This is a genomic window from Pseudomonas sp. GCM10022186, assembly GCF_042656385.1.
GTDB lineage: Bacteria > Pseudomonadota > Gammaproteobacteria > Pseudomonadales > Pseudomonadaceae > Metapseudomonas.
Genome location: NZ_JBHSOU010000017.1, coordinates 1 through 54270, shown reverse-complemented (window position 1 = coordinate 54270; position 54270 = coordinate 1). Strand labels below are relative to the sequence as shown.

At 66.5% G+C, this 54270-nt stretch carries 55 protein-coding genes (1 of these 55 only partly in view); 23 read left to right on the top strand and 32 right to left on the bottom strand.

Going from position 1 to position 54270, the window contains the following annotated elements:
* A protein-coding gene (locus ACFPU0_RS09940) for a branched-chain amino acid ABC transporter permease (protein ID WP_377692779.1) crosses the window boundary here: on the top strand, positions 1-90 show its final stretch. Its footprint begins 930 nt before the window's first position; only the last 90 of its 1020 coding nucleotides appear in the window; its start codon lies beyond the left edge, outside the window; it ends in the stop codon at positions 88-90.
* A gap of 123 nt (positions 91-213) precedes the next feature.
* Positions 214-1143, top strand: a complete 930-nt coding sequence (locus tag ACFPU0_RS09935) for a LysR family transcriptional regulator (RefSeq protein ID WP_377692778.1) — start codon at positions 214-216, stop codon at positions 1141-1143.
* Between the two features lie 121 nt (positions 1144-1264).
* On the opposite strand, the gene ACFPU0_RS09930 is transcribed toward ACFPU0_RS09935, so the two are convergent.
* The 13 genes from ACFPU0_RS09930 to ACFPU0_RS09870 form a co-directional block, all read right to left on the bottom strand.
* Entirely contained in the window at positions 1265-2449 is a 1185-nt protein-coding gene (locus ACFPU0_RS09930; RefSeq protein ID WP_377692777.1) for an MFS transporter, read from the bottom strand.
* Positions 2450-2785: 336 nt separating this feature from the next.
* On the bottom strand, positions 2786-3469 hold the full coding sequence (locus ACFPU0_RS09925; protein ID WP_377692776.1) for a response regulator transcription factor: 684 nt from the start codon (positions 3467-3469) through the stop codon (positions 2786-2788).
* Positions 3470-3579: 110 nt separating this feature from the next.
* On the bottom strand, positions 3580-4539 hold the full coding sequence (locus tag ACFPU0_RS09920; protein WP_377692775.1) for an SdiA-regulated domain-containing protein: 960 nt from the start codon (positions 4537-4539) through the stop codon (positions 3580-3582).
* A 76-nt stretch (positions 4540-4615) separates the two neighbouring features.
* Positions 4616-6145 (bottom strand): ArnT family glycosyltransferase, encoded by a 1530-nt coding sequence (locus ACFPU0_RS09915; RefSeq protein ID WP_377692774.1) that lies wholly within the window; start codon positions 6143-6145, stop codon positions 4616-4618.
* Between the two features lie 44 nt (positions 6146-6189).
* On the bottom strand, positions 6190-6930 hold the full coding sequence (locus ACFPU0_RS09910; RefSeq protein WP_377692773.1) for a glycosyltransferase family 2 protein: 741 nt from the start codon (positions 6928-6930) through the stop codon (positions 6190-6192).
* 114 nt (positions 6931-7044) lie between these two features.
* Positions 7045-7737, bottom strand: coding sequence for a TVP38/TMEM64 family protein (locus ACFPU0_RS09905; RefSeq protein ID WP_377692772.1), 693 nt, complete (start codon positions 7735-7737; stop codon positions 7045-7047).
* Positions 7734-8732: an NAD-dependent epimerase gene (locus tag ACFPU0_RS09900; RefSeq protein WP_377692771.1), complete on the bottom strand. Its 999-nt coding sequence runs from the start codon at positions 8730-8732 to the stop codon at positions 7734-7736. Before ACFPU0_RS09900 ends, ACFPU0_RS09905 begins: the two co-directional genes overlap by 4 nt.
* Positions 8729-10075 carry a UDP-glucose dehydrogenase family protein gene (locus ACFPU0_RS09895; RefSeq protein ID WP_377692770.1) on the bottom strand — a complete coding sequence of 449 codons (1347 nt, stop codon included), beginning with the start codon at positions 10073-10075 and terminating at the stop codon, positions 8729-8731. Before ACFPU0_RS09895 ends, ACFPU0_RS09900 begins: the two co-directional genes overlap by 4 nt.
* Positions 10076-10237: 162 nt before the next feature.
* Entirely contained in the window at positions 10238-11992 is a 1755-nt protein-coding gene (locus ACFPU0_RS09890; RefSeq protein WP_377692769.1) for a phosphoethanolamine transferase, read from the bottom strand.
* Between the two features lie 271 nt (positions 11993-12263).
* Positions 12264-13841 carry a malate:quinone oxidoreductase gene (locus tag ACFPU0_RS09885; RefSeq protein ID WP_377692768.1) on the bottom strand — a complete coding sequence of 526 codons (1578 nt, stop codon included), beginning with the start codon at positions 13839-13841 and terminating at the stop codon, positions 12264-12266.
* A gap of 173 nt (positions 13842-14014) precedes the next feature.
* A complete protein-coding gene (locus ACFPU0_RS09880) occupies positions 14015-14629 on the bottom strand; it encodes a helix-turn-helix transcriptional regulator (RefSeq protein WP_377692767.1) in 615 nt (204 codons plus the stop codon).
* A 23-nt stretch (positions 14630-14652) separates the two neighbouring features.
* The gene (locus ACFPU0_RS09875) at positions 14653-15285 is read right to left on the bottom strand and encodes a hypothetical protein (protein WP_377692766.1); all 633 of its coding nucleotides are present in this window, start codon (positions 15283-15285) and stop codon (positions 14653-14655) included.
* Between the two features lie 97 nt (positions 15286-15382).
* Complete coding sequence (locus ACFPU0_RS09870) at positions 15383-16810, bottom strand: mechanosensitive ion channel domain-containing protein (RefSeq protein WP_377692764.1); 1428 nt, start codon at positions 16808-16810, stop codon at positions 15383-15385.
* A gap of 145 nt (positions 16811-16955) precedes the next feature.
* Between ACFPU0_RS09870 and ACFPU0_RS09865 the strand changes: the two genes are divergently transcribed.
* The gene (locus ACFPU0_RS09865) at positions 16956-17537 is read left to right on the top strand and encodes a DUF4157 domain-containing protein (RefSeq protein WP_377692762.1); all 582 of its coding nucleotides are present in this window, start codon (positions 16956-16958) and stop codon (positions 17535-17537) included.
* A gap of 145 nt (positions 17538-17682) precedes the next feature.
* Here the strand turns inward: ACFPU0_RS09865 and ACFPU0_RS09860 are convergent, their stop codons facing one another.
* Positions 17683-18387 carry a glutathione S-transferase N-terminal domain-containing protein gene (locus tag ACFPU0_RS09860; RefSeq protein ID WP_377692760.1) on the bottom strand — a complete coding sequence of 235 codons (705 nt, stop codon included), beginning with the start codon at positions 18385-18387 and terminating at the stop codon, positions 17683-17685.
* 316 nt (positions 18388-18703) lie between these two features.
* Positions 18704-19045: an FKBP-type peptidyl-prolyl cis-trans isomerase gene (locus ACFPU0_RS09855; RefSeq protein ID WP_377692758.1), complete on the bottom strand. Its 342-nt coding sequence runs from the start codon at positions 19043-19045 to the stop codon at positions 18704-18706.
* Between the two features lie 295 nt (positions 19046-19340).
* Between ACFPU0_RS09855 and ACFPU0_RS09850 the strand changes: the two genes are divergently transcribed.
* Complete coding sequence (locus tag ACFPU0_RS09850) at positions 19341-19703, top strand: DUF3509 domain-containing protein (protein ID WP_377692757.1); 363 nt, start codon at positions 19341-19343, stop codon at positions 19701-19703.
* Positions 19704-19710: 7 nt separating this feature from the next.
* On the opposite strand, the gene ACFPU0_RS09845 is transcribed toward ACFPU0_RS09850, so the two are convergent.
* From ACFPU0_RS09845 to ACFPU0_RS09820, 6 genes are all read right to left on the bottom strand, one after another.
* Positions 19711-20193 carry a hypothetical protein gene (locus ACFPU0_RS09845; protein WP_377692756.1) on the bottom strand — a complete coding sequence of 161 codons (483 nt, stop codon included), beginning with the start codon at positions 20191-20193 and terminating at the stop codon, positions 19711-19713.
* 133 nt (positions 20194-20326) lie between these two features.
* A complete protein-coding gene (locus tag ACFPU0_RS09840) occupies positions 20327-20521 on the bottom strand; it encodes a hypothetical protein (RefSeq protein WP_377692755.1) in 195 nt (64 codons plus the stop codon).
* 211 nt (positions 20522-20732) lie between these two features.
* Positions 20733-22127, bottom strand: a complete 1395-nt coding sequence (locus tag ACFPU0_RS09835) for an efflux transporter outer membrane subunit (RefSeq protein ID WP_377692753.1) — start codon at positions 22125-22127, stop codon at positions 20733-20735.
* Positions 22124-25312, bottom strand: a complete 3189-nt coding sequence (locus tag ACFPU0_RS09830; protein WP_377692751.1) for an efflux RND transporter permease subunit — start codon at positions 25310-25312, stop codon at positions 22124-22126. Before ACFPU0_RS09830 ends, ACFPU0_RS09835 begins: the two co-directional genes overlap by 4 nt.
* A gap of 11 nt (positions 25313-25323) precedes the next feature.
* Positions 25324-26565, bottom strand: a complete 1242-nt coding sequence (gene mexE / locus ACFPU0_RS09825) for a multidrug efflux RND transporter periplasmic adaptor subunit MexE (RefSeq protein ID WP_377692750.1) — start codon at positions 26563-26565, stop codon at positions 25324-25326.
* A gap of 596 nt (positions 26566-27161) precedes the next feature.
* Positions 27162-28079: a LysR substrate-binding domain-containing protein gene (locus ACFPU0_RS09820; RefSeq protein ID WP_377692749.1), complete on the bottom strand. Its 918-nt coding sequence runs from the start codon at positions 28077-28079 to the stop codon at positions 27162-27164.
* A 161-nt stretch (positions 28080-28240) separates the two neighbouring features.
* Between ACFPU0_RS09820 and ACFPU0_RS09815 the strand changes: the two genes are divergently transcribed.
* The 4 genes from ACFPU0_RS09815 to ACFPU0_RS09800 all read left to right on the top strand — a co-directional run bounded on the left by ACFPU0_RS09815 (position 28241) and on the right by ACFPU0_RS09800 (position 33212).
* Positions 28241-29263, top strand: a complete 1023-nt coding sequence (locus tag ACFPU0_RS09815) for a zinc-dependent alcohol dehydrogenase family protein (RefSeq protein ID WP_377692748.1) — start codon at positions 28241-28243, stop codon at positions 29261-29263.
* 197 nt (positions 29264-29460) lie between these two features.
* Positions 29461-30390 (top strand): AraC family transcriptional regulator, encoded by a 930-nt coding sequence (locus tag ACFPU0_RS09810; protein ID WP_377692747.1) that lies wholly within the window; start codon positions 29461-29463, stop codon positions 30388-30390.
* Between the two features lie 108 nt (positions 30391-30498).
* Entirely contained in the window at positions 30499-30957 is a 459-nt protein-coding gene (locus ACFPU0_RS09805; RefSeq protein ID WP_377692746.1) for a (2Fe-2S)-binding protein, read from the top strand.
* An 11-nt stretch (positions 30958-30968) separates the two neighbouring features.
* Positions 30969-33212, top strand: coding sequence for a xanthine dehydrogenase family protein molybdopterin-binding subunit (locus ACFPU0_RS09800; RefSeq protein WP_377692745.1), 2244 nt, complete (start codon positions 30969-30971; stop codon positions 33210-33212).
* 37 nt (positions 33213-33249) lie between these two features.
* Here the strand turns inward: ACFPU0_RS09800 and ptrC are convergent, their stop codons facing one another.
* From ptrC to ACFPU0_RS09785, 3 genes are all read right to left on the bottom strand, one after another.
* Positions 33250-33444, bottom strand: a complete 195-nt coding sequence (ptrC, locus tag ACFPU0_RS09795) for a type III secretion system co-regulatory protein PtrC (RefSeq protein WP_377692744.1) — start codon at positions 33442-33444, stop codon at positions 33250-33252.
* A gap of 152 nt (positions 33445-33596) precedes the next feature.
* Positions 33597-34508, bottom strand: coding sequence for a LysR family transcriptional regulator (locus ACFPU0_RS09790; RefSeq protein WP_377692742.1), 912 nt, complete (start codon positions 34506-34508; stop codon positions 33597-33599).
* Positions 34509-34538: 30 nt separating this feature from the next.
* Entirely contained in the window at positions 34539-34769 is a 231-nt protein-coding gene (locus ACFPU0_RS09785) for a DUF2789 domain-containing protein (RefSeq protein WP_377692741.1), read from the bottom strand.
* A gap of 187 nt (positions 34770-34956) precedes the next feature.
* Here ACFPU0_RS09785 and ACFPU0_RS09780 point away from each other — a divergent pair, with 187 nt between their 5' ends.
* Both ACFPU0_RS09780 and ACFPU0_RS09775 read left to right on the top strand, forming a co-directional pair.
* Positions 34957-35280, top strand: coding sequence for a hypothetical protein (locus tag ACFPU0_RS09780; RefSeq protein ID WP_377692740.1), 324 nt, complete (start codon positions 34957-34959; stop codon positions 35278-35280).
* A gap of 85 nt (positions 35281-35365) precedes the next feature.
* Positions 35366-35656: a hypothetical protein gene (locus ACFPU0_RS09775; protein WP_377692739.1), complete on the top strand. Its 291-nt coding sequence runs from the start codon at positions 35366-35368 to the stop codon at positions 35654-35656.
* Positions 35657-35847: 191 nt separating this feature from the next.
* On the opposite strand, the gene ACFPU0_RS09770 is transcribed toward ACFPU0_RS09775, so the two are convergent.
* Positions 35848-36282, bottom strand: a complete 435-nt coding sequence (locus ACFPU0_RS09770) for a hypothetical protein (RefSeq protein WP_377692738.1) — start codon at positions 36280-36282, stop codon at positions 35848-35850.
* Between the two features lie 431 nt (positions 36283-36713).
* On the opposite strand from ACFPU0_RS09770, the gene ACFPU0_RS09765 reads away from it, so the two are divergent.
* The 10 genes from ACFPU0_RS09765 (at position 36714) to ACFPU0_RS09720 (ending at position 45525) form a co-directional block, all read left to right on the top strand.
* A complete protein-coding gene (locus ACFPU0_RS09765) occupies positions 36714-37208 on the top strand; it encodes a hydroxyquinol 1,2-dioxygenase (RefSeq protein WP_377692737.1) in 495 nt (164 codons plus the stop codon).
* Positions 37209-37246: 38 nt separating this feature from the next.
* Positions 37247-38266 (top strand): hydroxyquinol 1,2-dioxygenase, encoded by a 1020-nt coding sequence (locus ACFPU0_RS09760; protein ID WP_377692736.1) that lies wholly within the window; start codon positions 37247-37249, stop codon positions 38264-38266.
* Positions 38267-38372: 106 nt separating this feature from the next.
* A complete protein-coding gene (locus tag ACFPU0_RS09755; protein WP_377692735.1) occupies positions 38373-39836 on the top strand; it encodes an aldehyde dehydrogenase family protein in 1464 nt (487 codons plus the stop codon).
* A gap of 7 nt (positions 39837-39843) precedes the next feature.
* Positions 39844-40911 carry a maleylacetate reductase gene (locus tag ACFPU0_RS09750; protein WP_377692734.1) on the top strand — a complete coding sequence of 356 codons (1068 nt, stop codon included), beginning with the start codon at positions 39844-39846 and terminating at the stop codon, positions 40909-40911.
* A gap of 88 nt (positions 40912-40999) precedes the next feature.
* Complete coding sequence (locus ACFPU0_RS09745) at positions 41000-41869, top strand: intradiol ring-cleavage dioxygenase (protein ID WP_377692733.1); 870 nt, start codon at positions 41000-41002, stop codon at positions 41867-41869.
* A complete protein-coding gene (locus tag ACFPU0_RS09740; RefSeq protein WP_377692732.1) occupies positions 41866-42177 on the top strand; it encodes a YciI family protein in 312 nt (103 codons plus the stop codon). Before ACFPU0_RS09745 ends, ACFPU0_RS09740 begins: the two co-directional genes overlap by 4 nt.
* The gene (locus ACFPU0_RS09735; protein WP_377692731.1) at positions 42174-42494 is read left to right on the top strand and encodes a Rieske (2Fe-2S) protein; all 321 of its coding nucleotides are present in this window, start codon (positions 42174-42176) and stop codon (positions 42492-42494) included. The genes ACFPU0_RS09740 and ACFPU0_RS09735 overlap by 4 nt, the downstream gene beginning before the upstream one ends.
* Before the next feature lie 199 nt (positions 42495-42693).
* A complete protein-coding gene (locus ACFPU0_RS09730; protein ID WP_377692729.1) occupies positions 42694-43578 on the top strand; it encodes a LysR family transcriptional regulator in 885 nt (294 codons plus the stop codon).
* A 47-nt stretch (positions 43579-43625) separates the two neighbouring features.
* Positions 43626-44285: a YceH family protein gene (locus ACFPU0_RS09725; RefSeq protein WP_377692727.1), complete on the top strand. Its 660-nt coding sequence runs from the start codon at positions 43626-43628 to the stop codon at positions 44283-44285.
* Between the two features lie 109 nt (positions 44286-44394).
* Entirely contained in the window at positions 44395-45525 is a 1131-nt protein-coding gene (locus ACFPU0_RS09720) for a M14 family metallopeptidase (protein WP_377692725.1), read from the top strand.
* Positions 45526-45738: 213 nt separating this feature from the next.
* On the opposite strand, the gene epsC is transcribed toward ACFPU0_RS09720, so the two are convergent.
* A complete protein-coding gene (gene epsC, locus ACFPU0_RS09715) occupies positions 45739-46680 on the bottom strand; it encodes a serine O-acetyltransferase EpsC (protein WP_377692723.1) in 942 nt (313 codons plus the stop codon).
* An 81-nt stretch (positions 46681-46761) separates the two neighbouring features.
* Positions 46762-47655, bottom strand: coding sequence for a threonine/homoserine exporter RhtA (gene rhtA, locus ACFPU0_RS09710; protein WP_377692722.1), 894 nt, complete (start codon positions 47653-47655; stop codon positions 46762-46764).
* A gap of 61 nt (positions 47656-47716) precedes the next feature.
* On the opposite strand from rhtA, the gene ACFPU0_RS09705 reads away from it, so the two are divergent.
* On the top strand, positions 47717-48307 hold the full coding sequence (locus ACFPU0_RS09705; RefSeq protein WP_377692721.1) for a helix-turn-helix domain-containing protein: 591 nt from the start codon (positions 47717-47719) through the stop codon (positions 48305-48307).
* Positions 48308-48634: 327 nt separating this feature from the next.
* On the opposite strand, the gene ACFPU0_RS09700 is transcribed toward ACFPU0_RS09705, so the two are convergent.
* The 5 genes from ACFPU0_RS09700 to ACFPU0_RS09680 all read right to left on the bottom strand — a co-directional run bounded on the left by ACFPU0_RS09700 (position 48635) and on the right by ACFPU0_RS09680 (position 52210).
* Entirely contained in the window at positions 48635-48964 is a 330-nt protein-coding gene (locus ACFPU0_RS09700; RefSeq protein ID WP_377692720.1) for a DUF5629 family protein, read from the bottom strand.
* Between the two features lie 53 nt (positions 48965-49017).
* Positions 49018-50118, bottom strand: a complete 1101-nt coding sequence (locus ACFPU0_RS09695; protein WP_377692719.1) for a 2OG-Fe(II) oxygenase — start codon at positions 50116-50118, stop codon at positions 49018-49020.
* Positions 50119-50291: 173 nt separating this feature from the next.
* Positions 50292-50549: a DUF2790 domain-containing protein gene (locus ACFPU0_RS09690; protein ID WP_377692718.1), complete on the bottom strand. Its 258-nt coding sequence runs from the start codon at positions 50547-50549 to the stop codon at positions 50292-50294.
* Between the two features lie 45 nt (positions 50550-50594).
* A complete protein-coding gene (locus ACFPU0_RS09685) occupies positions 50595-51155 on the bottom strand; it encodes a cytochrome b (RefSeq protein ID WP_377692717.1) in 561 nt (186 codons plus the stop codon).
* Positions 51152-52210 (bottom strand): catalase family peroxidase, encoded by a 1059-nt coding sequence (locus tag ACFPU0_RS09680; protein ID WP_377692715.1) that lies wholly within the window; start codon positions 52208-52210, stop codon positions 51152-51154. The genes ACFPU0_RS09685 and ACFPU0_RS09680 overlap by 4 nt, the downstream gene beginning before the upstream one ends.
* Before the next feature lie 138 nt (positions 52211-52348).
* On the opposite strand from ACFPU0_RS09680, the gene ACFPU0_RS09675 reads away from it, so the two are divergent.
* Both ACFPU0_RS09675 and ACFPU0_RS09670 read left to right on the top strand, forming a co-directional pair.
* Positions 52349-52855: a sigma-70 family RNA polymerase sigma factor gene (locus tag ACFPU0_RS09675; RefSeq protein WP_377692714.1), complete on the top strand. Its 507-nt coding sequence runs from the start codon at positions 52349-52351 to the stop codon at positions 52853-52855.
* The gene (locus tag ACFPU0_RS09670) at positions 52852-53595 is read left to right on the top strand and encodes an anti-sigma factor family protein (RefSeq protein WP_377692712.1); all 744 of its coding nucleotides are present in this window, start codon (positions 52852-52854) and stop codon (positions 53593-53595) included. The genes ACFPU0_RS09675 and ACFPU0_RS09670 overlap by 4 nt, the downstream gene beginning before the upstream one ends.
* Positions 53596-54270: the final 675 nt, after the last annotated feature.

Here is a 54270-nt window from a genome sequence, read left to right as displayed (position 1 = left end):
AAGGCGCCCCAGGGCGTGTGGGGCCTGGTGAGCGAACGCCTGGGCTGGCAGCTGTTTCCGATGCAGCGGCGGTTGGTCCCCACCCTGTAGGGGCGAATTCATTCGCCAAGGGCGGCGTAGCTGCCCCGTGCGGACCCGAGGGGCAGACCTTCGGCCTGCTTGGCGAATGAATTCGCCCCTACAGTTGAATCATTGCCAGAACCGGGAATACATATGGACCGCCTGCTCAGCATCGAAGCCTTCGTCCGCGTCGCGGAAACCGGCAACTTCGCCAGGGCCGCCCAGCAGCTGGGGGTGACCCGCTCGGTCATCAGCCACCGCATCCAGCAGCTGGAGGATTACATCAGCGCGCCGCTGTTCCACCGCAGCACGCGCCATGTGCGGCTTTCGGAAGTGGGGGAGACCTACTACAAGGAATGCGCGGACATGGTGGCCGGCTTCAACAGCCTCACCGAGCAGATGCGCGACCTGCGCGCCAAGCCCACCGGCAAGTTGCGGGTGCAGATGCTGCCGGGCTTCGCCATCGGCCACTTCGGCAGGCTGCTGGCGGAGTTCACCGAGCTGTACCCGGACATCGAAGTCGACGTGATCGTCAACGACCGGGTGGTGGACCCGATCGAGGAAGGCTTCGACCTGGCCTTCCAGATGTTCCCGCCGCTCGCCGAATCGCTGATCGAGCGCAAGCTGTTTTCCGTGCGCCGGCTGTTCTGCGCCTCGCCGGACTACCTGGAGCGCCATGGCGCCCCCGCCGTGCCGGCGGACCTGCAGGGGCACAAGGTGGCGCTCTACGAGGGCTACCCATCGCGCAACAGGTGGGTGTTCAACGGCATTGATCAGGTGGAGCTCAACCTCACCGGCCAGGTGCGTTCCAACTCAGTGCACCTGCTGCGCGACTACGCCCTGACCGGCACCTGCGTGGTCTGCCTGCCCACCCTGGTGGCCAGCGACGACCTGCTGGCGGGGCGGCTGGTGCCGGTGTTGACCGATTATTCGCTGACGTCCTTCAACTTCTCCGCCGTCTATCCGGCCACCCAGCGCCGGGCGCTGAAGGTGCGCAGCCTGATCGAGTTCCTGGTGGAGCGCATCAGCGACGAGCCGGAATGGGACAGGCCATTGCTGGAGAGGGGATGGGTAAGGGCGTAGGGGCCGTGTTGCTCATACAAGGCGGTGCGGTGTCAGCCGTGTAGGGTGGATAGCGCTTTTCTATCCACCCGCTTGGTTGTGCAAGACACCGATGGTGGAAATCCCCAAAGGGATTTCCACCCTACGCGAACCGAGGTCGCGCCGCGAGCAACGCCAGGGCCGCCACGCAGAAGGCCGCGCCGGCGAGGAAGGTGCTGGCGGCGCCCAGGATCTGCCAGAGCCAGCCGGCCAGCAGGCTGGCCAGCAGCAGCGCGGCGCCGCTGGCCAGGTTGAACAGGCCGAAGGCGGTGCCCTTGAGGTCGGGTGGGGTGGTTTCCGCCACCAGCGCGGCGAGGATGCCCTGGCTGAAGCCCATGTGCAGGCCCCAGAAGGCCACGCCGGCGAGCAGCAGGGCGGGTGAATCAGCCTGCGCCAGCAGCAGGTCGGCGACCACCAGCAGCATCAGGGACGCGGCCAGGAGTCCGGTCGGGCCGATACGATCGGACCATTTGCCGGCGGGGTAGGCCGAGAGCATGTAGACGCCCGCCATCACCACCATCACCAGGGGCACCCAGGTGGGGGAGAAGCCGGCGTCCTGCGCACGCAGCACCAGGAAGGCCTCGCTGAAGCGGGCCAGGCTGAACAGCGCACCCAGCGCCACCACCCACCAGAAGGCCGCTGGAAAACTGCGCCAGGCCCGGAAACGAATCGGCGAGCGCAGGCGCTGGGACGGATGGGGACTGTCGGGTTCCCGCACGCCGACGACGATCAGCCCCACCGATACCAGCGCCGGCAACACGGCGAACCAGAGCACCAGACCGATATCGCCGGCCAGCAGCGTCATCAGCAGGATCGCCAGCAGCGGCCCGAGAAAGGCGCCGACGGTGTCCATGGCCTGGCGCAGGCCGAAGCAGGCGCCGCGGATTTCCGCCGGGGCGACATCGGCGACCAGGGCGTCCCGTGGCGCACCGCGGATACCCTTGCCGATCCGGTCGAGCAGGCGGGCGAGGAGCACCTGTTCGGCGGAGGTGGCGAGGGGGAACAGCGGCTTGGTCAGCGCCGCGAGGCCGTAGCCCAACAACAGCAGCGCCTTGCGCTTGCCGAGCCAGTCGCTGATGGCGCCGGAGAAGACCTTGACGATCAGCGCCGTGGCTTCGGCCAGCCCCTCGATCAGCCCGATGGCGACCATGCTCACGCCGAGGCTGCCCACCAGGAACAGCGGCAGCAGGCTGTGCACCAGCTCGGACGACAGGTCCATGAACAGGCTGACGAAGCCCAGCGCCCAGACCGTGCGCGGGATACTGTGGGTAATGGTGGAAGCGGGCATATCCCTGTCCTGTCGGTCCGGTGTGCCATGCTGGTTTCAGGTTAGGCAAAAAGGCGGCCGGGAGCCTGTGGGGGCGAATTCATTCGAACTTGGGAAACCACGTCCTGAGGACGTGGTCATGAGTCAGCGGCTCTGCCTGTGACGATTCGAATACCCAGGCTAGCAGGATGAAGCCGATGGGGTAGGGTGCGCCGTGCGCACCGGCGGTTCGACGTGGTGCCGAAGCCGATCCCGGAATCGGTGCGCGCAGCGCACTCTAGGGTCCAGGCCAGGCGAACGGGGGCGGTCTTGTGCACGGGGAGGATTCGCCCCCACAAGAAGCAGAGGAGGTGCTCGTCAAGCCTCCTGGTCCAGCTCCGCCAGGCGATAGCCGACGCCGTGGATGGTGTGCAGCAGGGGCTTGTCGAAGGGCTTGTCCAGCACCTGGCGCAACTGGTGGATGTGGCTGCGCAGGCTGTCGCTGTCCGGGCAGTTGTCGCCCCAGAGGGCTTCTTCCAGCACTTCCCGGCGCACCACCGCCGGACTCTTGCGCATCAGGGTGGTGAGCAGCTTGTGGCCGATGGGGTTGAGTTTCAGCGGCTGGCCGGCGCGGGCGGCCTCGAGGGTATCCAGGTCGTAGCTGAGGTCGCTCACTTGCAGCCGGCTCCTGCGCCCGCCGTGGCTGCGGCGCACCACGGCCTCGATGCGCGCCACCAGTTCGGAAAGGGCGAAGGGCTTGACCAGGTAGTCGTCGGCGCCGGATTTCAGCCCGGCCAGGCGATCTTCCAGGGTGTCGCGGGCGGTGAGCATGATGATCGGCGTATCACGCCGGGCATCCTGGCGCAGGCGGTTGCACAGCTGCAGGCCGTCGATGCCGGGCAGCATGATGTCCAGCACGATCAGGTCGTAGTGCTCGGTGGTGGCCAGGTGCAGGCCGCTGAGGCCGTCCTGGGCGCAATCGACGCCATAGCCCTTGAGCTGGAGGTAGTCCAGCACGTTGGCGAGGATGTCGCGGTTGTCTTCGATGATCAGTACGCGCACAACGTTCCCCCTGTCCGGCGGCCTGGCGCCGTTGATGGTCTTTTCACAAGTTGCTCACGCGGCTCCGGGCAGACTGCCCGCGCCCTGGCAGTAAGACGAGGTGGCGAGCCTCAGTTCTTCCTGAAGCGGTAGAAGAGATTGGGCTCGCTGACCACATAGAGGCGGCCCGCGTCGTCGAGGGTCAGGCCTTCCGCCTGGCCCACGCCCCGCTTCAGGTCGCCGAGGTGCCCGAGCAGGGTGCGGAAGCTGACCATCTCGCCGTTCTCGTCCAGTTCGATCACCAGCTTCGATTCATGGCTGAGCACCAGCAGGTGTCCGGTCTTTGCGTCGTAGTGCAGGTCGGAGATGTCCGTGGCGAAGACGCTGCGCTCGATCCAGTCGCTGAGGTCGCGCACCTCGATCCGCAAACTGCCGCCGAGGCTCGCCTTGATGCCCGAGACGGCATAGAGGCTTCGCGGGTCCCGCTCCTTGGCGACGAACAGGCGGTCGTGGGCGGCGTCGTAGGCCACCCCTTCGAAGCCCTTGTTGTGGGCGCTGGAGGCGAGGTTCAGGGCGAGGGTCTGGGCGTTCCGCTTGTCGACGGCCTGGCCCGGCTGCCCGGGGATGCGGAAGAACACCAGCTCCTGGCGGTCTTCGTCGGCCACCGCCACCAGGCCGTCGCCCATGTAGGCCAGGCCTTCGACGTCCTCGAACCCGTTGAGCGGGTATTGCGCAGTGATAGTGCCTTCGCGGTCCAGCTCCAGCAGCTTCATGGGCGTGGCGTTGGTCACGGCCAGCAGGCGCTGCCTGTCCGGGTCGTAGTCGATGGCGGAAAGGTCGTCGGCGATGTCGGCCAGCGGCTGCGCGTCGATTTCCACCCGGTAGTCCGGCAGCCAGACGCTGCGCCCGGCCCATTGCCCGGCGTGCATCTGGCTGGCGAGGTAGTACCAGGCGCGCTCATGCCAGTGGAGCCTGGCGCAGGCCAGCCAGGCCAGAACCAGGGCTGCCAGCGCCAGTCCCCAGAGGCCGAAGGTTTTCAGGCTGTGCGTTGGCTTGAGGTTCATCTGGTTGTGTTCAACGGCACTGTTCATCGGGTTGTCCTGTCTTGCGGGCGAGCGCTGCCGCCGAACCCCGCATCCAGCGGAGTTCGTGGCGGCCATCCGGGCATCAGTCGAGCGGCTGCTTCCAGGCGAAGCGATAAGGCTGCTGTGGGGTGGCGGTGGCGTCGCGGCACTGGCCGTTGTCGGCGTCGGCCTGCACCAGGTACCAGTCTTCGTCGTCGCCATCCCCGATTCGTTTCGCCTTGTCAGGCAAGAAGCAGCGCGGCAGCTCCTCGGGGCGGATCAGCGCGTAGTTGCCGGGGTGGCTGCGCAGCCATTGCGCAGCCTTTTCCGTCTGCTGCGGCGCGACCACACCGAAGTGCACCAGCGGCTGGCGGGCATAGAGCCAGTGGCCTTCGCGCCAATGGGTGAGCATCAGCTCGACGCCGTTGGTGGCCTCGGCCACGTCCTCCATCAGGGTCTGGCGCGGGTTGACCCCCTCCTTGATCGGCTCGACGAAGCCGCGGGCGAACCAGGCGAAGAACCAGAACAGCGCCAGGCCGATGAAGATCTTCCGCCCGCGCGGGCGCTGGGCGAACCAGCGGCGCAACAGCCAGGGCACCAGCGGCGCCATGGCCAGCACCAGCCCGGGCAGGGCGGGGTAGATGTACAGTTTGCGCTTGCCGCTGCTGAGACTGAAGAACAACAGCACCAATATCACCCAGCCGAGCAGCACCAGGTAGCGGCCGTCGTGCTTGGCCAGCTGGCGACGCCAGGCCGGCACCATCCAGGGCAGGGCCAGCACCAGGGGGAGCCAATACTTGGGGATCACGTTGCTGAAGAAGAACCAGAAGGGCTCGCGATGGTGCCAGGCATTGGCGTAGCGATGCGCGGTCTGGCGCAGGAGTATCTCGTCGAGGTAGGCGCGGCTGGCCTCGTCGCCGAACAGCGTCACCTTGATGATCAGCGGCAGCAGCCAGATGCCGATGGCCGCCAGCGCCACCACCAGGCCGAGGAGCCAGGCGCGGCCTTCGCCGGGCATTCGCGCCACGCCGCTCCAGCCACGGCGGACGGCGAACGCGTAGGGGATGAGCATCAGCGCCGGGAGGAAGCCCACGCCCTTGCTGATGATGCCCAGGCCCATGGCGGCGCAGGCGACATAGAACCACCTCCAGGCCGGGCCGAGCAGCAGGTGGCGGACCATGCCGTAGAGGCCGAGGGCGGTCCAGAGCAGGAGGAAACCGTCGATCTGCCCGGCGCGCTGGATACTGTAGGTCTGGTAGGTGGCGAGGAACAGCAGGCCGGCGATCATGCCCACCCGGCGGTTCCACAGGCGCGTGCCCAGGTCGTACAGGCAGGCGGTGGCCAGCATGCCGGCCAGCAGCGCGGGCAGGAACAGGGCGATGGTCGGCGCGACGCCGAGCCGGATCAGCAGGGCGATGGCCCACATGAACAGTGGCGGCTTGTCCGGGTAGATCTCGCCGGCGCGATGGGGAATCAGCCAATCGCCGCCCTGGAGCATTTCCAGGGCCACGCCGAGGAAGCGCTCCTCGTCCACGTTGGACGGATGGCGCATGCCGAGACCCGCGCTGATCATCGCCGCGGCGAGCAACAGCAGGAGCAGCAGCGGGGCGCGCTGGGAGCTGATCAGGCGCATGGGCTCGGCGCTTCCGCCTACGGCTGGCGAGATCCGGCCCATGTTCAGCCCTCCAGTTCGCGGGGGCTGGCGTTGAAGCGGGTGCGGCGGATCAGCCACCACACGCCGAACAGGTCGAGGATGCCCACCAGCGCGCGATCCAGGTTGCCGTACTTGGACACGCCGGCGCTGCGCGGGCGGTGGTTCACCGGGTGCACCAGCATGCCGCCCTGGTGGCGCTGGATCAGTGCCGGAATGAAGCGGTGCATGTGGTCGAAGTAGGGCAGGCGCAGGAAGGCGTCGCGCTCGATGAGCTTGAGGCCGCAACCGGTGTCCGGGGTGTTGTCCTTGAGCAGGCGGCCGCGCAGGCGGTTGGCGAAACGCGAGGCCCAGCGCTTGCTGGCGGTGTCGCGGCGGTTGACCCGGTGGCCGGCGATCAGCTTGAGGTTGATCGGCGCTTCCGGCGCGCGAACGATGGCCAGCATGCCGGGGATGTCCGCCGGGTCGTTCTGCCCATCGCCGTCGAGGGTGGCCAGCCAGGTGCCTTCGGCGGCCTGCGCCGCGTGGTAGATGGAGGTGCTCTGGCCCAGCGAGCGGTCGTGGCTGAGGATGCGCAGCTGTGCATAGCCGGCGCGCCTGATGGCGAGCAGCCGCGCGGCGGTGTTATCGGTGCTGCCGTCGTCGACCACTATCACTTCGAAGTCTTCTCCGGCGAGCGCCCGGCGGATTTCCTCCAGCAGCGCGGGCAGGTTCTCGGCTTCGTTCTTGGCCGGGATCAGTACGGATAGGTAGGGCCTGTTCGACATTCTGGATCCATCAATGGGGGGATTGGGTCAATTGGTGGCTACGGCATCGCGCGGGCCAGTGTGGCTGCCCCGGATTGCAGGCGGACGACAGCAGGGATCGCTCGCGCATCGGCATCACTCTGCCTCGCCCAGGGCCGCATCGACCTTGTCGTCGATGCCGAGGCCGTGGCGATGGCGGTGGTAGAGGTAGGCGCCGAGCATCCCGGACAGCAGGAACAGCACCGTGGCCATGCCGATCCGCAGCGTCGGCGCGACCGTGATGCCGCTGCCCACCAGGGCGAACACCAGGGTCTGCGGCAGGAAGCCGACGAAGCTGGCGGCCAGGAAGGGCGCCATGCGTACGCTGGAAATTCCGGCGGCGAGGTTGGTCAGCAGATTGCTGCCCACCGGCAGGAGGCGGATCAGCAAGGTCATGGAAAAGGGATGCGCGTGGATGAAGCGGTCGAAGCGCGCGGCGCGCTTGCCGAGTCGCTCGCGCAGCAGGCTCCTGCCGAAGGAGCGGGCGTAGATGAAGGTCATGAGGCAGCCCAGCAAGGCCGCCAGGGTGCCGATCAGGGTGCCCGGGACCAGGCCGAAGGCGTAGCCGGCGAGGAAGGCGATGATCTGCCGGGGCAGGCCGACGGCGGTGAACAGCGCGCCCATGGCGAGGAACAGCAGGGTGCCTTCGAGGCCGTGGCCACGGATATGCGCATCGACCCAGGCCTCGTTCACGGCATTGCCCAGGTCGCTGCTGTCGAACAGGTAGCCGACCAGCGCCAGGCTGAGGATCAGCCCGAGGCCCTTGATCACCGCGCGCAAGGGCATCATGGGCGCACCCCGTAAAAGGCGCGGTACCAGTCGACGAAGCGCGCGACGCCCTCGTCCAGTGGTGTGACGGGGCGGAAGCCGGTGCGCCTGGCCAGGGCGCTGGCATCGGCCCAGGTCTGCGGCACGTCGCCCGGTTGCATGGGCTTCATCCGCTTGATCGCCTGCACACCGGTGGCGGACTCGATGCAGCCGACGAAATCCAGCAGCCGCACGGGCGAGCCCAGGCCGATGTTGAACAGCCTGGCCGGCGGCCCGTTCCTGGCGGCGTCCGGCTCATCGGCGTAGGGCGGGGGAATGTCCTGGATGCGGACTATTCCTTCGACCACGTCGTCGATGTAGGTGAAGTCCCGGGACATGTCACCGCCGTTGTATACGTCGATCGGCTCGCCTTCCAGGATTGCCCTGGTGAACTTGAACGGCGCCATGTCCGGGCGGCCCCAGGGGCCGTACACGGTGAAAAAGCGCAGGCCGGTGGTGGGGATGCCGTAGAGGTGGGCATAGGCATGGGCCATCAGTTCGTTGGCGCGCTTGGTGGCGGCGTAGAGCGAAACCGGATGGTCCACGGCGTCCTCGGTGGAGAAGGGCACCTTGCTGTTCATGCCGTACACCGAACTGCTGGAGGCGTAGACCAGGTGCTTGACCCTGGCCTGGCGGCAGCCTTCCAGCAGGTTCACGAAGCCGCTCAGGTTGGCGTCGGCGTAGGCGTGGGGGTTCTCCAGGGAATAGCGCACGCCGGCCTGGGCGGCGAGGTGGATGACCCGCTCGAAGCGCTGCTCGCGGAACAGCGCCTGCATCGCTTCGCGGTCGGCGATGTCCAGCTTGAGAAAGGCGAAGCCGGGCAGCGCCCGCAGCTGTTCCAGCCGGGCGAGCTTGAGTTCGACGCTGTAGTAGTGGTTGAGGTTGTCGATGCCCACCACCTGGTGCCCCGTTTGGCAGAGGCGCATGGCGGTGTGGAAGCCGATGAAGCCGGCGGCTCCGGTGACCAGGAATTTCATGGTCGGCTCACTCCCACCGCGGCCCGGCCTATGGGGTAGTAGGCCAGGCCCTCGCGGACCAGGTGCGCCGGCTCGAAGATGTTGCGGCCGTCGAAGACCACCTTGTCGCCCAGGCGCCGGCGGATCAGGCCGAAGTCGGCGACGCGGAAGTTCAGCCACTCGGTGAGGATCACCAGGGCGTGGGCGTCGTCCAGGGCCGCTTCCTTGGAGTCGGCCAGGTGCAGGTCGCCGCGCTCGCCATAGATGCGCCGGGCCTCCGGCATGGCCTCGGGGTCGAAGGCGCGGACCCGCGCACCGGCCGCCCAGAGGGCCTCCAGCAGCACGCGGCTGGGGGCCTCGCGCATGTCATCGGTATTGGGTTTGAAGGACAGTCCCCAGAGGGCGAAGGTCTTGCCGCTGAGGTCGCCGTTGTAGTGGCGGTGGATGTTCTCGAAGACCTTGTGCTTCTGCCGGAGGTTCACCGACTCCACCGCTTCCAGCAGCTGCGGGCGATAGCCGACTTCCTCCGCGGTGCGCTGCAGGGCCTGGATGTCCTTGGGGAAACAGGAGCCGCCGTAGCCGCAGCCGGCATAGATGAAGTCGTAGCCGATGCGCGAGTCGGAGCCGATGCCCTTGCGCACCATCTCGATATCGGCGCCCAGGCGCTCGGCCAGGTTGGCCATCTCGTTGATGAAGGAGATCTTGGTGGCGAGCATGCTGTTGGCCGCGTACTTGGTCAGCTCGGCGCTGCGGCTGTCCATCACCATCAGCTTCTCGTGGTTGCGGCTGAAGGGCTTGTACAGCTCGCGGAACAGGTCGATGTCGGAGCGGTCGCCGTCCAGGCCGATGATGATGCGCTCCGGGCGCATGCAGTCCTCCACCGCCGAGCCTTCCTTGAGGAACTCGGGATTGGACACCACCTGCATCTCCAGGGCGCGGCCCCGGCTCGCCAGGGCATCGTCCAGGCGGCGCTTGATGCGTTGCACGGTGCCGACGGGGGAGGTGGACTTGTTGATCACCACCTTGGCCTCGGTGGCCTGGCTGGCGATGCTGTCGACCACGGCGAACACGTACTGCATGTCCGCGCTGCCGTCTTCGTCGGGCGGCGTGCCCACGGCGATGAAAATGACCCGCGCGTAGGCCACGCCTTCGGCGGCCTCGGTGGTGAAGCGCAAGCGACCCGCGGCGAGATTGCCCTGGAGCAGGGCGTCCAGGCCTGGCTCGTGAATGGGCGAGTGGCCCTGGCTGAGTTGCGCGATCCGGCGCTCGTCGACGTCGACACAGCAGACCGAGTGACCTACTTCTGCCAGGCAGGCTGCCTGGGTCAGGCCGACATAGCCGGTTCCGAAAATGGTGATCTTCATTCAGCGCCTGTTTGTTGTTTTTTCTCTATACGCCCAGCGTCCTCACCGCATTGCCGGCCCCGTTCCCTCCCAACCGGACCGACCACCGGTCGTGGGGCTAACCTAACGCGACAAATGTGAAAATTGTGTGGTGATGTTTCAAGGAGCGCGAAATGGCCTGAATCATGGCTCGGCAACCGCTCGTTCCAGCTCGAGCACCCGATTGCGGCCCTGCTCGGCCACCAGGTAACGCCCCGGTGCGGTCTCGACAATGGTCTGCGGCGAGCGCAGGTGATTGCGCCCGGCCATTGCCGGACCCGGGGCGCGGCAGCGGGCGAACAGGTCCAGGCCGTCCTTGTATTCCTCGGTCTGCACCTGGAGCAGGCCCAGCACCGAGTGGAAGAAGTTGTCCTGGCTGAGCGGTGTGTCGCGCTCCCGCGCCAGGCAGCCGGTGTCGAGGGCGAAGTCCTGCCGGTAGCTGTCGGAGAACCAGCCGAGCATGGCCACGTGCTTCTGCTGATCCGGGGCGAGCAGGTAGGGCGTGCCGTGGAGGAAGAGGTTGTACTCGCCCAGGGATTCGCCGTGGTCGGCGATGTAGAGCATGGCGGTGTCCAGCTTGTCCTGGTTCCGGCGCAGGATGTCGATGAGGCTCGACAGCACGTAGTCGGTGTATGCCAGGCTGTTGTCGTAGGCATTGACGATGCTCTCGCGGCTGCAGTCGTTCAGGGCGTTGCTGGTGCACACCGGGGTGAATTTCTCGAAGCGCTCGGGATAGCGCTTGGCGTAATCCGGACCGTGGCTGCCCATCTGGTGCAGGACCAGCACCGAGTCATCCTCGATCTGGTCGATATAGCTCTGCAGGTCTTTCAGCAGGATCTCGTCGTGACATTCGCCGCCACTGCACAGTACGGGGTCCTTGCGGTGACTGAGGTCCTCCTGGGCGACCCGGTCGCACGTGCCCTTGCAACCGGACTGGTTGTCGCGCCAGCTCACCGAGAGGCCGGCATGTTCCAGTACATCCAGCAGGCCCTCCTGGCTGCGGGCGCGGGCGGCGTCGTAGTCGGCGCGGCCCATGTTGGAGAACATGCAGGGCACCGAGACGGCGGTCTCGGTGCCGCAGGAACGCACATTGGCGAAGGCGAGGATGCCGGGCTGGGCCTTGAGCAGGGGCGTGGTATCGCGCGGGTAGCCGAGGATGCCGAAGTTCTCCGCCCGCGCGCTTTCGCCGATCACCAGCACGGTCAGCGACTTGCGCTGGTGGCCTTGCCAGGCCGGGGCCTTGCGGGCGTCCAGGCCGATCTGCCGCAGCGGCGCCTTGGCCACCGCCAGCTGCTCGCGCACATAGCCATAGGAGGCGTTCAGGTAGTTGCTGGGCACCACCAGCAGGCGCAGCTCATGATGGTTGCGGAACAGTGAGGCCAGGCCCTGGTAGTTGGCCAGGGCCACCACGCCGAGCACGGCCACCGAACCGATGGCGAGCGCGAGCTTGCCGAGCAGTTCGCGGCGCAGCGGCTGGTGCCGGACCGGCAGCTTCCACAGCAGCCAGCTGGGCAGCACGCCCAGCAGCAGGACGAACAGCAGCAGCTTGAAGGAAAGCAGGTCGCGCACTTCGTTGACGTCGGTTTCGGCGACGTTGCGCAACATGTTGGCGTCGATCAGCACGCCATACTGGCTCATGAAGTAGGCGACGCAGGAGCTGGCCAGGAACAGGACGACCAGGACCGGCTTGAACACCCAGCGGAAGGACACCAGCACCAGGACGAAGTTGAACACGGCGAGCACCATCAGGCCGAAGGCCAGGCGCATTCCCAGGCCGCCGGCATCCGCCGGGACTATGGACGAGAGGTGTTGCCAGAGCGGTACGTTGTACAGCGAGAGCAGCAGCAGGCTGGTCAGGAGGGTGAGGCTTTCAGGACGAACCGAAATGCGTTTGAACATGAACCAGGCGGCTCCCTGTTGGAGTACCTATCCCTCAAGGATAGGGCGCCGAGGATAGGAACGCCGGTATCAAACTTTCGTGAAAAAAACCTCGGGAAAATGTTGGGTTCGTGAGGGGAATGTCCGGTCGGGGAAAGCGCTGGCATGAAGTCGGAGGGTGGAAATCGCGAAGCGATTTCCACCGTTCGGGGCCGACTCGGTGCCCTGGTTCGATTCCGCCTGGTGGACAGAAAAGCGCTGTCCACCCTACGGGGCCCCAGGGCGCCGGTGCTTACTGCGCGGCCACTTCCGGCAGGACGGGGATGTACTCCAGCTGCAGGCGCTCGCTGCTCCAGGCGCGGACCTGGTTGGTCAGCTCCAGGTCGTCGTTCAGCTTGCGGCCGTAGGAGGGGATGATCTCCTTCAGCCTGGCCTGCCACTCGGGGCTCCGGACCTTGTCCTTGAAGGTCTTCTCCAGGACGCTGAGCATGATCGGCGCGGCGGTGGACGCGCCCGGCGAAGCGCCGAGCAGGGCGGCGATGCTGCCGTCGGCGGAGCTGACGACCTCGGTGCCGAACTGCAGGATGCCGCCCTTGTCGGCGTCCTTCTTGATCACCTGCACGCGCTGGCCGGCGGTCAGCAGCTCCCAGTCCTCGTCCTTGGCCTGCGGGAAGTACTCGCGCAGCTCGTGCATGCGGTCGGCCTGGCTCAGCATCAGCTGGCCCATGAGGTAGGTGCTGAGCGGCATGTTATCCAGGCCGGCATGGGTCATCGGGCCGAGGTTGTCGGTGGTCAGTGCGCTGAACATGTCCAGCAGCGAGCCGTTCTTCAGGAACTTGGTGGAGAAGGTGGCGAAGGGGCCGAACAGCAGCACCTTCTGGCCATCGATCACGCGGGTGTCCAGGTGCGGCACGGACATGGGCGGGGAGCCCACGGACGCCTTGCCGTAGAGCTTGGCCTGGTGCTGGGCCACCACCTCGGGGTTGCGGGTGACCAGGAACTGGCCGCCCACCGGGAAGCCGGCGTAACCCTCGGCTTCCGGGATGCCGGATTTCTGCAGCAGCTTGAGGGCGCCACCGCCGGCGCCGATGAAGACGAATTTCGCCTTCACGCTGGTTTCCGCTCCGCCGTTGCCGAGGTCGGCCACGGTCACGGTCCAGCTGCCGTCGTCGTTGCGCTGGATATCCCGTACTTCGTGCTCGAGGCTCAGCTTGACCTTGTCGCTGCGGGTCAGGGCGCCGATCAGCTGGCGGGTGATCTCGCCGAAGTTCACGTCGGTGCCGATGGCCATGCGGGTGGCGGCCACTTTCTGGTCGGCCGGGCGGCCTGCCATGACCAGCGGGACCCACTTGCTGATCTGCTCATGGTCCTCGGAGTATTCCATGCCCCGGAACAGCGAGCTGTGCTGCAGGGCGGCGTGGCGCTTCCTGAGGAAGGCGATGTTGTCGTCGCCCCAGACGAAGCTCATGTGCGGCACGCCATTGATGAAGGACTTCGGGTTGCTCAGCACATTGCGCTCGACCTGGTAGGCCCAGAACTGCTTGGAGATCTCGAAGGACTCGTTGATCGCCACCGCCTTGCCGATATCGATGCCGCCATCGGCGGTTTCCGGGGTGTAGTTCAGCTCGCAGAAGGCGGAGTGGCCGGTGCCGGCGTTGTTCCAGGGGTTGGAGCTTTCCGCGGCGACCTGGTCCAGGCGTTCGTAGATGTCGATGGTCCAGTCCGGCTCCAGCTCATGGAGATAGGTGCCGAGGCTGGCGCTCATGATGCCTGCGCCGATCAGCAGCACGTCGACCGACTTCTCCGGCTCTTCGTGCCTGGCACAGCCGAGCACAGTGAGGCAGAGGAGCCCTAGGAGGAGTTTTTTCATGGGACCGTCCCTTTGCGTTTCTCGAAAAGGTCGGTGCGTAGGCAAGGGGCGTGCCGGAATCGCCGGAAGCCGGAGAATCCTTGCCTCAGTGGAACCGGCGATGGCCCGGGGTGGCGAAAGTTCGCCATCAGGCGTCGATTTTTCGCTCGCAGAGGGCGGAAATCCGCCAGCGCCTAGGGCTTGCGGTCGACCCGGAAGCGACAGACCTGGCCCTGGCGGACCATGCATTCGAGGTGTTCCACCTCACCGCCGCCGAGGGTGCCGATCAGCGCCAGGTCCAGCTCGCAGACTTCCGGATGGGCGGCGGCAAGATGGTGGAAGACGCAGTTGTGGGCGACGATTTCCGGTTCGCCGCCGGAGCGGAAGAAGACTTCGGCCTCGTAACCGGCCTGGTTCATGTGCTCGGCGATGCGCCCTTCGTCCACGCTGTCCCGTTCCAGATCGGCGGCCAGCCTCTGGCCCAGACCGCGCATCAGGCGCCGCAGGGCGTCCTCGCCGATGAGGCTGGCGATCTCGCCGATCAGCAGGTTCGCCAGCAACTGGTATTGGCGCGGGAAGAGTTCCCGGCCGCGCGGGCTGAGCTGGTAGAGCTGCTCGGGGCGGCGGCCGGTGGGCCGCGTTTCGCCCCGCAGGATCAGCCCGTCGCGCTCCAGCGCGGCCAGGTGCTGGCGGATCGCCGTGCGGGTCACCGCCAGCTGGCTGGCCAGGTCGTCGATGCTCATGCCGTCCGGCTGGTAGAGCAGGGCGCCGAGCAGGTCCTGCTGGGTTCTTCCCATTCCTTGAAGCATTCAATTACCTCGACAGGCGGATTTCAGAACTTGTCCGGGAACTGCTTGACCAGCGCCGCCGTGAGCGTGTCGGCCAGCACCAGCATATGTTTGCGCATGGCTTCCCAGGTACTGGCTTCACCGGCGAAATCCCCTTTGCCCAACTGATCGACCTGCGCCACGTGGTGTCCGCCATGGGCACTGAGCATGTTGAGCAGGGCGTCTTCCGGCAGGTTGGGGTTGGCACTGGAAAGGAACTTGGCGATGCCCTTGGCATTGCGGGTCAGGTCGCCTACCGCTGCTTTCTTGCCGTCGGTATCCTTGGCCACGCTGGCGTCGCTGTAATGCTTCACGGCGCTCCAGTGTCCGCCCAGCAGTTCCAGCAACTGGTCCGCCGCCGGCTGGCCATAGAGCGGGGCGATGCTGTTGGCGATGGCCTTGGCATTGCTCACCACGCTGGTGGCGGCCGCTTCGGCCTGCTTCTTCTGGCCTTCCTGGTTGGCGACGGCGTAGTTCCTGACCCAGAAGATGTGTTCCACCCAGAGATCGCGCAGGGCCAGGCGGGTGGTCAGCGCGGCGTTGTCGGCGGTGGCCTTGGCCGGCTCCTGGGCGGCCTGGGTCCAGAGGGGTTGGGTGAGCGTGACGAGCAGCAGTAAAGCCAGTGTCCTGAGTTTCATGACGGGCTCCTCGGGTTGCGGACAAGCCTACAAAAACAATTAAAGCATAAAAAAATGCCATTATTGCTTTCGTCAGGAAATCCGCCGAACGGCAGCCCTATCGCTTCTTGTGCAACCAGCTGAGGAAGCCGCCTTTCTTGATCGCCTGGGGTTTCTGCATCAAGAGGTTGCGGCTGGCTTGCTCGCGGAAGGCGCGCAGCCGCGTGAGGGCGGCGCGGACTTCCACGCGCTGGTCCAGGCAGGTGCGGATGGCGTCCTTTTCGATGCGGTAGAGCACGCAGGAGCTGAGGGCGGTGAATTGCGCGTGGGATGGCGCGTCGTTGGCGATGCCTTCTTCGCCGAGGATTTCCCCCGGGCCCATGCGACCGGCCTCGACCATGCCGGCGCCGTCCGGCACCGCCGCCGACACCACGCCGGTACCTATCACCAGCAGGCTGTCGGCGACTTCGCCCAGGGCCAGCACCACCTGGCCTGCGGAAAACGACAGGGGTGCCATGAGCTGGCTCAGTTGGTCCTTTTCCTCGCTGCTCAGGGCGCGGAAGATCTTCACCTCCTCCAGCAGCAGGCGCGGTCGCGACCAGGGCTGCGGCGCCGCGCCACTGCTGAAGGCGATGCCGGCGGCTTCCAGGTGGCGGTGCGCCAGGTCGTACATGAGATTGCGGATCTCGGTCTTGTTCTCGCCGGTGCGGATGAAGCCACTGGCTTCATACTCCATGGACTCCAGGTCCGAACTCTTGATGGCCACCTTGGGCCGGGGCGTGGCGAGCAGGGCGCTGATGCCCTGCACCGTCCTCTCCAGGGCGTCCAGGACCCGGCGCGGGCGGACCTGGGTCGATACCTTGAGGCTGATGGACACCCCCGTGATGTCGTAGGGGCGGCTGAAGTTGTGCACCTTGGTCTTGGCGGCCACCGAGTTGGGGATCACCACCGTGCTGCCCTGGCCGGTGAGCAGATGGGTGGCGCGCCAGTCGATCTCCACCACCTTGCCTTCGGTGCCGTCGATGGCGATCCAGTCATCCAGCTGGTAGGGCTTGGTGGTGTTCAGGACGATGCCGGAGAACACGTCGCTGAGGGTGCTCTGCAGCGCCAGGCCGATGACGATGGCCATGACCCCGGAAGTGGCCAGCAGGCCCTTCACCGGTAGTTGCATCACGTAGGCCGCCGCGGCCACCACTGCGACCAGGAAGATCACCGCACCGAGCAGGTCCTGCAGCAATCGCCCGGCATGGCCGATGCGCGGCATCAGCAGGCCCAGCGCCACGGTCAGGGTCCTGGCGCAGAACAGCCACCAGACGATCTCCAGCGCCGTGGCCACCAGGTTCAGCGTGCTGTCCGACCAGGGTGGCGGCTGCAGGGGATTCAGGCCGGCATCGATGATCACCGTGCTGAACAGCAGGAACAGCGTGGTGCGAATCAGCACCCGCCAGGGCTGTTGCGCGGAAGGGATGAGGCGCCAGGCCAGCAGGTCGAGCAGCAAGAGGACGACGCCGGTTACCAGGGGGTGGTTCTGGATGATTGCGAACATGAATTCCCTTCCGCGATTTGGCCCGCATCACGTTAGCAGAGCCGGGCATCGGCCTGATACGGGGGCCGTCCGGCGGATCGCTGGCGTCATCGGCGCCGGCGCGGGGTCTGAGCTAGGCGAGGCGGCGCACGCAGGGGAGGGGCCTATGGCCAGTCTGGTTCCACGGGTTGCGATGTCGCTGGCTGCCTGTTGCCTGGGCTTCCCGGCCCATGGCTGTCCGCCCGGGCAGTACGAAGTCTGCGTCACCTCCTGCATCTGCCTGCCCGACGCCCGCGAGGTGCTCGGTCCGCTGCCCGGCGAGGCGACGCAGGTGGCCGCCGATGCCTTGCAGCAATGGCTGGTGCAGTCCCGCGCCGATGCCCTGGCCGGCGGCGTCGAGGCGATGCCGGCCGGCATCCGCCGCCAGCTGGCGCCTTATTTCGATGCCGCACTGCTGGATGCGGTGCGCTACCGGGTCGGCGACAGCAGCGAACTCGGCACCGCCAGTGCCATGCTGCATGACCCGGATATCAAGGCGGTGACCCTGATCGACATCATCGTCTTCCGCGACGCCGAGAGCGCCGCGGCCGACACGGCGCTCTGGGCCCATGAACTGACCCATGCGCGGCAGTTTCGGGAGTGGGGTGTGGAGGCGTTCGCGACGCGCTACACCGAGGATCCCGACAGTGTGGAGGGGCCGGCCTACGAGGTGCAGTTCAGGGTGGCCAGGGTGCTGCGCGGGAAGTGAGGTGGCGTTCGTTCTGTGGAGGCGATTTCAATCGCCATGCAGATCGCAGATCTGCCCAGCGATCTTTCCGGGGGACGCTGGGCGTCCCTTGGCGAATGAATTCGCCCCTACAAATGAGAGCGAGTTCATCCGCCAGGCCGATAGCTCAATCCCGCTCCGGAATCCCCAGGCCGCGAATGACCGCCGGGCGCTCAAGGAAGGCATCCAGCACCCGCTTCACCTGGGTGAAGCGCTCGAATTGCACCAGCTCGCCCGCTTCGTAGAAACCGACCAGGTTGCGCACCCAGGGGAACGTGGCGATGTCGGCGATGCTGTAGCGCTCGCCCATGATCCAGGCGCGGCCTTCCAGGCGCTGGTCGAGCACCGCCAGCAGACGCGCCGATTCCTGCACGTAACGGTCGCGGGGGCGCTTGTCCTCGTAGTCCTTGCCGGCGAATTTGTTGAAGAAGCCGAGCTGGCCGAACATCGGGCCGATGCCACCCATCTGGAACATCAGCCACTGGATGCATTCGTAGCGGCCGGAGGCGTCCTGCGGGATCAGCTGGCCGGTCTTGTCCGCCAGGTAGAGGAGGATGGCGCCGGACTCGAACAGCGGCAGCGGCCGGCCGTCGGGCCCGTTGGGGTCGATGATCGCCGGGATCTTGTTGTTCGGATTGAGGGAGAGGAATTCCGGCGACATCTGCTCATCGCGGTCGAAACTCACCAGGTGCGGCTCGTAGGGCAGGCCGGTTTCCTCGAGCATGATGGAAACCTTGACGCCGTTGGGCGTCGGCAGGGAATAGAGCTGCAGCACGTCCGGCCGGGTGGCGGGCCATTTGCGGGTGATGGGGAAAGCCGACAGATCGGTCATGGGAACTCCCTGTTCGAGATTGGCAGCGGATGGGCAACCATACCTGCCCCGGGCCGGATAGCGAAAGGTTCGCGCAAGGTGCTGGCGGCGCCGGAAGGGTTGGCGTCGTAGGTGATTGCAACGGGCCGCCCGACGGGCTTTGCGCAGCTCGGCCGCAACCTGCGAGGCGGAGGCGGTTTCACCGGTTGAAAGCCTGCCGACAGCCAGGGCGGTTACCCTGCGAGCGCCCGGGGACACAATCTCCGGGCGTTGTCTCTACTTCTCGTGCGGTACCGGCGGCGGTCGCAGGCCAAAAGCCTGCGGCAGCCCGTCCGGATCAATCGTCACGGGTCAGGACTTCCAGCAGCTCGATCTCGAACAACAGGTTGGAGTTGGGCTTGATATGGTCGCCGACCTGGCGTTCGCCATAGGCCAGGTGCGCCGGCACGAAGAGCTTGCGTTTGCCGCCCACCTTCATGCCCATGAGGCCTATATCCCAGCCGCGGATCACGCGCCTGGTGCCGATCACGCACTGGAACGGCTTGCCACGGGCGTAGGAAGAGTCGAACTCCGTGCCGTCTTCCAGGGTGCCCCGATAGTGAGTGGTGATCAGGGCGCCCTTGACCACCTCCTTGCCATCGCCCAGCTGGATGTCGGTGATCTGCAGTTCTTCGCTCATGGCTCATGCTCCCGGGTTGGTCGGCCAAGTATGGTCATTGGGGGCAGCCTTTTCGCAGGAATCGGACGCGCTGGCAACAGGGGCACGACGGTAGGAAAGCCCTCGGCGGGCCGCTTGCCCATGGGGTTCGTGCAGCTTGCACGGCGCTTTGCCGGGCAATCGTGCAAGTCTCCCGCTACCCGTGGCGGACTCCTTTTCCAGGTGCCTGATTCAGAAGGGATTCGCCTGGGGGCATCGATTCGGGCACGACTGCTGCTAGGAACTAAGTCCCAAGAACCTGACAGGAGTGTCCCGGATGAAGCTGCCATTCACTGCCCTCTATGACGCCTTTCCGCAGCACCAGGTGATCATCAAGCCCCGGCCCGACGGTTCGCTGCTGCTGACGCTGGTAGGAGCGGACCGCCAGTCCGTATGCAAAGCCATCGACAACGAGGCCCTGTACAGCGACGAGCGCGTGCGCCAGGTGATTCGCGAACTGCAACGGGACATGAAGCTGGAGGCGGGCGAGGCGGTCTGGCACGGCACGGGTGTCGACTGGGTTTCCCGTGATTTGCCCACCTACCTGGGCAGGCCCGTCCAGATGACGGCTGCCAAGACCCTGGTAGCGCGGCGCAAGCGGGAGCTCGAGGACCGGAACCGTCGCGCCCCGGCGGCCTGAAGGCCGCTCAACCAGCCCAGACTCCATGGGCGCGCAGGGCACTGTCGGCGTCCATTTCCAAGCGTTCGGTACGGGTTTCCAGCAAATGCGCCAGCAGCCCGGCCATGGCTTGGCGCTGGGCCGGTGAGCAGTGCCTGAAGAGCCGATTTTCCGCGCCGCCGTAGTCGAGATGGAAGACCAGCTGCCAGCCGTACCAGTCGAGCTCCGGCACTGGTTCGGCCAGGGCGAAACGCGCAAGGGCTGGAATGTAGTAGGCGATGCCTTCGGCGGAGCAGAAACAGATCGGATCCCAGCCGGCGTTGCCCACATCGGCATGCAGCAGGGTACTGCGGTCACGGCTGCAGAGCAGCTCGTCATGCTCGGCGCATTCGCAGCAGTGCCGGTAGTCGGTGAAGTGCTCGGGGCGTGGACAGTCGCCGAAGGCGGCGTCTATGGCAGCGAGTATCTGGGCGTCGGTGGGCATGGGGCTGGCTTCGTCAATGCTGGGCATGACGCTAGCCGGATGTCGCGAGTCGGACAATGGCGCCGGTGACGGGCGGCGCTGCGCAGGTGATGGCTATCCTTGGCTTCACACACACTGGGGCTTGAAGGAAGGGGCAGGCGAACCCACCCCTCCCTGCTGCTCAGCCACGTTTCGCTTTTTCGGCGAGTTCTTTCTGCTGCGCGACTTCTTCCTGGGCCTGGCGCTTCTGATGTTCGACCTGGGCAAGACGCTTTTCGTAACGGGTGATGGTGCGGTCGCCGCCGCCCGAGGCCATGGCCGAACCGGCGGACAGGACTACGGCGAGAAGGGTGGCGGTGGTGATAAGGGGTTTCATGCTATGTCTCCTTTCGAGATCAAGGGTTGGGGTATTCAGAGCAGACTCCGAATTCGGTGCTGCCATCCTTGACGTGGTCCGGGGCGCCTCGCGGCCGGCTGTGCCGACCCTTCGCGGAAATCCCCACGGACCCGGAAAGAGCCCCGCGGCGAGGAGCGAAAGCCCGCGGGGCGAAATGGCCGACCGAATCGGTCGGGCCGGGAGGAGAAGGTCAGGCCTGGGGCTGCCAGCCGCCGCCCAGGGCCTTGTAGATGGCGACGATGCCGCGATAGACCTCGATTTCCGCCTGGGCCTGGGCGTCTTCGGCGGCCAGGCGCTCGCGTTCGGCGTCCAGCAGCACGAGGAAGTCCACCGTGCCTTCGCGGTAGCGGGTGGCGGCCTGCTCGGCGGCGGCGCGGGTGGCTTCCGACTGGCGCACCAGGGACACCAGCCGCTGCTGGCGCTTGCCGTAGTCGCTGAAGGCGTTCTCCGATTCCTCCAGGGCCAGCAGCACCTGCTGCTCGTAGCTGGCCAGGGCACCTTCGGCATCGGCTTCGGAGGCGCGTATCCGGGCCCGCACGCTGCCGAGGTCGAAGGCCGCCCAACTGATGGTCGGCGCCACCGCCCAGGCCCGCGCGGCCGATGAGCCGATCTGCGAACCACGGCCGGCGGTGAAGCCGAGGAAGCCCGACAGGCTTACGCGCGGGAACAGGTCGGCGGTGGTCACGCCGACGTTGGCGGTGGCGGCGGCCAGCTGGCGTTCGGCGGAGCGCACGTCCGGCCGCCGGCGCAGCAGCTCGGCAGGGTCGCCGATGGGCAGGGCCTTGGCGATCACCGGCAGCGGGTTGGGCGAGAGGTCCACGGAGAGCTGTTCCGGGCGCTGGCCGAGCAGGGTGGCGATGCGGTTGCGGGCGCGCGCCTCCTCGGCCTGCAGCTGCGGCAGGCTGGCCTCGGTAGCGGCCAGGCGACCATTGGCGCGCAGCACGTCCAGCTCGCTGCCGACGCCGGCATCGCGCAGCTGCTCGGTCAGGCCTTGGGATTCGCGCTGGTTCTCCAGGTTCTCGCGGGCGATGCGTTCGCGCAACTGGGCACCGCGCAGGTTGCCATAGGCGTCCACCAACTCGGCGATCAGGCTGACCTGCAACTGCTGCAGGTCGGCTGCCGCCGCCTCGCTTTCCGCTTCGCTGGCCTCGATCTGCCGCTGGATGCGGCCGAACAGGTCCAGCTCCCAGGCCATGTTCAGGCCCAGGTCGTAACGCTCGGTGTTGACCCGCTCCTCGGTGATGCCGGGCTGCTGGCCCTTGCCGATCTCGGCGCTGGCGCCGGCGGTGACCACCGGCAACTGGTCGTTGCCGACGTCGTCGCGGATGGCGCGGGCGGCTTTCAGGCGGGCGAAGGCCACGCGCAGCTCGCGGTTTTCCTTGAGGGACTGCTGCACCAGCTGGTTCAGGGTCGGGTCGTCGAACTGCTGCCACCAGAGGCTCTCGAAGCGGGCGCGGTCGACCTTGGCGACGTCGGCCGAGGCGAGCCGCGCGGGCTCGCTCTCGGGGGCCTTGTAGTCCGGGCCCACGGCACAGGCGGAAAGCGCCAGGGCCAGCAGGGCGGGGGCGAAAGCCTTGTGCATCATGCGTGTACTTCCTTCGGTTGCTGGCCGTGGGCGGCCTTGCGGGCTTCGCGCTTTTCGACGAAGCCGCGGATCAGGATATAGAACACCGGGGTCAGCAGCAGGCCGAAGAAGGTCACGCCGATCATTCCGCTGAACACCGCCACGCCCATGGCATGGCGCATTTCCGCGCCGGCACCGGAGGACAGTACCAGGGGCACCACGCCCATGATGAAGGCGATGGAGGTCATCAGGATCGGGCGCAGGCGCAGGCGGCAGGCTTCCAGTACCGCTGCGATGCGGTCCAGGCCTTCTTCCTGCTTCTCCTTGGCGAACTCGACGATGAGGATGGCGTTCTTGCACGCCAGGCCCACCAGTACGATCAGGCCGATCTGGGTGAAGATGTTGTTGTCGCTGCCGGCCAGGATCACCCCGGTGATGGCGGAGAACAGCACGGTCGGCACGATCAGGATCACCGCCAGCGGCAGGCTCCAGCTCTCGTACTGGGCGGCCAGCACCAGGAAGGCCAGCAGCACGCAGAGCGGGAAGATGAACACCGCGGTATTGCCGGCGAGGATCTGCTGGTAGGTCAGGTCGGTCCACTCGAAGGTCATGCCGTTGGGCAGCTCTTCCTTCAGCAGCTTTTCGATCGCCGCCTCGGCCTGGCCGGAGCTGTAGCCCGGCGCGGCCGCGCCGTTGATCTCGGCGGTGATGAAGCCGTTGTAGTGCATCACGCGGTCAGGGCCCGAGGTGCTGTCGATCTTGACGAAGGTGGACAGCGGGATCATCTCGCCACGGTTGTTGCGCACCTTCAGCTGGCCGATCTGCTCGGGCTCCAGACGGAATTGCTGCTCTGCCTGGACGTTGACCTGGTAGGTGCGGCCGAAGCGGTTGAAGTCGTTGGCGTACAGCGAACCCAGGTACACCTGCATGGTGTCGAAGATGTCGCTGATGGCCACGCCGTGGGTCTTGGCCTTTTCGCGGTCGATGGCGGCATCCACCTGGGGCACGTTGACCTGGTAGCTGGTGAACACCGACATGGGGTTCAGTTCCGGCAGCTGGCGCGCCTTGGCGATGATGTTCTGGGTCTGCTTGTACAGTTCCTCGTAGCCCAGGTTGCCGCGGTCCTCGATCTGCAGGCGGAAGCCGCCGATGGTGCCGAGGCCCTGTACCGGGGGCGGCGGGAAGATCGCGATGTAGGCGTCCTGGATATCCGCGAACTGCTTGTTCAGCTCGGCGGCAATGGCACCGGCGGACATGGACGGGTCCTTGCGCTCGTCGAAGGGCTTGAGCGGGGTGAACACGATGCCGCTGTTCGGGCTGTTGGTGAAACCGTTGATGGACAGGCCCGGGAAGGCCACGGTGTTCTCCACGCCCGGGTGCTTGGCGGCGATCTCGGACATACGCTTGATCACCGCCTCGGTGCGGTCCAGGGTCGCGGCGTCCGGCAACTGGGCGAAGGCTACCAGGTACTGCTTGTCCTGCTGCGGCACGAAGCCGGTCGGGGTGCTGGAGAAGCCCAGGTAGCCGAGCACCAGCAGGCCCGCATAGATGAACATGGCGATGCCGCTGCCGCGCAGCACGCGGCGTACGGTGCCGACGTAGCCGCCACCGGCACGCTCGAACATGCGGTTGAAGGGGCCGAACAGCCAGCCGCCGAACAACTTGTCGAGCACGCGGGAGAAACGGTCCTTCGGCGCGTGGTGGTCCTTCAGCAGCACGGCGGCCAGGGCCGGCGACAGGGTCAGGGAGTTGAAGGCCGAGATCACCGTGGAGATGGCGATGGTCAGCGCGAACTGCTGGTAGAACTGCCCGGTGAGGCCGGAGATGAAGGCGGTGGGGACGAACACGGCGCACAGCACCAGGGCGGTGGCGATGATCGGGCCGGTCACCTCCTTCATGGCCTGGCGGGTGGCCTCTACAGGCGACTTGCCGAGGCCGATGTTCCGCTCGACGTTTTCCACCACCACGATGGCGTCGTCCACCACGATGCCGATAGCCAGCACCAGGCCGAACAGCGACAGGGCGTTGAGCGAGAAGCCGAACAGGTGCATCACCGCGAAGGTACCGATCAGCGACACCGGCACGGCGGCCAGCGGAATGATCGAGGCGCGCCAGGTCTGCAGGAACAGGATCACTACCAACACCACCAGGACGATGGCTTCGAGCAGGGTGTGCACCACCGCCTCGATGGAGCCGCGCACGAAGATGGTCGGGTCATAGACGATTTCGTAGTCCATGCCCTGGGGGAAGTTCTGCTTCAGCTCGGCCATGCGCGCCCGGACCGCATCGGAGATCTCGATCGCGTTGGAACCGGGGCGCTGGAATACCGGAATGGCCACCGCCGGCTGGTTGTTCAGCAGCGAGCGCAGGGCGTACTGGCTGGAACCCAGCTCGATACGGGCGATGTCCTTCAGGCGAGTGATCTCGCCGTTGTCGCCGGCGCGGATGATGATGTTCTCGAATTCTTCCTCGGTGACCAGGCGGCCCTGGGTGTTGATCGAGAGCTGGAAGCTGTTGCCGGCGTTGGACGGCGGTGCGCCGAGGGCGCCCGCGGCCACCTGGCGGTTCTGCTCGCGGATGGCGTTGACCACATCGGTGGCGGTCAGGTTGCGCGAGGCCACCTTGTTCGGGTCCAGCCACACGCGCAGGGAGTAGTCGCCCATGCCGAACAGCTGCACGTCGCCTACGCCGTCCAGGCGCGCCAGCTCGTCCTTGACGTTGAGCGCGGCGTAGTTGGACAGGTAGAGCATGTCGTAGCGGTTATCCGGCGAGGTCAGGTGCACGACCATGGTCAGGTCGGGCGAGGCCTTGTCGACCGTGATGCCGATCCGGGTGACTTCCTCCGGCAGCTTGGGCTCGGTACGGGTCACGCGGTTCTGCACCTGCACCTGGGCGTTGTCCAGGTCGGTCCCCAGGGCGAAGGTGATGGTCAGGGTCAGCTTGCCGTCGTTGGTGGCCTGGGAGGACATGTAGAGCATGCCTTCCACGCCGACGATGGCCTGTTCCAGCGGCGAGGCGACGGTTTCACCGATCACCTTGGGGTTGGCGCCGGGGAAGTTGGCGCGCACCACCACGGTCGGCGGCACCACTTCCGGGTACTCGCTGATGGGCAACTGGAACAGCGAGATGGCGCCGCCGATCAGGATCAGCAGCGATAGCACGGCGGCGAAGATCGGCCGCTGGATGAAGAACTGGGAGAAATTCATGGCGTGCTACCTCAGCCGCGCGGGCCGACGGAAGTTTTGGCGTTGCGCTCGGCCACGCGCGGGGCGTCGCGCTCTTCCACGGACTGGCGCAGGCGTGCCAGCTGGTCGAGGGTGGATTCGTCGGCCATGGGCACCGCTTGTGGCTCCACCGGCGCGCCGGGCATGGCGCGCTGCAGGCCGTTGACCACGATCTTCTCGCCTTTGGCCAGGCCCTGGCGGACGATACGCAGGCCTTCCAGCTTCGGCCCCAGCTCGATGGCGCGGTAGCTCACCTTGTTGTCGTCACCGAGCACCAGGACGAACTTCTTGCCCAGATCGGTGCCGATGGCCTCGTCCTTGATCAGCGCGGCCGGGTAGGTCTCGCTGCCCACCAGCTTGATGCGGGCATAGAGACCGGGGGTGAAGCGACCGTCCTTGTTGTCGAACACGGCGCGGCCGCGGATGGTGCCGGTACGCGGATTGACCTGGTTGTCGAGAAAGTCCAGCTGGCCCAGGTGCGGGTTGCCGGTCTCGCTGGACAGGCCCATGTACACCGGGCTGGCGGCGCGGGTGTCGGCGCCGGTCTTGCGGGCCAGTTCCACGTACTTGAGGAAGGCGCGCTCGTCGGCGTCGAAGTAGGCATAGACCTTGTCGGTGGACACCACCGAGGTCAGCAGCGACTGGCCGGCGTTGACCAGGTTGCCTTCGGTGATCTCGGCACGGCTGACACGGCCGTCGATGGGCGCGGTGACGCGGGTGAAACTGAGGTTGAGCCTGGCGTTGTCCAGCTCGGCCTGGGTGGCGGCCACTGCGGCCTGGGCTTCGACAGCGGCCGTGGTGCGGGCGTCGGCCAGTTCGGCGGAGATGGCGTTGGTCTGGCGCAGGCGCTCGCCGCGACGGGCCTCGTTGGCGGCGCGGCTCTGGCTGGCGCGGGCTTGTTGCAGCTGGGCTTCCAGGCGCTTGACCTCGGCCTCGAAGGGGCGCGGGTCGATCTGGAACAGCAGGTCGCCTTTCTTCACCAGGCTGCCTTCGTGGAAGGCCACCTGATCGATGTAGCCGGAAACCCGCGGACGGATCTCGACGGACTCGGGGGCTTCCAGGCGGCCGGTGAACTCGTCCCACTCGTTGAGAGGCTGTTCGATCACCTCGGCGACGCTGACCTTGGGGGCCGCATGGCTGAGGTCGGCTTCCGGTGCCTTGCCGCAGGCCACCAGCACTACCGCCGCCGCGAGGGTCAGGGGGTAACGCCAGAGATTCTTGTGAAGTGCTTCCATGGGACAGCTCCGCCAATTGGTTTTATGAATGGGCGGAGTCTGCGTGCGGGGTTGGATTCAGACGAATCGAACGGCCTGAAGATGACTATCACTGGAAGTGATTGATCAGGACGGGATCATGGATTGGTCGATGATTGGCGGAGCGCGGTGGCTGGGGCGTCACGTTGTAGGGGCGAAGTCATTTGAACTTGGGAAACCACGTCCTGAGGACGTGGTCATGAGTCAGCGGCTCTGCCTGTGACGATTCGAATGTCCGGGCTAGCAGGATGAAGCCGATGGGGTAGGGTGCGCCGTGCGCACCGGCGGTTTGACGTGGTGCCGAAGCCGATTCCGGAATCGGTGCGCGCAGCGCACCCTACGGTCCAGTCAGTAGTCCGGATGAAATCCGGGCTACGATTTTCCAGCCTGCACCGAGATGCCCCCCTTATAGGGGGCCAAAAGCAAGTCCACGTTCTACGAACGTGGATGTTTACTCTGTAGGGGCGAATTCATTCGCCAAGGGCGGCGCAGCTGCCCCGATGACGCGTGCAGGGCAGACCTTCGGCCTGCTTGGCGAATGAATTCGCCCCTACAAAAGAGCGGTCGCGCGGGAGAGGCTATTCCAGGCTATCCGGGTCCCCGCAATACATTTGAATGCGTGAACGCAGCCAGCGCTCGGCCGGGTCGTTGTCCTGGGCGCCGCGCCAGGCCATGGACAGCTCGAAGCTCTGGGTCGGCATGGGCGGGTCTTCGGCGCGCAGGCCGCCGGCGGCGGTCAGGGCGGCGGCGGTGTAGTCCGGCACCATGGCCACCAGGTCGGTGCCGGCGAGCAGGGTGCCGAGGCCGTTGAACTGCGGCACCGCCAGCACTACCTTGCGCGTGCGGCCGACCTTGGCCAGCTCTTCGTCGACGAAGCCGCCCAGGTCGCCGGCGAAGGACACCAGGGCGTGGGGCCGGGCGCAGTAGTCGTCCAGGCTCAGCGCCCCGGGCACCGAGTCGGCGCGCAGCAGCCTGGGCTTGGCGCGGCGCAGGGTCTTGCGCTTGGCGTTGGCCGGCAGTTCCTCGGTGTAGCTGACGCCCACGGAAATCTCGCCGGAGGCCAGCAGGTTGGGCATCAATAGATAGTTGGTGCGGCGCACCACCAGCACCACCCCCGGCGCCTCGGCGCGCAGGCGGCGGAGCAGGGCGGGGAGCAGGGCGAATTCCACGTCGTCCGACAGGCCGATGCGGAATACCGCATTGCTGGTGGCCGGGTCGAAGTCGGCGGCACGGCTGACGGCGGTGGAAATGGAATCCAGGGCTGGGGAGAGCAGGGCGAAGATTTCCATCGCCCTGGCCGAAGGTTCCATGCTGCGCCCGGTACGAACGAACAGCGGATCGTCGAACAGGGTGCGCAGGCGGGCTAGCGCCGCACTGATGGCCGGCTGGCCGAGGAACAGCTTTTCTGCCGCGCGCGTCACGCTCCGCTCGTGCATGAGCGTTTCGAACACGATAAGAAGGTTGAGGTCAACTCTTCGCAGGTCGTTCCGGTTCATGGAATCATCCGTAATTGATGTGTGAAAGGTGCAATCCCCGTGTCCGATCGTCAAGGCTGACATCATCGCCGTTTATGACAACTATCGATGGCCGCGGGTGGTTTTGTGGATAAAGCCCGGATAGAGTCCATGGCTATGAAGATTCACAGGCGAGGTATGTGATGTCCCGCATGATCCGTTTTCACCAGTTCGGAGGCCCCGAAGTCCTCCAACTGGACGAACTGCCGACCCCCGTTCCGGGGCCGGGCGAAGTCCTGGTGCGCACCCAGGCGCTGGGCGTGGGCTGGCGGGACGTGCTCTGGCGGCAGAACCTGGCGGCCGAGCAGGCGACCCAGCTACCCTCCGGCCTCGGCTCCGAGATGGCCGGTATCGTGGAAGCCGTGGGCGAGGGCGTTGACGACCTGACCCCTGGGACCCCCGTGGCCAGCTTCCCGGCCGGTACTCCGAGCCAATATCCGGCCTGGGGCGATCTGGTGCTGATGCCGCGCAATGGCCTGGTCGCCTATCCCGACGTACTGACGCCGGAGGAAGCCTGCATCCATTACACCCCGTTGCTGATGGCCTATTTCGCCCTGGTCGACCTGGGCGGGCTCAAGCCCGGCCAGCATGTGCTGGTCACCGAGGCCGGGCATTGCCTGGCGCCGCAGACGGTGCAACTGGCCAAGGCGCTGGGTGCCAAGGTCATCGCCTCGACCAGCTCCCCGGAAAGCCGGGCCTTCATCAAGGCGCTGGGCGCCGACAAGATCATCGTCACCGAAGAGCAGGACCTGGTCCTGGAGGTCGAGCGCTTCACCCAGGGCAAGGGTGTCGAAGTGGTCCTGGACCAGTGCGCCGGCCAGCAGATGAAACTCCTGGGCGACGTCGCCGCGCAGCGCGGCAAGCTGGTGGTCTACGGCTGCAACGGCGGCAACGACACCGCGTTCCCGGCCTGCGCCGCGTTCAAGAAGCATCTGCAGTTCTATCGCCATTGCGTACTCGACTTCACCGGTTCTCCGGAGCTGGGCATCGAGGCCAATGAGGCTTCGGTCCAGCGGGCGCTGGACCACATCAACCAGATGACCCGTGATCATCTGTTGAAGCCTCCGATTGATAGCGTCTTTGCGTTCGAGGACTTCGTCGAGGCCAACCGTCATATGGAAACCTGCCCGGCAGGTGGCCGGGTGGTGATGAAGGTCGCCGACTGAGGAAGGCGGGGGCGGGCGCTTTGCCCGCCTCGGAGCTGTGTTGTTTTCGAATGTTGGGCAGTGTGCCGCGCGAGGCGGTCGGGTCGATAGCCGAATCCTGCTGGATTATTGCCTGATTCTCTTGAACCGCTTCCGGGCGCGAGACTGACCTGCAATCCATGGGTAGAGTTGGCCCATCATCTTCGAGGGTCAAAACCATGAATGCACATGCGTTCCTCGCTCCGCAGGAGTCCGCTACGGCCTCGCGCCAGCAGCAGGAGCTGGTGCAGCTCATTGAACGATTCACCGGCAAGGATGGCGCCCTGCCCACCGCCGTTCCCGGCCTCATGCTGTACCGCGTCACCCAGCCCAGCGAACCGCTGCACTGCCTCTACGAGCCGGCCCTGGGCCTGGTGGTGCAGGGGCGCAAGAAGGTATTGCTGGGCGAGGACACCTATCACTACGGGCCGTCGGAGTACCTGGTGGTGTCGATGGACCTGCCGGTGATAGGCCAGGTCACCGAGGCCAGTCCCGAAGTCCCCTTCCTCAGCCTGCGTCTGGACCTGAACCCCAAGGAACTCAGCGCCCTGCTGATGGAGTTGCCGGTGCCCGCGCCGGCTCCCCAGCCTTGCCCGCGCTGCCTCTCGGTCAGCGGCCTGGGTGTGCAGCTGCAGGACGCCGTTCTGCGCCTGGTACGGCTATTGGACACTCCGGAAGACATTCCCGCCCTGGCACCGCTGGTGCGCCGCGAGATCCTCTATCGCCTGCTGCGGGGCGAGCAGTGCGCGCAACTGAGGCAGATCGCCAGCAGCGGCACCCAGGGCCACCGTATCGGCCGCGCGGTGAACTGGCTGCGGCAGAACTTCCACCAGCCGCTGCAGATCGAGCGCCTGGCCAACGAGGTGAACATGAGCACCTCGGCCCTGCACCACCATTTCAAGGCCATGACCGCCATGAGCCCGCTGCAATTCCAGAAGCAGCTGCGCCTGCAGGAGGCGCGCCGGCTGATGCTGGTGGAAGCCCTGGACGCCGCCAGCGCCGGCGGCCGGGTGGGATACGAGAGCCCCTCGCAGTTCAGCCGCGAGTACAGCCGGCTGTTCGGCGCACCGCCGCTGCGGGACATCGCGCGCCTGCGCCAGTCGGCGTGAAGCCGCCCCGCAAGGGGCCCCTGAACCATCATTGTCATTACCCTGAATGGCCGTTCGGTGTTGCCGGCCGGCCTTCCCCAAACCATCCAGCCCGAGGTGGTAAGCCTGATGATTACCCTGAACTTGAACGGCAAGGACTTTGAGCTCGACGTCGCCGCGGACATGCCCTTGCTCTGGGCCCTGCGCGACGTCGCCAACCTGACCGGCACCAAATACGGCTGCGGCATGGCCCTGTGTGGTGCCTGCACCGTGCATATCGATGGCCAGGCGACCCGCTCCTGCGTCACGCCGGTTTCGGCCGTGGTGGGCAAGAAGGTCACCACCATCGAAGCGGTGGCCGAGGACCCGGTGGGCAAGGCCGTGCAGGCGGCCTGGCGCAAACTGGACGTGGTGCAGTGCGGCTACTGCCAGTCGGGGCAGATCATGTCCGCCACAGCCCTGCTGCGTGGCAACCCCAAGCCGAGCGATGCCGATATCGACGCGGCCATGAGCGGCAATATCTGCCGCTGCGCCACCTACGTGCGGATTCGCGCTGCCATCCATGAAGCGGCCGGCACGCTGGCTTGAGGAGAATCGATATGGGCACTTTCGAAACCGAAACCCGCGTCGCCAGTGGCATTCTCAATGTCAGCCGGCGCAGCTTCCTCAAGGGCAGTGGCGGTCTCGCCCTGGGCATCGCCTTCGCGCCGCTGCTGCGTGGTGGTGATGCCCTGGCCGCCGCTGCCGAGCCATTCATGCCCAACGCTTTCGTGCGCATAGCCGGCGATGGCAGCGTGACCATCCTGGCCAAGCACGTGGAAATGGGGCAGGGCAGCTACACCGGTCTTGCCACCCTGCTGGCCGAGGAGCTGGATGCCGACTGGAGCCAGGTGCGGGTCGAGGGGGCGCCGGCCAACGCCGCGCTCTACAACAACCTGGCCTTTGGCCCGATGCAGGGCACCGGCGGCAGTTCCGCCATCGCCAACTCCTTCGAGCAGATGCGCAAGGCCGGCGCCAGCGCCCGCGCCATGCTGGTGGCGGCCGCCGCCGAACAGTGGCAGGTGCCGGCCGCGGAAATCACCGTGAGCAAGGGCGTGGTCAGGCATTCGGCTTCCGGGAAACAGGCAGGTTTTGGCGATCTGGCCGAGGCCGCGGCGCGCCAGCCGGTGCCGAAGGAGCTGAAGCTCAAGTCGCCCAGGGAATTCACCCTGATCGGCCAGGAGCGCCTTGCCCGCAAGGACAGCGCCGACAAGACCGACGGCAGCGCGCTCTTCACCCAGGACTTCAGGCTGCCCGGCATGCTGGTGGCGGTGGCGGCCTATTCGCCGCGCTTCGGCGGCGTACCCAGGTCGGTGGATGCGAGCAAGGCCAAGGCCGTGCCCGGTGTGGTGGAGGTGGTCGAGTTCACCGACACGCCCCACGGCCGCGCCGGCGTCGCGGTATTGGCGAGCAACACCTGGGCCGCACGCCAGGGGCGCGACGCGCTGGTGGTGGAGTGGGACGACAGCCGCGCGTTCAAGCTGGGTAGCGAGGAAATCTTCGCCCGCTACCGCGAGGCCGCCGGCAAGGAAGGGCGGATCGCCGGCAAACAGGGCGATATCGGCGCTGCCATGGCCGCACCGGCCAGGCTGATCGAAGCCGATTACGAGTTCCCTTACCTCGCCCATGCCGCCATGGAGCCGATGAACTGCCTGGTGAAGATTTCCGCCGGCCAGTGCGAGGTGTGGAACGGCGAGCAGTTCCAGACCGTGGACCAGATGGCCATCGCCAAGTACCTGGGTATTCCGGTGGAGAAGGTCAGCTTGACCCAGCTCTATGCCGGCGGCAGTTTCGGTCGCCGCGCCAATCCGCACTCGGACTACCTGCTGGACGCCGTGGCCATCGCCAAGGCAGCCCGGGCCAAGGGCCGGGATGTGCCGGTGAAACTGGTCTGGACCCGCGAGGACGATACCCACGCCGGCTACTTCCGGCCGGCCTACCTGCACCGCGCGCGCCTGGCCCTGGACGGCGAGGGCAAGCTGCAGGGCTGGCATCAGCGCGTGGTGGGGCAGTCCATCCTCAAGGGCACCGCCTTCGAGGGGGCGCTGGTGAAGGAGGGCATCGACCACACCTCGGTGGAGGGCGCCGCCAACCTGTCCTATGAGGTGCCCAACCTGCAGGTGGAACTGCACACCCCGGATGACATCGGCGTGCCGGTCCAGTGGTGGCGTTCGGTGGGTCATACCCATACCGCCTACGTGGCGGAAACCCTGATCGACCAGGCAGCCACCACCGCTGGCAAGGATCCTTACGAATATCGCCGGGGCCTGCTCGGCAAACACCCGCGCCATCTCGGTGCGCTGGAGCTGGCGGCGCAGAAGGCGGGCTGGGACCAGCCGTTGAAGCCCGGCGCGGAGGGGGAGAAGCGCGGGCGTGGCATCGCCGTGCACGAGTCCTTCAACTCCTTCGTCGCCCAGGTGGCCGAGGTGACGGTGAAGGCCGACGGCAGTTTCAAGGTGGATCGGGTGGTCTGTGCGGTGGATTGCGGGTTGGCGATCAACCCGGACGTGATCCGCGCGCAGATGGAAGGTGGCATCGGCTATGGCCTGGCGGCCGCTCTGCACGGTGCGATCACCCTGAAGGACGGCGTGGTGGAGCAGTCCAACTTCCACGACTTCCAGGTATTGCGGATCAACGAAATGCCGGTGGTGGAGGTGCACATCGTGCCCTCGGCGGAGGCGCCCACCGGTGTGGGCGAGCCGGGGGTGCCACCCATTGCGCCGGCGGTTGCCAACGCGCTGCATGCGGCGGTCGGGCAGCGATTCTACAAGCTGCCCTTGCCCGGGCAGGTGGGGCGGGCCTGATGTCGGCCGCCTGGGAGCTTCCCGAGCGGAGTCGCTCTCAGGCGGCCCGGCTGGCGCAGATCAGCTCGCGCAGGGCCTTGCGCTCGCCCGCCGGCGTAGGGGCCTTGCGCACGGCCAGGCTGCCATCGTCCAGGCTCACCACCACTTCGGTCTCGAAGTGCAGGCGGAGCTCATCCAGGGTGACGTGGGTGACCTGATAGAGGTTTTCACCGATGCGTGGGTCGGCGGACATGGCGTTGGTCTCGTTCCGATGGGCTGCAAGGCCGATGGAGCGATGGTGCCGCCGGGGCGTCGGACATGGAACTGAAAGGGGGTGATGGTGAGCATCAGTCGCATCGATGGCGCTGGCGGCTGGTGGGGCGCGGGCTCCGTTGTGGGGCGACGTCACCCCTGCGGCACGAACGCAGGGTCGGACAGGTGCTGCACCAGCAGGTCATGCACCAGCCGCACCCGTGGCGAAACCGGGCCGCTTTGGGGGCGGTAGATGAACATCTCCCAGGGCTGTGGAGCCTGGTCCTGCAGCACCGGTATCAGCCGGCCTTCGCGGATATGCGGGGCGACCAGGTAAAGCGGCAGCTGGCCGTAGCCCAGGCCGGCGAGCACGGCTTCCAGCTCGTTTTCCGCATCGTCGGTGCAAAGGGCGGCATTGGCCGGCTGGATCTGCTGCGCCCCGGCGAATACCCAGGGCCAGGCGCGGCCGGTGTTGTTGTCGATCAGCGCGGTAGTGGGTAGCCGGTGCAGGTCGTCCACCGTCTTCGGCGCGCCATGGCGCTGCAGCAGCTCGGGGGTGCCCACCACCAGCAGCGGCACCTGTGCCACCGCCCGGGCGATATAGCGGCGATCGCGGATGAAGCCGATGCGCACACCGAGGTCGATCTGCTGCTCCACGGAGTCGGTCAACTGGTCGGAGAGGCGCATGTCGAATCGGATGCGCGGGTGCTCCCGGGCGATCTTCGCCAGTGCTGGCAGGAGAAAGCGCCGGCCCACCGAGCGGGGGGCGGCGATGCCCACGCGTCCAGCCAGCTCTTCCTCGCCTTTGCCGCCATGTTGCTGGAACAACTGGTCCAGTCCCGCCAGGGCTTCCCGTGCCTGGCTGGAGAGGCGCTCGCCGAAGGCGGTGATCTGTACGTGACGGGTGCTGCGGTGGAACAGGGGTTCGCCGAACTGGTCCTCCAGGTCCTTGATGGCACGGGTCACGGTCTGTGGCGACGTGCCCAGGCGGATGGCGGCTTCGCGGAAGCTCGAGGTCTCGGTGGCGACGCAGAGGATGCGCAGCAGTTCGATGCGGTTGAACATTGCCGGCGCTCCGGGTGGCCGCCTCTTCCTCTATTTGCTCAGGAGCACCGCCAGTTCATCGGCTTCCTCAGCCCAGTCGGAGTCGTCCAGCAGGGCATCGCGCAGGAAGGCGGACTGCGCGTCGTTCCAGAACGGGGCATCGGGCAGGGCCTGGCCCACCGCCAGGCGATGCCCGGCGACGAAGCTCTCTATTCCGGCCTTGTCGGAGGGCAGGCCGAGCTGATCGAAGAGGGCGCTGAGGCTGTGGTGGCTGGTGTCCATGACGGGACCTCCGGGGACGGTCGCGGGGAGAAAAGGGCTCCATGGACTATAGACCTTGTGCCGGCCAGGGGTGCCAGATGGCAGCATGTCGGGTGCGGAAGGCCTGGAGTTGCGCCTGCCGCAGCCTTGGCTAGCCTCTCAGAAAAAGTGCGGTCGTCGAGCCGCAGGCCACCTGCAAGGGGGCGATATGAATGTCCATAGCGAACAGAAAGGTTCCTTGCGGGATCCGGTCGAGGGCACGCTGCTGCTGGCTCCCGTCTGGTCGCCGGTGCTCTTCATCTTCATGGCCGAGCTGCTCCATGAGTTCTTTCAGATCAACTGGCTGTTCAACTCCAGCCTGAGCACCTTCGGTATGTATCTGGTGCCGGTACTCTCGGCCTGGCTGTTGATCCACGGTGCGCCCCGTCCCCTGATGGTCAAGCTGTTGCTGGCGGGCGGTTACTACCTGGTCGGGCTGGCGGCGATCTTCCTGATGTCCTGGGGAATGCTGCTCTATACCGGCTATTCCTGATCCGGCTGAGGAACCTGGCACGGGGCCATGGATCAAAGGCCCCGGGTCCGCATGTTCGGCGGATCGTCCCATTACGGAGCTATCCATGTCCCCTTTGAAGAAACTCGCGCTCGTCGGCCTTGTTGCCCTGCCATTGATTGGCTGTCAGAAGGAGGAACCCATCGACCAGACAATGCTCTGCACCTACAGCACCGATGCCGAGGCCAAGCTGTGCAAGCCGGGCCAGATGTCCTGGTTCAAGGCGGGCAAGGCGGTCAATCAGGCGTTGCCCCTGAGCGTCGCGGCGGCCTATTGCGATTTCAATCATCAGGTCATGTACAACGAGGCGGGGGTGATCTGCGTGTTCACCGACAAGCGCCTGAGCCTGGTGAAGTAGGCGCGGATTCATTCGCGATCGGGCAGCGAAGCTGGCCCTTGAGTCTGCCGGGCAAGCTCTTGTAGGGGCGAATTCATTCGCCCCTACAGGTTTCCATCCCCCCAAAAAGAAAGAAGGCGCCACAGGTGGCGCCTTCTGCCTTTCGAGGTTTCGCATACATCGGGATTGCCTGCCTCTGGATGGCCTCGGGATCAGCTGATGCGGTTGGCACCGGTGCGGTCGGCGCCACCTTCGGCCACATCGAAGGCCTTGGTGCGGTCGGAGCCGCCTTCGGCTACCCGCAGGGACTCGGAACGCTCGGCACCGCTTTCAGCCACATCGAAGGCCTTGGTACGGTCGGAACCACCTTCGGCGACGCGCAGGGACTCGGAACGCTCGGCACCGCTTTCAGCGACATCGAAGGCCTTGGTACGGTCGGAACCACCTTCGGCTACCCGCAGGGACTCGGAGCGCTCGGCGCCGTTCTCGGCGATGCGGTTGGCGCCGGTGCGGTCAGCGCCACCTTCGGCGACGCGGTGGATGCTGGTGCGGTCGGAGCCGCCTTCCGCGACGGTGGCCTGGGGCAGGGCAAAAGCAGTGGCGGACAGGCTGGCGATGAACAGGCTGGCAAGGATTTGCTTTTTCATTTTGGGCACCTCGGTGAGGAAGGGGTTGGAATTCGTCTACGGGGCCCATGTTACTGATGTGATTTCGATGATGAAGTGATGCTGGGTGATGGTTACCATCGACGCCAATGATAGTTGTCTGGAATCTATTAAAAACAATTGGTTAGGCTGTTTTTAGGGGCGCTGTCGCGCAAAGTGGAAAGGCTTTTTCCGTGAATTGGTATAATCGATTTAGTCGATCAATGTGCGCCATAGATTCGGTCCATAGTCCCGGCCAACGCCTCTCGTCCCTCTCCAATCAGGCCCCTGATATGCGCTGAAAGGCCTGTCCTAGAGCACCCTCTCCACTGTTCGCGTTTTGCAAACACTGTTGTCGCCTGGCCAGGAATTGTTGGTTGCAGGTGCCGCTCGTAACGTTCACTCACCCACTACAACAACAAACGGTGAATGAGATGAGCACTGCCGCGTTCCGTACCCTCTTCGGCTCGCTCGACGACTATCGCAAGGGGTCGATCGAGATCATCCAGGGCGAAGCCCGCCACTACGCCTTCTCCAATATCTTCGAAGTCGCCGCAAAGTCCGCCCCCTATGAAAAGGTGGTGGTGGGCCTGAACCTCGGCTACGTGATCGAAACCCTGCGTGCCGAAGGCACCTCGCCCTGGTACACCGCTGCCCACGACGAATTCGCCATTTCGGTGGATAGCGAGGTACGGGTCGATTTCCTCAAGCTCGATGCGCCGCTCGCCGAAGGCGAAGGCACCCGGCTGGCCGGCGAGCAACCCCAGGGCCGCCCCATGGGCTACGTCCTGCTCAAGCGTGGCCACCAGGCGCTGCTGCCGGCCGGCTGCGCCTACCGCTTCGAGAGCGCACGTCCTGCCGTGCTGCTGCAGCAGACCATCAAGGGACCGCTGTCGGTGGAGAAGTGGGCAGACATCTGCCTGAAGTGACCGCCCCGACCGACAACCAGAACAAGAGGACATCCACCATGGCCATGCTCGAAACCCTCGACACTTCCGCCAGCTTCGCCGCCGATGAAGTCGAAGCCAGCCTGCCCGATTCCGTCACCGGCTACCGCAGCTTCAAGCTGGGCGCCTTCACCCTGTCCCGCGACGAATACTTCGTGCGCATCCAGTGGCCGGCCAAGGGCCAGGAGCGCTCGCACCTGATCCCCGCCGACGCCTTCCTGCGCGCCACCATGCGCGACGTGGCCTGGGGCTTCTTCTACGGCTGGGTGAACTTCGACGAAGTGATCGGCACCCGCAACCATTATGGCAAGGTCGACCTCTACGCCGGCACCTTCAACGGCGTACTGCGCGAGGCGGGCGTCGACTACACCGAGCAGTTCGAGACGCCGAAGATCATGGCCACCTTCAAGGCCATCCTGCGCGACTGGACCAACGCCGGCTTCGACCCCTTCGCCGCACCGGAAGAAACCGGCAGCGCCTTCGGCCGCAAGAACGGCGACAACCTCGAGGCCATCGAACGCTTCCGCGTGGCCACCCGGCGCATGCCCGGCCTGCCGGACGACTCGCCGCTGCGCGACGACCTGCCGGTGAACCGCCAGTTCGCCGACGTGCCCCAGGACGAGCCGGAAATCCATGCGGCCGAAGGCTTCGAAGGCGAGTTGCATGCCTTCAATCTCTACAAATACCTGTCCCGCTCCGACGTGACCTGGAACCCCTCGGTCAGCTCGGTGTGCAAGGCCAGCCTGTTCTGCCCGACCACCGAGGAGTTCATCCTCCCGGTATTCCATGGCAACGACCGCGTGGAGTGGTTCCTGCAGCTGTCCGACGAAATCATCTGGGACGTCGCCGACAAGGACGATGGCGCCCCCCGCGCACGCATCACCATGCGCCCCGGCGATATCTGCGCCATGCCCGCGGATATCCGCCACCAGGGCTACTCCACCAAGCGCTCCATGCTGCTGGTCTGGGAGAACGCCACGCCGAACCTGCCGCAGCGCTACGAGAGCGGCGAGCTGCCGCCGTACCCGGTGGAGTTCTGAGTCCATCCACCCCCTCTCCCTAGCCCTCTCCCCGGAGGGGAGAGGGGACTACTTCACGTCATGCACAGACGCTGTGGTTCGCCACGGCGCCCGGAGAGCTTTTTCCATGCAGAACCAACTCTTCATCGATGGCCGCTTCGTCCCGGCCCTGAAGGGCGGGACCATAGAAGTCCTGTCGCCCCACGACGGCTCGCTGATCACCCATATCGCCGCCGCCGAAGCCGAGGACGTGGACCTGGCGGTGGCCGCGGCCAAGCGTGCCTTTCCGGCCTGGGCAGCCTTGTCCGGCGCCGAGCGCGGGCGCCTGCTGCTGAAGCTGGCGGACAAGATCGAGGAGCACCTCGAGGAGCTGGCCCAACTGGAGTCCCTGGATACCGGCCACCCGATCCGCGACTCGCGCAGTCTCGATGTGCCGCGCACCGCCGCCTGCTTCCGCTACTTCGGCGGCATGGCGGACAAGATCGAGGGCGCGGTGATCCCGGTGGAAAGCGGCTTCCTCAACTACGTGCAGCGCAAGCCCATCGGCGTGGTCGGGCAGATCGTGCCGTGGAACTTCCCGCTGATGTTCACCAGCTGGAAAATGGGCCCGGCCCTGGCCGCCGGCAACACGGTGGTGATCAAGCCGTCGGAGATCACCCCGCTGTCCACCCTGCGCATCGCCGAGCTGATGAAGGAAGTCGGCTTCCCCGATGGCGTGGTCAACGTGGTGCCGGGTTACGGCCACACCGCCGGGCAGCGCCTGGCGGAGCACGAGGAGGTGGGCAAGATCGCCTTCACCGGCTCCACCGCCACCGGCCGGCGCATAGTCGAGGCCTCCCAGGGCAACCTCAAGCGGGTGCAGCTGGAGCTGGGCGGGAAGGGCGCCAATATCGTCTTCGAGGATGCCAACCTGGAGGCCGCCGTGAACGGCGCCGCCTGGGCCATCTTCCACAACCAGGGCCAGGCCTGCATCGCCGGCTCGCGGCTGATCCTGCACGAGCGCATCGCCGATGAATTCCTCGAACGCTTCATCGGCCTGGCGCGTTCCATCCGCCTCGGCAGCCCGCTGGACCCGGACACCGAGATGGGCCCGCTGACCTCGGCCCAGCACCGCGACCGCGTGCTCTCCTACGTGGAGATCGCCCGCGCCCAGGGTGGCCGCATCCTCACCGGCGGCAAGGCGCCCACGGACCCGGCGCTTGCCGACGGCTACTACATAGAACCGACGGTGGTCGAGGCCCAGCCGGACCACCGCGTCGCCCAGGAGGAAGTGTTCGGCCCCTTCGTCACCGTGCTGCGCTTCTCCACGGACGAGGAGGCCCTGGCGATCGCCAACGGCACCCAGTACGGCCTCGGCAGCGGCCTCTGGACCCGCGACCTGCAGCGCGCCCACCGCATGGCGGCGAACATCCATGCCGGCATGTGCTGGATAAACTGCTACAAGCGCGTCAGCCCCGGCAGCCCCTTCGGCGGCGTCGGCCAGTCCGGCTACGGTCGCGAGATGGGCTTCGAGGCCATCCACGACTACACCGAGGCCCGCTCCGTGTGGGTCAACGTGGACGCGAAGATCCCGCCCCATTTCAAGCGTTGAGGTGAGCATGAATCCCTTCATCTACCAAGGCCTGGCATCCCGCGTGGTATTCGGCTGGGGCAGGCTGGAATCCCTCGCCGAGGAACTGGACAGGCTCGGTGCGCGCCGTGCGCTGATCCTCACCACCCCCGAGCAGCGCCACCTCGGCGAGCGGGTGGCGGCCATCCTTGGCGAGCGCGCCGCCGGAGTCTATCCGCAGGCGGTGATGCATGTGCCGGTCGAGGTGGCCCGCGCCGCCCGCGCCGAGGCCACCACCCTGGGTGCCGATTGCTGCGTGGCCATCGGCGGCGGCTCCACCATCGGCCTGGGCAAGGCCATCGCCCTGGAGTCGGGCCTGCCGATCCTGGCGGTGCCCACCACCTACGCCGGCTCCGAGATGACACCCATCTACGGCCTGACCGAAAACCGCCTGAAGAAGACCGGGCGCGATGTGCGGGTGCTGCCGAAGACGGTGGTCTATGACCCGCAGCTGACCCTGAGCCTGCCTGCGGCCATTTCCGCCTGTTCCGGCATGAACGCCATGGCCCACGCGGTGGAAGCCCTCTACGCCCAGGACGCCAACCCCATCATCACCCTGATGGCGGAGGAATCCATCCGCGCCCTGGCCGAAGCCCTGCCCGGCGTGGTGGCTGATCCGCAGGACGCCGAAGCCCGTAGCCGCGCACTCTATGGCGCCTGGCTGGCCGGTATATGCCTGGGCTCGGTGGGCATGGCCATCCACCACAAGCTCTGCCACACCCTGGGCGGCACCTTCAACCTGCCCCATGCCCAGGCCCACGCGGTGGTGCTGCCCCATGCCGCCCACTACAACCGCGAAGCCGCCGCCGAGCCCCTGCGCCGTGCAGCCCGCGCCCTGGGCGGGAAAGAGGCGGAGGAGGTGGGGCCGCTGCTCTTCGCCCTCAACCGCAAGCTGGGTATCCCGGCCTCCCTGGCGGAAATCGGCCTGCCCGAGGAAGGCCCGGCGGAAACCGCCGAGATCGCCTGTTCCAGCCCCTACTACAACCCGCGCCCCTTCGAGCGGGACGCCATCGAAGCCATGCTGCTGCGCGCCTGGCAGGGGCTTGGTCCTGCATAGGACAAGCTCCCCTCTCCCTTCAGGGAGAGGGGCCGGGGGAGAGGGAGCTCCCGCGCCATTCGCCGTCACCGACCCACGGGAACACAAGATGAACAACATCCCGCCCAACGAGGCCAGAATTTCCGCCCGGGCCGTCGCGGCCTTCGGCGACACCCCCGATCCGCGCCTGCGCCTGGTCCTGCAGAGCCTGGTGCGCCACCTGCACGCCTTCGCCAGCGAGGTGGAGCTGACCGAGGACGAATGGCTGGAAGGCATTCGCTTCCTCACCGATACCGGCAAGATGTGCGATGGCGCCGTGCGCCAGGAATTCATCCTGCTGTCCGATGTGCTCGGCCTGTCCATGCTGGTGGACGCCCTCAACCACCGCGCCAGTGAGGCCGCCACCGAGACCACGGTGTTCGGCCCCTTCTACATTGCCGGCATGCCCGAACGCGGCCATGGCGAGAACATGGCCTTCACCCCTGGCGATCCGGCCCTGGTGCTGGGCCGGGTGCTGGGTACCGACGGCGAGCCCATCGCCAATGCCGTGCTGGATGTCTGGCAGACCGCCGAGAACGGCATGTACTCCGGCCAGGACACGGAACAGCCGCTGAGCAACCTGCGCGGCCGCTACCGCACGGACGAGGAAGGCCGCTTCGCCATCCGCACCATAGTCCCGGTGAGCTACCCCATCCCCACCGACGGGCCGGTCGGCCGCCTGCTGCAGGCCAGCGATCGCCACCCGTGGCGCCCGGCGCACCTGCACTTCATGGTCATGGGCGAGGGCCGCCGCACCCTGGTCACCCATCTGTTCAACCATGACGACCCCTACCTGGAGTCGGACGTGGTGTTCGGCGTGAAGGATTCCCTCAAGGTCGTCTACCAGCGTTGCCAGGCCGACCACCCGTTGGCGGCGCGGTATGACTTCGACGGACCGTTCCGCCTGGCCGCCTACGACTTCGTGCTGGAGCGCGCATGAACCAGTACTTCGCCGTCTTCGCCACCGACAAGCCGGACCGGCTCGCCTTGCGCAACCAGGTGCGCCCGGCCCATCGCGAACACCTGCGCAACCCCTATCCGCATCGCGTGGTGGTGCGCCTGGGCGGGCCCACCCTGGACAGCGGCAATGGCAGCATGAACGGCACCCTGCTGGTGGTGGAGGCCATGAGCCTGGCGGAAGTCCAGGCCTTTCTCGGCGATGACCCCTATGTGCGCGCCGGGCTCTTCGAGCATATCGAGATCCGTCCCTGGAACTGGGGCCTGGGCAATCCGGAGCTGCGTGGATGAGCCTGCTCTGTGCGCTGGAGGCAATCGCCGACGGCGGCGCCCTGGCTCTCGACGCGCCGGCGGACGGCCAGCCGCTGGTGCTGGTGAGACGGGGCGGCGAGGCCTGGGCCTACCGCAATCGCTGCCCGCACTTTTCCGTAGGCCTGGACTACCGCCCCGGGGAGTTCAGCACCTACCGCGGCCAGGTACTGATGTGCGCCCATCACAGCGCCATGTTCCGCTTCGAGGACGGCTACTGCATCGAGGGCCCCTGCGCAGGCAGCCGGCTGGAGGCGGTGCCGGTGGCAGTAGTAGAGGGGCGAGTGATTCTCCTGTAGGGGGGCTTTTCTGTAGGGGCGAATTCATTCGCCAAGGGCAGCGAAGCTGCCCCTGTGGCCTCTCAGGGCAGGCCTTCGGCCTGCTTGGCGAATGAGTTCGCCCCTACAGCGGTTCAGCCTATGCAGTGCGCACTAATGCCAATGCCCAAACCCTCCTAACCTGCGATAAAGGCTTATCGCCCCTCATTGGCAGCCAGAGATGAACCTGTTCGAAGACATGCGGGTATTCGTGGTAGTGGTCGAGACCGGCGGTTTCTCGGCCGCGGCGCAACGCTTGAACATCGCCAAGTCGGTGGTCAGCCGGCGCATGAGCGCGCTGGAGCGGCACCTGGAGTGCCGCTTGTTCAACCGCACCACCCGGCGTCTCAGCCTCACCGAAACCGGCCTGGACTATTTCGAGCGCGCCCAGCGCATTCTTCGCGACCTGGCCGAAGCCGAGGAGGCCACCCGCAGCCTGCAGAGCGAGCTGCGCGGGCGTCTGCGCCTGGCGGCGCCCATGTCCTTCGGTCTCAAGTACCTGTCGCCTGCCCTCAACGAGTTCATGCAGGCCCATCCGGGCCTCGAGGTGGAACTGGACCTCAATGACCGCTACGTGGACCTGGTCAACGAGGGCTACGACCTGACCCTGCGCATCGGCCGGCTGCCGGACTCCACGCTGGTGGCCCGTGAACTGGGGCCTTGCCCCCATGCAGTTTGCGCCAGCCCCGAATACCTCGCCAGGCAAGGCATTCCCGCTGTGCCGGACGACCTGCGCGAGCACCGGTGCCTGGGCTACAAGAACCGCGCCAACAGCAGCCAGTGGCAATTTCTCGTGGGCCGCGAATGGCGCTCGGTGACAGTGCGCCCGCGGCTGATCGCGAACAATGGCGAGGTGCTGGTGCAGGCAGCGGTGGATGGCCTGGGGCTGGTGTCGTTGCCGCGATTCCTGTTGCAGGAGAGTTTGGCCAGCGGCCGCCTGGTGGAAGTGTTGCAGGACTTTCCGCTGCCCAGTTCGCAGATCTACGCGGTCTGCCCGCCGGGGCGCCGGCTGCCGGCCAAGGTGCGGGCGCTCATCGACTTCCTGGTGCAACGCTTTTCTCCCTAGCTGCAGGGGACTAGGCTAGTGGCACTTTTCAGCAGACGGATAGTGCTATGTCCACCGAGATCCATGCCCAGTTCGCCGAATCCCCCCTCAACGCCATCGAGGCCCGGCTCCTCGGCAGCCTGATCGAGAAGCAGGCCACCACCCCCGAGTCCTACCCGCTGACCCTCAATGCCCTGGTGCTGGCCAGCAACCAGAAGACCAGCCGCGAGCCAGTGATGAACGTTACCCCTGGCCAGGCCGGGCAGGCGCTGCGCAACCTGGAGGCGCGCGGCATGGTGAAGCTGGTGATGGGCAGTCGCGCCGACCGCTGGGAGCAGCGCGCCGACAAGGCGCTGGAACTGGTGCAGCCGCAGCTGATCCTGATCGGCCTGCTGCTGCTGCGCGGCCCGCAGACCCTGGGCGAATTGCTGACCCGCAGCAATCGCATGGCCGACTTCGATGACACCGAAGATGTCCGCCACCAGCTGGAACGCCTGATCGGCCGTGGCCTGGTGGTGCTGATGCCGCGCCAGGGTGGCCAGCGCGAAGACCGCTACATGCACCTGATGGGCGAGCCGGCCGACCTCGAGGCCCTGCTGGAGGCCCGCGCCAGCCAGCCGGAGCGGGGCGAGGCCCGCGCGGCTGCCGATGCCCGCATCGAAGAGCTGGAAGCCCGGGTCGCCGACCTGGAAGCGCGCCTGGCTCGCCTGGAAGACCGGGGCGAGTGATCACTGCGCGGGGCGCGCCGGCTATCCGCCGATGTCGCCCCGACGATTTCCCCTGGCGATAGGACCTGCGATCCTTTCCCGACCGTGAAACACCGCCCCTGAGGTATCCATGAAGATCAGCTCGGACTTCGACAGCGGCAACATCGAAGTAATTGACGCCAGCAACCCGCAGCAGGTGCTGCTGGCCATGCGTCCGGACCTGAAGAGCCACCACTTCCAGTGGTTCCACTTCAAGGTCGAAGGCTTAACCCCCGGCCAACGCTACGGCTTCAGCCTGACCAACGCCGCGCAGTCGGCATACGCCCATGCCTGGACCGGCTACAACGCCGCCGCTTCCTACGACCAGGTCAACTGGTTCCGCGTCCCCAGCAGCTTCGACGACAAGGGCCTGCACTTCGCCCTGGAGCCGACCCACGAGCAGATCTGGTTCGCCTATTTCGAACCCTACAGCCGCGCCCGCCATGACTGGCTGATCAGCGAGGCCCTGGACAAGACCGGCGCCGAGGTGGTCGCCATCGGCAAGAGCATCGAGGGCCGCGAGATCCCGCTGTTGCGCATCAGCCGCAACCCGCGGGCCCAGCGCAAGGTCTGGATCATCGCCCAGCAGCATCCGGGCGAGCACATGGCCGAGTGGTACATGGAAGGGGTGATCGAGCGCCTGTCGCGCAGTGATGACGCCGAGATGGACGCCCTGCTGGCCAAGGCCGATCTCTACCTGGTGCCGAACATGAATCCGGACGGCGCCTTCCGCGGCCATCTGCGCACCAATGCCGCCGGCAAGGATCTCAATCGTGCCTGGCAGTCCGCCGATGATACGGAGACCCCCGAGGTGTTCTTCGTCCAGCAACAGATGCGCAAGGTGGGTGTGGACCTCTTCCTCGACATCCACGGCGACGAGGAAATCCCCCACGTGTTCACCGCCGGCTGCGAAGGCAACCCCGGCTACACGCCGCGCCTGGAAGCCCTGGAAAGCGAGTTCCGCCAGCGCCTGGTGGAGATGGGGGCGGAGTTCCAGACCGCATTCGGCTACCCCCGCGACGAGCCGGGCAAGGCCAACACCACCCTGGCCTGCAATGCCGTGGGCATGGCCTTCGACTGCCTGTCCTTCACCATCGAGATGCCCTTCAAGGACCACGACGACAACCCGCATCCGCGTACGGCCTGGAATGGCGAACGTTCCAAGCGGCTGGGCAAGGATGTGCTGTCGGTGGTAGCGGCGATGGTGGACAAGCTGCGCTGAGGCGGCTCATCCGTCACCGGCTCCCAGTCGCGTAGGGTGGACCACGCTTCACCGGTCCACCATGGGCGGCTCGGCCGGGCATCGAATGGTGGAAATGAAAAGCGATTTCCCCCCTGCGCCCTGATGGGGCCGGTTTCATTTGTGGCGCCGCCTACAACTGTGGGAGCGAATTCATTCGCAATTGAAATCGCTCCCACAGCGATGGGTGGAGCCTCAGACCCCGCTTTCGTTCTGCAGGTTGGCCTGGGTGATATTGCTGCCTTCCGGCACGCTGCGGGTCAGCCAGACGTTGCCGCCGATGGTGGAACCCTTGCCGATGGTGATGCGGCCGAGGATGGTGGCGCCGGCGTAGATCACCACGTCGTCTTCCACGATCGGGTGGCGCGGCTGGCCCTTCTGCAGGTTGCCTTCCTCGTCCGCCGGGAAGCGCTTGGCGCCCAGGGTCACCGCCTGGTAGATGCGCACCCGCTCGCCGATGATCGCGGTCTCGCCGATTACCACGCCGGTGCCGTGGTCGATGAAGAAGCTCTTGCCGATGGTCGCGCCGGGGTGGATGTCGATACCGGTGGCCGAATGGGCGATCTCGGCGATCATCCGCGCCAAGAGCGGCAGGCCGGCCTGGTAGAAGTAGTGGGCCAGGCGGTGGTGGATCACCGCGTGCACGCCCGGATAGCAGATCAGCACTTCATCCACGCTGCGTGCCGCCGGGTCGCCCTGGAAGGCGGCCAGGACGTCGGTATCCAGCAGCACCCGCAGTTTCGGCAGGGTAGCGGCGAAGCCCTTGACGATCTCGATGGCCTGGCAGGCGATGTCGTCGCCGCTGGCGCCGTTGTGCCGCGCGGCATAGCTCAGTTCCCGGCGCACTTCGCCGGCCAGCGCATTGAGCGCCACGTCCAGGGTGTGGCCGACGTAGAAGTCCTCGCTCTCTTCGCGCAGGTCCGCCGGGCCGAGGCGCATGGGGAAGAGGGCACCGGAAAGGGCTTCGATGATATGCCCGACGGTGATGCGCGAGGGCAGTTCGCGGCCGCCGCGGTCCTGCAACCGGCCATGCTGGCTGCGCCATTGGGCGCGGGCGTCGCGCAGCTCGCTGACGATCTGGTCGAGCTGCCAGTTGACCGGCTGGCAGCCGGTGGCGACATAGGGAAGTCTGTTCATTGGGGTACCTGTAAGGCGCGGACCGGATCGCTATAGCGTGCGGAGAATCACCCGTCTCGCGCAAGAGCTTCTTCGCAGGATTCAGTCCGCCGGCACCAGCGGCTGGGCCTGCTGACGCGGTGCGGCGGTCAGGGTGCAGCCGACGGAGGCGAGGATGATGCAGCAGATGGCCAGCCACTGCAGCGCCGACAGGTGCTCGCCGAGGAAGATCAGTCCGGACAGCGCGCCGAACGCCGGTTCGATGCTCATCAGGGTGCCGAAGGTCTGTGCCGGCAGGCGGGTCAGGGCGACCATCTCCAGGGTGTAGGGGATGGCGGTGGAGAGCAGCGCGACCCCCAGGGCCACGGGCAGCAGTTCCGGGCGCAACAGGTCGGCGCCGGCGTGGACGATGCCCACCGGGGCGATGAAGAGGGCCGCCACCAGCACGCCGAGTGCCGCGCCCTGCATGCCGTGGTCGTTGCCGGCACGGGCGCCGTAGAGGATGTAGAGCGCCCAGCAGACTCCCGCGCCCAAGGCATAGGCCATGCCGGTCAGGTCCAGGTGGCCCTCGGTCTTGCCGAGCGGCAGCAGCAGCCAGAGCCCCGCGACTGCCAGGCCGATCCAGACGAAGTCGATGGCCCGCCGCGAGGCGAACAGCGCCACCGCCAGGGGGCCGGTGAACTCCAGGGCCACCGCGATGCCCAGGGGAATGCTGCGCAGCGACATGTAGAACAGGAGGTTCATGCTGCCCAGGGCCAGGCCGTACATGACCAGCGGAATCAGGGACTCCTTGCTGATGCGGGTACGCCAGGGGCGCAGGATCAGCGCGAGCATGATGGCGGCGAACACCAGGCGCAGGGTGGTGGTGCCCTGGGCGCCGATCACCGGGAACAGGCTCTTGGCCAGGGACGCACCGCTCTGGATGGACGCCATGGCCACCAGCAGGACGGAAACGGGGAGGAGGGTCGACGCGAGGCGACTCGACAGCGATGGCATGGCAGCTGATCCGGCAAGAGGTTAGGGGGGCTGGCGTGATGGAATGGTTATGTGCAACATAATGCGCAAAACTAAGGGTGTGAGCAATATGTTGCCCAAATCGGATGAACGCCCCAACGTCCTGGAACATGTCTCCGAGAACGTCCGCCGCCTGCGCCGTGCGGCGGGCCTCAGCCAGGAAGCCCTGGCCAGCGCCGCGGGCGTCAGCAGGCGCATGCTGGTAGGCATCGAGGGTGGCGACGTGAATGTCAGCCTGGCCACTCTGGACCGTATCGCCGCCGCCCTCGGCGTGCTTTTTCCCGACCTGGTGCAGCGGCCGGACCGCCCCGACCGCTCACGCATCAATGCCGTGGCCTGGGTCGGCAGCATGCCTTCGAGCCGCGCGACCCTGCTGGCCAGCGCTGCCGCGCGCCGCGAAGTGGAACTCTGGACCTGGTCGCTGGGGCCGGGCGAGCGCTACACCGCCGAGCCCGATGCCGAGGGCTGGCAGGAGATGATCTACGTGATCGAAGGCCGTCTCAGCGTCCGGCGCGGCGAGGATCTGCAGCAGGTGGGCGCCGGGGACTTCCTGGTGTTCGGCAGCGACCAGCCCTACACCTATGCCAACGACGGCGAGGTCGTGGTGCGGTTCATCCGCAATGTGCTGACCTGAGGCCATTCTTCCTGGCCAGGCCTTGCAAGGGTGGATCAGGCGAATTCATTCGCGAATGAATTCGCTCCCACCGGGCGGTGTCGTGTCGGCCGTGTAGGGGGATAGCGCTTTTCTATCCACCAGCGAGGCCATGCAAGGCACCGAAGGTGGAAATCCCCAAAGGGATTTCCACCCTACGCCCTAGAGCGACGGAGCGGACCAGGTAGGGTGCGCCGCGCGCACCAAGGGTTGAGCGAGGCGCAGGGGCCGAACCCGCGATCGGTGCGCATGGCGCACCCTACCCGCGACACCGGGTCCGGGCGTTGCCTTGTGGGAGGGGGCCGGCCGTTACTCCTGCTCGTCCTCATCCTCGGCATCGCTGCCGAAGGCATCCAGGCAGCGCAGCGCATGCTCGCCGTCGGCACCGGCCAGTTTCCAGCAAGCGTTCTCGGCATCCAGGCGCGCGGCCTGCACGGCGGCCTGGGTGAAGCGCCATTCGCGGCGGGTGCGGCCATCCATGCATTCGACTCGCAGCAGCTGGGCCTCGGGCTCGCCCGGTTGTCCGGCTTCGAGGGCTTCCACCAGGGTTTCGTCTACCTCGAATTCCCAGGCGTGCAGGTCGTCGATGAACAGCATGTCGGCGGCCAGCAGGGCCTGAAGCAGAGTCTCGTGGGTCATGGGTTCGATCCATCAGTCATTCGAAGGCGCGGGATGATAAGCCAGCACTCCCGTCATTGCTCTCTGGGAATTTCCAGGTAGTGCTGGTTCTCGTCGCGAATGCGCTTGCCTTCCTCGTCATAGAGAAAGGGCAGGAACATGTAGCGCTTGCCGGCAGTGACCGGCGTGGCTTCGTGCAGCAGCGAGCAGGAGAACACCACGGCGCCGCCCGTGGGCGCGCTGTAGAGGCTCTGGCCGAACTCCGGAAAGCGCAGGCAGCCGCCTTCGTATTCTCCGCTGTTGAGGAACAGCGATACGGCGAAGCGCCGGTGGGCGGTGCCCTTGGTGGTGTTGTCGCGGTGCGGGCGGAAATGGCCGCCTTCCTCGGCGTCGTAGCAGGCCACCAGGTAGCGCTCCATGCGCGTGGCCTGGAACTGGAAGGCTTTCTGGATCTCCGGAAGCAGGCGTGAGGTGATGCGCTGTATGCAGCACTGGCGCAGGCGTTCGTCGTCCAGGGCGCGGTCGCGGCGGCGCTTGTGGTCGTACTTGAGCACCTCCACCGTCTTACCGTCGCGTTCGATCATGTAGCCAGAGTCGGTGCCACCGTGGTGCTCGTAGTAATCGATCAGTTCCCGGCACAGGGCCGGCCCGAAAATGCGCGGCACCACCAGCACCGGCGCCTGGGGCCGGGCGGGCGCAACGGGGGGGATGGGCTCCTGGGCCTCGAGCAGGGCGAGGAGGGTATCCAGGTGTCCGACACCGCCAGGCGGGATCGGCACCACGGCGATCACCCGCAGGCGCGGATCGAGCAGATAGGTCATCTGGCGCACGGCGCCGCCGGGCTGCTGTACGCCGTAGAGATTGCAGACGGCGCGGTCGAAGTCCCAGAAGAAGCGGATGCCCGGCAGCAGGTCGCGGACGCGCCGTTGCTCGCGGTCACGCGGGTCGACGCTGACGCCGAAGAAGCTGGCACGGCTGTCGTCGAAATGCTCGCGGCGGGCCAGCAGGTCGGTCAGCACCCGCGCGGCCGTCGGGTCCGCGGACGAACCGAGGAAGGAGAGGGCGATATAGCGCCCGGCGATGGTGTCGAAGGTGAATCGCTCGCGGCTCGGGGTGCCGCTGGTGAACCAGGGCACCGCTTCGCCCGGGTCGAAGGGGGAAATGCGCTGGGTCATGGTTGTCTCCTGTGGCTTGCACTCAACCTAGACCAATTGCTGGCCACGTGCCTCGCCCGGCGCGCTGGGGCTGATGGTGATCTCGACGATCCTGCCCCGGCCGAAGGACGTAGGAGCGAACTCTGCTCGCGAGCAGAGCTCGCTCCTACGCAGGATACGGCGTGGTGCCGTGATCAGTAGTCGTTCTTGCACCCGGTTCCCCAGACCAGGTACTCGAGGACTTTCGTCTGCATCTGGCTGTCTTCATAGGTCATGCGCGCCGGCCCTATACCGCAGAAGGTGGACAGGTCGGTCATCTCCACCACCCGGGCGATATCCAGGTGGACTCCGTACTCGTACTGGGTGACCGGTGGGGATTCCTGGCCGTTGCTGGCGGCCAGGGCGGCGCTGGTGGTGAGACTCAAGCTCAGGGCGACGACAAGGGTTCTCATGGCGGATTCTCCTGCTGGAGAGGGGTTTTGCGGGTAGTCCCGCGCCTACTGACCGTCAGGCATCGAAGGGATGCCGCTGCCGGTGGTCATGCTCGAGAGCACGCCATCCCTGCGGATGAGGGCGTGGTAGAGGGCCGCCGCCAGGTGCGCCAGGATGCTGATGAACAGCAGGTACGCCAGTACAGTGTGGGCCAGGCGCAGCAGGGCATGGAGCCGTGCGTCCGGTGGGACGATGGGCGGCAGCACCAGGGAGTCGTGGAGCACCACCGGATAGCCGCCGGCGGACTGCATGCCCCAGCCCACCAGTGGCATTGCCAGCATCAGGGCGTAGAGCAGCACATGGGAGAGGCGGGCGGCGCGGCGCTGCCAGCCGGGCATGTCGCGGGGCAGTGGCGGCGTGGGGCTGGTGAGGCGCACCGCCAGGCGGAGCAGCACCAGCACCAGCAGAAGCAGCCCCAGCGGCTTGTGCAGGGCCACCAGTTGGCTGTGGCGTGGCGACAGGTCGACCACCATGCTCACCCCGATGAAGAGCATGGCCAGCAGCAGGAACGCCATCAGCCAGTGAATGATCCGCAGCAGCGGGCTGAAATGGGTCGGCGCATTCATGGCTGGGTTCCTTGTTCGGCTTGGGGGGCACCTTCGCGGGTTCGGCGGTTGTAGGAGACGGCATAGGCGGCCGAGCGAGCACTGAGGAGCGGGTCGTCGGAGGCCTGGATGCCGTCCGGCAGCACCAGCGGGTCGTAGTTGATGTCACGGCAGGCACCCTGGTCCTGGGGCTCCGCCCGTTCCACCACCAGGGTGCCGGCGTCCACCTGGCGGCGGTCCGCCGGCCATTGGCGGGTGGCATCGCCGGTCGGGTCGCCAGGTTCGGCCAGGGTCAGTAGCAGGCGCCAGCGCAGCGGGCCCCGGGCCAGGCGCTGTTGCAGGTCATGGGCGAGGAAGTCCGGGTCCTTGCCGGCATCGCCCAGGGGTTCGAACGGCGTTTCCGGCTGTACCGACCAGCGGACGAAGCGGCCGTTGCCGGCGGTGTCCAGCAGGCGGAAGGCGTTGATCCCGTGGTAGGGGATATTGGCGAAACTGTTGCTCGGCTTGCTGTTCCTGGCCCATTCGCGGAAGGCGGCCGATTCCGGGTGGGCGGCGAAGAAGGCCTGCAGCTTCGCCGGGTCGGGCTTGCCGGTGGCGGGATCGGGCCGCGAGGCCTGCACCTGCTCGTAGAAGGCTTGCCCAGTGGCCACCGGCAGCACCGGCGGGCTGTTCATCCCGGTGCGCCATTGCTCACCGCCAGGCAGCAGGAACAACAGCGCCATGCTGCGGACAGGCACCCCGGCATCCGCTGCATGGGGGTTGCTGCCGCCGATGGCGAAGCGGCCGATCACCGGGACCCGGCCGGGGGCGAAGACACTGGCGCGGGACAGGTCGGCTGCCTGGCCGTTGCTCTCGAAGTGGCCGCTGATGCAGATGCCTTTCGCATGGTTCTTGCGATAGCCCGGGAATTTTCCGGCATTGGCCTCGAAGGCGTCGATGATGTGCTGTGGGGTCAGGCGCTCGCCGCCGATCCAGCCGCCGGCATAGGCGAAGGCTGCGGCCAGGCCGCCAACGGCGACTCCGATCAAGGCCAGCCGAGCCGCCAGGTCGATCCCCTTGGGTGTTGCGTTGCTCATGCGATACTCCCGGGCGTTGTGCCCTGTCCATGAGCCGGTGAGACGTGCCGGGCGATGTCTTATTCCCGTCCGGGAATAAGTTTCCGGCTCGCGCGTCTTCCCGTCGCACCCCAGGCGAGAGAGACACAAGACCTGACCATGAACATGATCGATGACGCGGAACTGCGGGAGTTGTTACAGCGGCTGCGGCGTTTCGCCCTGTGGCTGACGCGCAATGCGAGCAGCGCGGACGACCTGGTCCAGGCGACCCTGGAGCGGGCGCTTTCCCGTTGGGGCAGCAAGGGCGAGGGCAACCTGCGCGCCTGGCTGTTCGCCATCCTCTACCGGCAGTTCCTCGATGGCCAGCGCCGGGCCCGCCGCCATGCGCGGCTGCTGGAGTTCTTCGGTGTTTGCGGCGAGGAAGCGCCGTCCACCGAGGAGCTGGTGGTCAACCAGGCCACCCTGGAGGCCTTCGGCCGGTTACCGGCGGAGCAACGCGCGCTCCTGCTGCTGGTGAGCGTGGAAGGGCTCAGCTACAAGGAGGTGGCCGAGACCCTGGGTATTCCCATCGGTACCGTGATGTCCAGGCTGTCCCGCGCACGCAAGGCGCTGCGCGAACTGGCCGAGGGCGAGATGTCCAACCCTCAGCTGCGGGTACTCAAATGAACGCATTCCATCCCAGCGAAGACGACCTGCACGCCTATCTCGATGGCCAGCTCGATGCCGATCAGCACCAAGCGGTGGAGGCCTACCTGGCGGCCAATCCACAGGTGGCCGCCCAGGTGGAGGCCTGGCGGCGCGACGCCCAGCAGCTTCGGGCGGCCCTGACGCGCCACGGCATGGCGCCCAATCCGCGCCTCGATCCGCAGGCGATACGGGCGTCGATGCGCGCCCGCAAGCGGCGTCGCCTGGCCCTGGCGGCGTCCTTCGTGCTGGCCCTGGGCACGGGTGGCCTGGGCGGCTGGCAGGCGCGGGAGATGAGCCTGCTGGCGGCCAATCCGCCCATGCAGGACGCCTTGCAGGCCCACCGACTGTTCGCCCTGAACCCGGTCGTGGATATCCGCGCCCGCCAATCCAGCGAGTTGCAGGCCTGGCTTGACCAGCGCTTCAGCCATGCGGCGCGAATTCCCGACCTCAGCCCCTACGGCTTCACGCCGGTGGGCGGCCGCTGGCTGGTGACCGAGCAGGGTGCCGCAGCCTTGCTGCTGTTCGAGGACGGCCAGGGGCAGCGGGTCAGCCTCTACCTGCGGGCGCCTGGCTCGCTCTACCCGCGTATGCGCAGCGGCCAGCGCCGCGATGGCGAGCTGGAAGCCAGGTATTGGTCGAGGGACGGCTACAACTACGCGCTGGTGAGCCGCGATGGCGACCCGCGCGGCGAGGTGTTGGGGAGGGCGCTTTCGTTCTGAGTCTGGCGAGTAATCGTAGGATGGGGCGGGCGGCGTTCCGCGGAGCTCCGCCCGACATTCCACGGACTGTAGGGGCGAATTCATTCGCCAAGGACAACTCCGTTGCCCCGAATGCACCTCTCCCAAACACGGAAGAGCGGCCACTCACGCAAATCACCACAGTGTCGGGTGGGGCTCCGCAGGGTGGACCGGTGAAGCGTGGTCCACCCTACAAAGGCAACCAGGAACGCAGACTGGCGGCATTCAAGCAATGAATGGAAGTACTAAGACAGAGAGAGTCGTAGTCCATTCGGACGAGGCCAGGCATTGCGGCTTTTCCTTAGTCTCGATCCACCATGCTTCTCCTTGAAGGGCGGTGGAACGGCTGTGAAATCAACAAGAAAAATCTGCCTGGCTCTGATCCTCTGCGCATTCTGCGCGGCCTATATCGCTCTGTTGGTGCGCCCAGTGCCGATCGTGTCCCGGGAAGTGGTGTAACTGAGGTCTAGCCGAAGCGCCGTCAGGCGTGAGAGGAAGGCCATCGTGGTTCTTGGTTAAGGTTGAGTTTGCAGACCTAACCCCCAACCAAGGAAACCACGATGACCCAGAGCACTATCGCATTGAGCGAGCTTGCCGAGAAAGGGGCAGATGCTGATCTGCTCAAGCACATGATCCAGTTCGTCGCCCAGCGCATGA

Bases quoted from the DNA above. Each gene is read 5' to 3' on its own strand.
- mexE (WP_377692750.1), bottom strand. From the start codon at position 26,565: ATGGAAGCACTTCACAAGAATCTCTGGCGTTACCCCCTGACCCTCGCG.
- ACFPU0_RS09915 (WP_377692774.1), bottom strand. From the start codon at position 6,145: ATGCGCCTGATCAGCTCCCAGCGCGCCCCGCTGCTGCTCCTGCTGTTG.
- ACFPU0_RS09755 (WP_377692735.1), top strand. From the start codon at position 38,373: ATGCAGAACCAACTCTTCATCGATGGCCGCTTCGTCCCGGCCCTGAAG.
- ACFPU0_RS09740 (WP_377692732.1), top strand. From the start codon at position 41,866: ATGAACCAGTACTTCGCCGTCTTCGCCACCGACAAGCCGGACCGGCTC.
- ACFPU0_RS09700 (WP_377692720.1), bottom strand. From the start codon at position 48,964: ATGACCCACGAGACTCTGCTTCAGGCCCTGCTGGCCGCCGACATGCTG.
- ACFPU0_RS09870 (WP_377692764.1), bottom strand. From the start codon at position 16,810: ATGTTCGCAATCATCCAGAACCACCCCCTGGTAACCGGCGTCGTCCTC.
- ACFPU0_RS09805 (WP_377692746.1), top strand. From the start codon at position 30,499: ATGATTACCCTGAACTTGAACGGCAAGGACTTTGAGCTCGACGTCGCC.
- ACFPU0_RS09730 (WP_377692729.1), top strand. From the start codon at position 42,694: ATGAACCTGTTCGAAGACATGCGGGTATTCGTGGTAGTGGTCGAGACC.
- ACFPU0_RS09890 (WP_377692769.1), bottom strand. From the start codon at position 11,992: ATGTTCAAACGCATTTCGGTTCGTCCTGAAAGCCTCACCCTCCTGACC.
- ptrC (WP_377692744.1), bottom strand. From the start codon at position 33,444: ATGTCCGCCGACCCACGCATCGGTGAAAACCTCTATCAGGTCACCCAC.
- ACFPU0_RS09815 (WP_377692748.1), top strand. From the start codon at position 28,241: ATGTCCCGCATGATCCGTTTTCACCAGTTCGGAGGCCCCGAAGTCCTC.
- ACFPU0_RS09800 (WP_377692745.1), top strand. From the start codon at position 30,969: ATGGGCACTTTCGAAACCGAAACCCGCGTCGCCAGTGGCATTCTCAAT.
- ACFPU0_RS09810 (WP_377692747.1), top strand. From the start codon at position 29,461: ATGAATGCACATGCGTTCCTCGCTCCGCAGGAGTCCGCTACGGCCTCG.
- ACFPU0_RS09855 (WP_377692758.1), bottom strand. From the start codon at position 19,045: ATGAGCGAAGAACTGCAGATCACCGACATCCAGCTGGGCGATGGCAAG.
- ACFPU0_RS09840 (WP_377692755.1), bottom strand. From the start codon at position 20,521: ATGAAACCCCTTATCACCACCGCCACCCTTCTCGCCGTAGTCCTGTCC.
- epsC (WP_377692723.1), bottom strand. From the start codon at position 46,680: ATGAACAGACTTCCCTATGTCGCCACCGGCTGCCAGCCGGTCAACTGG.
- ACFPU0_RS09880 (WP_377692767.1), bottom strand. From the start codon at position 14,629: ATGCTTCAAGGAATGGGAAGAACCCAGCAGGACCTGCTCGGCGCCCTG.
- ACFPU0_RS09835 (WP_377692753.1), bottom strand. From the start codon at position 22,127: ATGATGCACAAGGCTTTCGCCCCCGCCCTGCTGGCCCTGGCGCTTTCC.
- ACFPU0_RS09720 (WP_377692725.1), top strand. From the start codon at position 44,395: ATGAAGATCAGCTCGGACTTCGACAGCGGCAACATCGAAGTAATTGAC.
- ACFPU0_RS09850 (WP_377692757.1), top strand. From the start codon at position 19,341: ATGAAGCTGCCATTCACTGCCCTCTATGACGCCTTTCCGCAGCACCAG.
- ACFPU0_RS09910 (WP_377692773.1), bottom strand. From the start codon at position 6,930: ATGTCGAACAGGCCCTACCTATCCGTACTGATCCCGGCCAAGAACGAA.
- ACFPU0_RS09830 (WP_377692751.1), bottom strand. From the start codon at position 25,312: ATGAATTTCTCCCAGTTCTTCATCCAGCGGCCGATCTTCGCCGCCGTG.
- ACFPU0_RS09690 (WP_377692718.1), bottom strand. From the start codon at position 50,549: ATGAGAACCCTTGTCGTCGCCCTGAGCTTGAGTCTCACCACCAGCGCC.
- ACFPU0_RS09670 (WP_377692712.1), top strand. From the start codon at position 52,852: ATGAACGCATTCCATCCCAGCGAAGACGACCTGCACGCCTATCTCGAT.
- ACFPU0_RS09785 (WP_377692741.1), bottom strand. From the start codon at position 34,769: ATGGACACCAGCCACCACAGCCTCAGCGCCCTCTTCGATCAGCTCGGC.
- ACFPU0_RS09895 (WP_377692770.1), bottom strand. From the start codon at position 10,075: ATGAAGATCACCATTTTCGGAACCGGCTATGTCGGCCTGACCCAGGCA.
- ACFPU0_RS09695 (WP_377692719.1), bottom strand. From the start codon at position 50,118: ATGACCCAGCGCATTTCCCCCTTCGACCCGGGCGAAGCGGTGCCCTGG.
- ACFPU0_RS09725 (WP_377692727.1), top strand. From the start codon at position 43,626: ATGTCCACCGAGATCCATGCCCAGTTCGCCGAATCCCCCCTCAACGCC.
- ACFPU0_RS09735 (WP_377692731.1), top strand. From the start codon at position 42,174: ATGAGCCTGCTCTGTGCGCTGGAGGCAATCGCCGACGGCGGCGCCCTG.
- ACFPU0_RS09875 (WP_377692766.1), bottom strand. From the start codon at position 15,285: ATGAAACTCAGGACACTGGCTTTACTGCTGCTCGTCACGCTCACCCAA.
- ACFPU0_RS09865 (WP_377692762.1), top strand. From the start codon at position 16,956: ATGGCCAGTCTGGTTCCACGGGTTGCGATGTCGCTGGCTGCCTGTTGC.
- ACFPU0_RS09790 (WP_377692742.1), bottom strand. From the start codon at position 34,508: ATGTTCAACCGCATCGAACTGCTGCGCATCCTCTGCGTCGCCACCGAG.
- ACFPU0_RS09680 (WP_377692715.1), bottom strand. From the start codon at position 52,210: ATGAGCAACGCAACACCCAAGGGGATCGACCTGGCGGCTCGGCTGGCC.
- ACFPU0_RS09780 (WP_377692740.1), top strand. From the start codon at position 34,957: ATGAATGTCCATAGCGAACAGAAAGGTTCCTTGCGGGATCCGGTCGAG.
- ACFPU0_RS09775 (WP_377692739.1), top strand. From the start codon at position 35,366: ATGTCCCCTTTGAAGAAACTCGCGCTCGTCGGCCTTGTTGCCCTGCCA.
- ACFPU0_RS09765 (WP_377692737.1), top strand. From the start codon at position 36,714: ATGAGCACTGCCGCGTTCCGTACCCTCTTCGGCTCGCTCGACGACTAT.
- ACFPU0_RS09770 (WP_377692738.1), bottom strand. From the start codon at position 36,282: ATGAAAAAGCAAATCCTTGCCAGCCTGTTCATCGCCAGCCTGTCCGCC.
- ACFPU0_RS09930 (WP_377692777.1), bottom strand. From the start codon at position 2,449: ATGCCCGCTTCCACCATTACCCACAGTATCCCGCGCACGGTCTGGGCG.
- ACFPU0_RS09905 (WP_377692772.1), bottom strand. From the start codon at position 7,737: ATGATGCCCTTGCGCGCGGTGATCAAGGGCCTCGGGCTGATCCTCAGC.
- ACFPU0_RS09705 (WP_377692721.1), top strand. From the start codon at position 47,717: ATGCGCAAAACTAAGGGTGTGAGCAATATGTTGCCCAAATCGGATGAA.
- ACFPU0_RS09675 (WP_377692714.1), top strand. From the start codon at position 52,349: ATGAACATGATCGATGACGCGGAACTGCGGGAGTTGTTACAGCGGCTG.
- ACFPU0_RS09885 (WP_377692768.1), bottom strand. From the start codon at position 13,841: ATGAAAAAACTCCTCCTAGGGCTCCTCTGCCTCACTGTGCTCGGCTGT.
- ACFPU0_RS09845 (WP_377692756.1), bottom strand. From the start codon at position 20,193: ATGCCCAGCATTGACGAAGCCAGCCCCATGCCCACCGACGCCCAGATA.
- ACFPU0_RS09750 (WP_377692734.1), top strand. From the start codon at position 39,844: ATGAATCCCTTCATCTACCAAGGCCTGGCATCCCGCGTGGTATTCGGC.
- ACFPU0_RS09900 (WP_377692771.1), bottom strand. From the start codon at position 8,732: ATGAAATTCCTGGTCACCGGAGCCGCCGGCTTCATCGGCTTCCACACC.
- rhtA (WP_377692722.1), bottom strand. From the start codon at position 47,655: ATGCCATCGCTGTCGAGTCGCCTCGCGTCGACCCTCCTCCCCGTTTCC.
- ACFPU0_RS09820 (WP_377692749.1), bottom strand. From the start codon at position 28,079: ATGAACCGGAACGACCTGCGAAGAGTTGACCTCAACCTTCTTATCGTG.
- ACFPU0_RS09760 (WP_377692736.1), top strand. From the start codon at position 37,247: ATGGCCATGCTCGAAACCCTCGACACTTCCGCCAGCTTCGCCGCCGAT.
- ACFPU0_RS09685 (WP_377692717.1), bottom strand. From the start codon at position 51,155: ATGAATGCGCCGACCCATTTCAGCCCGCTGCTGCGGATCATTCACTGG.
- ACFPU0_RS09745 (WP_377692733.1), top strand. From the start codon at position 41,000: ATGAACAACATCCCGCCCAACGAGGCCAGAATTTCCGCCCGGGCCGTC.
- ACFPU0_RS09920 (WP_377692775.1), bottom strand. From the start codon at position 4,539: ATGAACAGTGCCGTTGAACACAACCAGATGAACCTCAAGCCAACGCAC.
- ACFPU0_RS09935 (WP_377692778.1), top strand. From the start codon at position 214: ATGGACCGCCTGCTCAGCATCGAAGCCTTCGTCCGCGTCGCGGAAACC.
- ACFPU0_RS09860 (WP_377692760.1), bottom strand. From the start codon at position 18,387: ATGACCGATCTGTCGGCTTTCCCCATCACCCGCAAATGGCCCGCCACC.